Raw genomic sequence first — 49,581 nt, forward strand, 5'->3', positions numbered from 1 at the left:
TCCATCCTGGCTGCGCCTGCCGCTATCAATTCCCCCAAGATGTCTTCAGTCAGTCGGTCCAGTTCGACATCGCCGAAAAAACGCTTGCGAATCGCAGCCAGATAGGCCGTGCCTCGTAGCCAAGCCTCCCAATCCACAATGGAGATCGACTGCACTTCCAGCAGCTTGAACTTCATCAGCACCTTGATGGCATGCCTGGCGTGCTTGACCGGATCGCGCCGCAGGCTGTCCAGCCGACGCCGCGCAACAGACAGCGCCGCGTCGACGTTGTCGAACATGGCACCGTGCCCCGGAATCACCTGCCGCGGCGAAAGCTCCGCGATCAGATCCAGCGTGGCCCCTATGTCGTCGAACGATGGCTCACCTGCCAGCTCGGGGAACGCGATACCAAATCCGTTTTCCCACAGAGCGTCCGCTGAAATCAGCGTTCGCGTTCCTGGCTCGAACAGAATGACGGAGTGAGGATCGTGGCCCGGCGCGGCGTGAACCTGCCAAGGCCTGCCCCAAGCACGCACTCGGCGCCAGGCTGCAGCAGTCCGGTAAAGACGAATCGCGGGCAGGTCTGCCCTGTCGCAAGGAAACTCAGGCCTTGCTGATCCCAGCTTTCGACGAACGAAGCTTCTCCCGGCGGGATGTCCGTGCGAATCGATGGATAGTGCGCCTGCAGCGCCGCATTCCCACCGCAATGGTCGCTGTGCAGATGCGTGTTCAGAATGCGATCGAGAGGCCTGCCGCCAAGCACCGACTCGACGAGGGCGACCGTCTGCTCCGCATGCGTCGCATACCCCGTGTCGACCAGCGCCGTTTCTTCGCCGCCCAAGAACAGCACATTGTTCGACGAAAGCCAGCCTCGCTCGAAAACGACTACATCCGCCGGCAGCCCGGCGCTCGCCGACGAATGGCGCATCGCTCAGGCGCCCGCGCTGACGCGGAGTTCGCGGCGCAGGATCTTCCCGACATTGGTCTTGGGCAGCGATTCCCTGAACTCGATGTGCTTCGGCCGCTTGTAGCCGGTGAGCTGCGAGTTGCAGTACTGCAGCACCGCATCCTCGGTGAGCGTCGGATCCCTGCGGACCACGAAGACCTTGATGGCTTCACCCTGCTTCTCGTCCGGCACGCCCACCGCCGCGCATTCCACCACGCCCGGGCACAGCGAGATCACGTTCTCGAGCTCGTTGGGGAACACGTTGAAGCCGCTCACCAGGATCATGTCCTTCTTGCGATCGACGATGCGGCTGTAGCCGTCTTCCTGCATCACCGCGATGTCGCCGGTGCGCATGAAACCATCGGCGGTGAAGGCCGCCGCAGTCTCGGCCGGCTGGTTGTAGTAGCCCTTCATCACGTTCGGTCCCTTGATGCAAAGTTCTCCCGGCTGGTCGACGGGCAGTGAATTTCCTTCGTCGTCCTTGATCGCGATCTCGATGCTGGGCAGCGGCAGGCCGATCGTTCCGGTGAACTCGGTGTTCGACACCGGGTTGTTCGTGCCGATCGCGCAGGTCTCGCTCATGCCCCAGCCTTCGATCATCGGACAGCCGGTGGCCTCGAACCAATTGCGCGCCGTGCCTTCGGAAGCGGCCATGCCGCCGGCCTGCGAGACGAAAAGCGTCGAGAAATCGATCGACTTGAACTCCGGATGCATCAGCAACGCATTGAACAAGGTGTTCACCGCGGGCAGCATGTGGAAGGGCCGCTTCTTCAGCACTGCGATGAACTTGTTGAAGTCGCGCGGATTCGGAATCAGCGTCATGTGCGAGCCCTGGCGGATCACCAGCAGGCACAGCGTCAGCGCGAAGATGTGATACAGCGGCAGCGCCGCGATGCTGTTGACCTTTGCCAGATCGCCGGCGCGCGACAGCGCCGGCGTGAACCAGGCTTCGGCCTGCAGCGTGGCCGCGACGATGTTGCGATGGGTCAGCACCGCGCCCTTCGACAGGCCGGTCGTGCCGCCTGTGTACTGCAGGAAGGCAATGGAGTCGAGGGTGCTCTGGTCCGGTCCCAGCGTACGGCCGCGCCCCTCCGAAATCACCTGGTTGAACGGCGTCACGCTGCGCCCGTCGCTCAAGGGCAGCTTGTAGGCAGGCACCAGCTTGGCGAGATGCCGCACGGCCATGGTGATCCAGGCGCCGTACAAGCCGCCGAGCAGATCGCCCATCGACGTCATGACCACGTGCTTGACCGGCGTGCGCTCGATCACCTTCTCGAGTGTCGACGCGAAGTTCTCGAGGATGACGATGGCCGTCGCGCCCGAATCCTTCAGCTGGTGCTCCAGCTCCCGCGCCGTGTACAGCGGATTCACGTTGACGCAGGTGTACCCCGCGCGCAGCACGCCGCACATGGTGACCGCGAACTGCGGAATGTTCGGCAGCATGATCGCTACCCGCGCACCCGGCTCGAGCCCGCGCGACTGCAGCCAGGCGCCCAGCGCCTTCGACAGCGCGTCGAGTTCGCCGTAAGACATCCAGCGCTCCATGCAGACCGAGAACGGCCGGTCGGCATAGCGGGCGAAGGCTTCGTCGAACATCTGGGGCAGCGAGCGGTACTGCTCCGGATGAATCTCATGCGGCACGCCGGCCGGATAGTTCTGTCGCGCGGAAGATGTGGTCTGCATGCAAGCTCCTTTGGCGCGGATTGTGGAAGGCACTCTGCCTCCGCGACCAGCGGGCTTGTCCTAGGGCAAGGGCGTGCGCTGTCGCGCGCGCGATAGCTGCGCACGACAGCAGCCGCGAACAACCCTTCGGAGTTTCAGGCCTTGCCGGACTCGCCCGGCAGCAGCACTCCGGCCTCGATGTCGGTCGCGACCTTCAGCGACTCGTACAGCGGCGTGAAATCGGGCTCCGTGAGGTCGAACAGCTGCCTGAAGCTGTCGATCACGAAGTAGTTCGCCTGGTAGGTGTCGATCTTGTAGCGCGTGCGCATGGTGCGCAGCAGGTCCAGCGGCAGGCGTCGCGGCTCGTCGCTGAGCACGGCGTGCCTGAGTTCGCCCACCGAGCTGAGGATGCCCGCGCCGTATGCGCGCAGGCCGTCCGGCTGGCGGATCAGGCCGAACTCCACCGTGTACCAGTAGAGCCGCGCGAGCTTCTCGCCCGCGCCGAGCTCGTGCGCCTTGATGCCGCCCTGGCCGTAGCGCTGCACGTAGTCGGCGAAGGTCGGGTCGAACAGCATCGGCACGTGGCCGAACAGGTCGTGGAACACGTCGGGCTCGACGATGTAGTCGAACTCCTCGGGCTTGCGGATCCAGTCGGTCACCGGAAACTTGCGGTTCGCCAGCAGCGTGAAGAAGGGCAGCTCCGGAATCAGCCCCGGCACCGCGACGATCTCCCAGCCCGTGGCGCGGTGCAGGCGCTCGTTGAGCTCGTCGAAGCGCGGGATGCGGTCCTTCACGCCCAGCGAGGGCAGCGCCTTGATGAAGGCGTCGCAGGCCAGCCCCGGCAGCTGCGCCACCTGCCGCTCGTAGAGGCGGCGGTAGGTGTCGTGGTCGGCCGGCGTGTAGCTGGCCCAGTCCTGAGGGCAGGTGTAGTCGGCCAGCACCGCGCCGCCGCGCGAGTAGTCGCCGCGCGGCGGGCGGTCCGAGGCGCCATAGACGGCGGGGGTGACAACTGCGGCGGCGGGGGAGTCCATAGAAAAGCGGTCTCGGAGAAAGAAGGGTTACTTGAGCCAGCGGTCCATCGTCCGCTGGAAGTCGCCGCCGGCCTGCTGCAGATGCAGCCACTGATCGACGTACGACTTGAAAGCCACGTCGTCGCGCGGCAGCATCCAGGCCATTTCGCCGTACTGGAGCGGCTTGTCGGGGTTGACCGCGCACAGGCCCGGCTTGAGCTTCTGCTGCGTGATGGCCTCGGCCGCCTCGGTGACGAACACGTCGGCGCGGTTGGCGAGGATCTCGTCGAAGATCGTCACGTTCTCGCCATGCAGCGTGAGCTTGGCCTGCTTGAAGTTGGCGCGGGCGAAGCGCTCGTTGCTGCCGCCCGGGTTGAAGATGACGCGCACCGACGGCTTGTCGATGGCCGCCACGCTCTGGTACTTGGCCACGTCGGCGCAGCGCGCGATGGGCGTCTTGCCGTTGACCATGTAGGGCGTGCTGAAGAAGGCGGCTTCTGCCGGTCGGTGGTGACCGACACGCCGCCTACGGCGATGTCGCACTTGCCGGCGCTCAGGTCGGGCAGCAGGTTGGCCCAGGTGGTCTTGACCCACTCGGGCTTCGCGCCGAGGCTGGCGCTGAAACCCGCCATCAGGTCGACGTCGATGCCTTCGAAGGCGCCGTCGGGCTTCTGGAAGCTGAAGGGCTTGTAGTCGCCCGGCGTGCAGATGCGCAGCACCGCGGCCTTCTGCACGGAGTCGAGGTGCGAGGCGCCGGCCGCCGGCGCGGCCGCGGGCGCCATCGCGCAACCCGAAAGAAGCGCGGCAGCCGCCGCGATGAAAGTCAGACCGATCGAAGGCGTACAGCTGCGCATGCGTGCTCCAGAGGCAGGTAAATAAGGGAAGGGGCCCTTATTTTGCGGCGCTCAGCACGCCGCGGCGCATCTGGTCGAGCTCGATGCTCTCGAACAGCGCCTTGAAGTTGCCGTTGCCGAAGCCGTCGTCGCCCTTGCGCTGGATGAACTCGAAGAAGATCGGTCCGAGCTGGTTCTCGCTGAAGATCTGCAGCAGCAGGGCGTCCTTCTTGCCGTCGATCAGGATCTTTCGCTTCTGCAGCTCCGCCACGCTTTCGCCGTGGCCGGGAATGCGCTTGTCGACCAGCTCGTAGTAAGTGTCGATGGTGTCCAGCAGGGTCACGCCGTTGGCTCGCAGCGCGTCGACCGTCTTGTACAGGTCGTCCGAGCCCATGGCGATGTGCTGGATGCCTTCGCCGCGGTACATGTCCAGGTATTCCTGGATCTGGCCGGCCTGCTCCTTGCCTTCCTCGTTGATCGGGATGCGGATCTTGCCGCAGGGGCTGGTCATGGCCTTGCTCTTCACGCCCGTCACCTGGCCTTCGATGTCGAAGTACTTGATTTCGCGGAAGTTGAAGAGCTTTTCGTAGAAGCCGGCCCAGACGTTCATCCGGCCGCGGTACACGTTGTGCGTCAGATGGTCGATGTAGGTCAGGCCGTTGCCGAACGGCGAAAGCGCCTGTTCCGGCGTAACGCCCGGCAGTGCCTCGAAGTCGACGTCGTAGAAGCCGATGTTGCCGATGTCGCCGGGCTTCGCGCCGTTCTTGCCGGGCCAGCGGTCCACCAGGTAGATCAGGCTGTCGCCGATGCCCTTGATGGCGGGGATGTTCAGCTCGCCGGGGCCGGCCTTATCGGCGAAGCCCCATGCGCCGAGTGCCGTGGCGCGTTCGTAGGCTTGCTTGGCATCCTGCACGCGGAAGGCGATGGCGCACACGCTCGGACCGTGCTCGCGCGCGAACTTCTGCGCGAAGGAGTCGGGTTCGGCGTTCAGGATGAAATTGATGGTGCCCTGGCGATAAAGAAGCACATTCTTGTGGCGGTGCTTGGCCACGGCCCTGAAGCCCATGCGCTCGAACACCTTGCCCATGGCGGCCGGATCGGGTGCCGCGTACTCGATGAATTCGAAGCCGTCGGTGCCCATGGGGTTCTCCCAGGGTGTGAAGGCGGGTGCGTCGGCTTGGCTCATGTGCGGTCTCCGGTGGGTGGGAATTGAATGAATGGGCGCGAAATCGGCCGGTCATGCAATGTAGGCCGGATGTCTCTCAGGTTTTCTGCGTTTCCACGCGCATGCGGTGGCCTTGGCGCAGTAAAACTGCAAGAATGGAGAAATGGAAGCACTGGACAAGATTGATAGGCTCATTCTGCGCACGCTGCAAGCAGACGGCCGCGCCACCTACGACCAGATCGCCGAGCAGGTGAGCCTGTCGCCCAGCGCCGTGCTGCGGCGGGTCAAGCGGCTGGAAGAACACCGCGTGATCGACCGCTACGTGGCCCTGGTCCAGCCCGAAGCCGTCGGCCTGGGGCTGACCGCCTATCTCAACGTGCGGCTCGAAAAGCACACCGAGACCCACAAGCGCAACCCCATGGACCTGTTCCGCGCCAGCGTTCAGACCTGGCCCGAGGTGGTCGAATGCGCCGCCCTCACCGGCGACATGGACTACCTGCTGCGCGTGGTGGTGGCCGACATGGCCCACTACAGCCGCTTCATCATGGACACCCTGCTCAAGCACCCCAGCGTGGAAGACTGCAAGACCAGCTTCGTGCTGGACCGTGTCAAAGCCACAACAGCTGTGCCCGTTTAGCCACATCCCGGTTGCGTGAGCGCCACGCACTCTGGGACTGGGTCACGAATGTGTCTTGGGATTGACCTTGTAGACTTGTTGTTTAAGGGAAAACCCTTAAAGTTGGGCCATGCTTACCGCCAAGACCCTTCTCAAGGCGTCTCTCGGCATTGGCTCTTTCCTGAAAGCGCCGATGGTCGAGGCGCAACCACGCGCAGTCAGTGCGCCTCAACCGGTGATGGTGCCAATCCGCTCGATCGGCCCCCGCGAACGCGAGCGCATCGCGCGCCACCTGCTCGATCTCACCCCGCACGACCGCTACCTGCGCTTCGGCTACGCGGCGGCCGACGAGCAGATCCAGCGCTACGTCGACAGCCTCGACTTCGAGCGCGACGAGCTCTTCGGCATCTACAACCGCCGCCTCGACCTGATCGCGATGGCGCACCTGGCCTTCGCCCCCGGCGACCAGCACAGCGACTGCGCCGAGTTCGGCGTTTCCGTGTCCGCCCATGCCCGCGGACGCGGCTACGGCGCCCGCCTGTTCGAGCGCGCCGTGGTCGTGGCGCGCAACGAAGGCGTGGGCATGCTCTTCATCCATGCGCTGAGCGAGAACGCCGCCATGCTGAAGATCGCCCGCAACGCAGGCGCCACCGTGGTGCGCAGCGGCGCCGAAGCCGAGGCTCACCTCGAACTGCCCAGCGCCACCTTCGACAGCCGCATGAGCGAGATCGCTTTGGAGCACTACGCGGCCGTCGACTTCGCCCTCAAGAGCCGCGCCAAGCAGTTCTGGGCCTTCCTGGCCAGCCTGCAGGAAGTGCGCAGCGGCATGCGCGACGCGAGAAAGAAGTCGGCGCCCTGAGCTGTGCGGCCCCGGCGGCCGCCCGGCCCCGACCCCTCGGAAGGGCCCGGTAGAGCGTGTCACACGCAATCCGGTATCCTTGTCCCTCCTCAACTCCGCCCTCCTGCAGTGGCCGAACCTCACCCTGAACGCGCTCCCGTCGAACGGGAAGACAAGCGCAGCTTTCTCCAGAAACTCGCCGAATTCATCCACCCCGGCCCTGATTCGCGCGACGAGCTGATCGAAACCCTGGCAGACGCCGAGGACAACGAGGTGATCGGCGCGGAGTCGCGCGTGATGCTCGAAGGCGTGCTGCGCATGGCCGACATGACCGCCGGCGACGTGATGGTCGCCGCGCCGCGCATGGACCTGGTGAACATCGACGCGCCTTTCGACGCGCTGCTGCACCTGGTCATCGACACCGCGCACTCGCGCTTCCCGGTGTACGAGGGCGAGAAGGAAAACATCATCGGCATCCTGCTCGCGAAGGACCTGCTCAAGCTGCAGCGCGCGCCGGGCCTGAACATCCGCGCGCTGCTGCGCCCGGCCACCTTCGTGCCCGAGAGCAAGGGCCTGAACGACCTGCTGCGCGAGTTCCGCGGCAACCGCAACCACCTGGCGATCGTCATCGACGAGTTCGGCCGCGTGGCCGGCCTCATCACCATCGAGGACGTGCTCGAGCAGATCGTCGGCGAGATCGAGGACGAGTTCGACATCGCCGAGGACGAGGGCGACATCTTCGGCCTGGCCGACCACACCTACCGCGTCTCGGGCGACACGCCCATCGAGCGCGTCGCCGAGGCCTTCGGCATCGTGTTCGACGAAGAGCAGCTCAGCGAAGACTTCGACACCATCGGCGGCCTGATCGCGCACGAGATGGGCCACGTGCCCAAGCGCGGCGAGCACCATGCGATCGGCGGTTTCGACTTCGTGGTGCTGCACACCAAGGGCGGCGCGGTCCGCTGGTTCAAGGTGTCCCCGGCACGCGGCGGCGACGCGGCCGACTGATGGCTCGCGCGCCGGCTTCCTCCTTCGCCTCCTTCTTTCGTCCGCTCGGTTTCGTCGCCGCCGGGCTCGCGCAGGCGCTCTCGATGGCCTCGCCGGTCGACGGCAAGCCGCTTTGGTGGCTGCAGCTGCTGTCGCTGGGCGCCCTGGTGTGGCTGCTCGACGGACTCCGCGTCCAAGGTGCCGGCTGGCGCCGCGCCGGATTGCACGGCTGGCTGTTCTCCACCGCGTGGCTCACCGGCAGCTTCTGGTGGCTCTTCATCTCGATGCACACCTACGGTGGCCTGCCGGCACCGCTGGCAGCCATCGCCGTGCTCGCGCTGGCTGCCGCGCTGGGTCTCTACTACGCGGTCGCCGCTGCATGGTTCGTGGTGAAGGGGCCGCGGGGGCGGGTGGCGGGCGCGCTGGTCTTCGCGGCGCTCTGGACGCTGGCCGAGCTGGTGCGCGGCAGCTGGTTCACTGGCTTCCCGTGGGGCGCGGGCGGCTATGCGCACGTGGAAGGCCCGCTCGCCGCGCTCGCGCCGTGGGTGGGCGTGTACGGCATCGGCGCCGCGGCGGCGCTGGCCGTTGCGCTGGTCGCGCTGCATCGTCCGCTGCGCATCGCGGAGGCCGTCCCAGGCATCGTGCTGATCGCGCTCGTGTTCGCCGTGCCCAACCTCGTGCCCGCGCTTCGCGACGACGTGCGGGGCGACAAGGGCGCTGCGGGCAGCCTGAGCGTCGCGCTCCTGCAGGGCAACATCCCGCAGGACGAGAAGTTCATTCCCGGCGGCGGCATCGAGACTGCGCTGAGCTGGTACGGCGAGCAGCTGCGCGATGCGAAGGCTTCGCTCGTCGTCACGCCCGAGACCGCCTTGCCGCTGCTGCCGCAGCAGTTGCCCGTTGGCTATCTCGAAGCGATCAAGGCCCGCTACAGCCAGGGCAGCCAGGCCGCCATCGTCGGCCTGCCGCTGGGCGGGCAGGGCACCTACAGCAACGCGGTGCTGGGGTTCCGCCCCGGCGACGAGCAGCCCTACGCCTACAGCAAGCACCACCTGGTGCCCTTCGGTGAATTCATCCCGCTGGGCTTTCGCTGGTTCATCCAGATGATGAATATCCCGCTGGGCGACTTCGCGCGCGGCGGGCTCGCCCAGGCGCCCTTCGTCTGGCAGGGCCAGCGCATCGCGCCGAACATCTGCTACGAGGACTTGTTCGGCGACGAGATCGGCGCGAACTTCCGCGACGAGGCCACGGCCCCCACCATCCTGCTCAACGTGAGCAACATCGCCTGGTTCGGCGACACGGTGGCCATCGACGAGCACCTGTCGATCTCGCGCATGCGCGCGCTGGAGTTCGCGCGGCCGATGGTGCGCTCCACCAACACCGGCGCGACCGTGGTGATCGACGCCCAGGGCCGCGTGACGCACGAGCTGCCGCGCCTCACGCGCGGCGTGCTCGAAGCGAACGTGGAAGGCCGTCGCGGCCTCACGCCCTTCGCGCGCTGGGTGGCGCCCTTCGGCCTCTGGCCGCTGTGGCTGCTGGCCATGGCCATCGTGGCGGTGGCCTGGGTGCAGGGCCGCCGCCAGAACTGAAACCGGTCAGGCTGCCGAAGCCGCCTTCACCGGCCAGTCGCGCAGCTTGCCCGGGTTCAGCAGCCCCAGCGGGTCGAAGCGCTTCTTCACCTCGATGACTTCCGGCGGCAGCGGCCCGCCGGCCTTGCCGTCTTCGACGATGTTCACGTGCGGGTTGTTGATGTGCACGCCATGCTCGCGGTGGATGCGCATGATCTCCTGCAGCCGCTCCTCGGTGCTGAAGCGCACCAACTGCAGCCCGCTGCAGGTCATGAGGCCGGCCACGTTGCGCAGGAACTCGATGTGCATCATCACCTCGCCCTGCTCACCGCCCAGCAGCTTCTCCATCTCGATGACCTGCTCGACGTGCCGGCCCGGAACGAAGCCGCTCTGCAGGTAGGTGAGGTTCGGATCGATCTTCAGCGCATGCAGCGTCGTGTGGTTCCAGGTGAATTCCATCAGCGTGCGGTTGCTCTTCTGCACCTCGGCCGCCATCTTGCGGTAGCCGACGGTGCCGCCGTGGGCCTCCACCAGCTGCAGCATCGCGGGCTCGCACGACTCGGCCACCAGCGACAGCACCGTGTGGCAGCCCTTGGGCAGGTGCGCGGCGAGCTGCGCCAGATGGTCGGAGATCGGTGCTGCGAAGAAGGTGACGCCGCGCTTCACGATGCCCGGCGCGTGCGCGAGCTTGTCGGCGAAGTGCAGCGCGCTTTCGAAGTCGCCGAAGGTCACCAGCGTCTCGAGCCAGGGATGCGCGGGCGCCAGCGCGATCTCCAGCTCCAGCACGAGGCCGTTGGTGCCCCACAGGTGGTGCATGCGCATCGCGTCGGGGCCACGCAGCTCGACGACCTGCGGCTCGGCCTCGATGGTCATCGCCCGGATGCCAATCACGTTGCCCGGCGCGCCCAGCGGCCCGTAGTTGATGGAGCCCACGCCGCCGAAGCCGCCGCCGAAGAGGCCGCCCAGCGTCGCGCTGCGGTAGGTGGAGGGCACGCAGCGCAGCTCCTGCCCCGTGGGCTTGGTCTGCTTCTCGAGTTCACCGAGGCGGATGCCGGCCTGCGCGCGAGCCACGCCGGGGCGCACCCACAGGCAGCCGTTGTAGCCCGTCATGTCGAGCACCACGCCGCCGGCCAGCGGCGTGGTCTGGCCGTAGTTGCCGGTGCCGCTGCCGCGGATGGTGATGGGCACGCAGCGGCGCGCGCAGGCGCCGACCACCGCGCGGATCTCTTCCTCGGTGCGCGGCCGCACGACCACGTCGGCGCGCTTGTCCTTGAGCTGGCGTACCAGCACGGGGCTGAACCAGGAGAAGTCGGAGGACAGCCGCGTGACGCGGCTCTCGTCGGTGATCCAGTCGAGGTCGGGCAGTTCGAGCAGCAGCTGCTCGATGGCGGAAACAGGGGCGTTCATGGTCAAGGTTCAATCCTGGGAAAGTTCGCTCGCATGCCACGAGCCCAGCGCCAGCTTGGTGAGCCAGGCCATCAGCACGAAGAGCGCGACACCGGTGAGGGAAATGAGCAGCAGCGCCGCGAACATGCGCGGGATGTTCAGCTGGAAGCCCGCCTGCAGGATCTGGTAGGCCAGCCCCGCGCCCGAGCCGCCGGTGCCCGCGACGAACTCCGCCACCACCGCGCCGATCAGCGCGAGACCGCTGGAGATGCGCAGGCCGCCGAAGAAGTACGGCAGCGCGCTCGGAATGCGCAGCCGCACCAGCTGCTGCCAGCGCGTCGCGCGGTTGAGCTTGAAGTAGCTCTGCAGGTCGGGGTCGATGCTGCGCAGGCCCAGCGTGGTGTTGCTGATGATCGGGAACAGCGCCACCAGCGCGGCGCACACCGTCATCGCCGCCACCGGGTTCTTCACCCAGATGATGATGAGCGGCGCCACCGCCACGATGGGCGTCACCTGCAGCAGCACCGCGTACGGGAAGAGCGCGGTCTCGATGCGCTTGCTCTGCACGAACAGGAACGAGATCAGCACGCCCGCCACCGTGGCCAGCAGGAACGACAGCACCGTGATCTTCAGCGTGACCAGCAGCGCGTTGCCCAGCGGCGCCCAGTCGGTCACCAGCGTCTGCATCATCAGGTAGGGCGAGGGCACCAGGTAGGGCGGCAGCTCCATCGCCACCACCAGCCATTGCCACAGGGCGATCAGCACCACGCCGATCAGCACCGGGTAGAGCACGCGCTGCACGCGCGGCTGGGCCAGCAGGGGAAGGGTCTTGGCAGTCATCGCGCGGCCTCCTCGTCGGTGCTGCTGGCGCGCAGCAGGCTGTCCTGCAGCTGCTTGGCGTAGCGTGCGAATTCGGGCGTGACCATGAAGTCGGCGCTGCGCGGATAGGGCTCGTCGATGCGGAACTCCTCCACCACGCGGCCGGGCCGAGCGGCCATCATGACCACGCGGCTCGACAGGAACACCGCCTCGTGGATCGAGTGGGTCACGAAGATCACCGTGAGCTTCTTCTTGCGCCACAGCTCCAGCAGGTCGGCGTCGAGCTTGTGGCGCGTGATCTCGTCGAGCGCGCCGAAGGGCTCGTCCATCAGCAGCAGGTCGGGCTGCGTGACGAGGCCGCGCGCGATCGACACGCGCATCTGCATGCCGCCCGAAAGCGCGCGCGGCAGCGCATCGGCGAATTTCTCCAGGCCCACGAGCTCGAGCGATTCCATCACCCGCGCATCGGCCTCCTTGCGCGGCACGCCGGCCAGGTCCAGCGGCAGCCGCACGTTGGTGCGCACGCTGGCCCACGGCATCAGCGTGGGCGACTGGAACACGAACGACATCTTGTGCGAGCTCTCGTGCAGCTGCGCCACCGGCCGGCGCCACACCAGCAGGCGGCCGTCGCTGGGCTCGAGCATGCCCGCCACCATCTTCAGCAGCGTGCTCTTGCCGCAGCCCGAGGGGCCGAGCAGGGTGACGAACTCGCCTTCGGCGATGGACAGGTCCACCGGCAGCAGCGCCTGCGTGCCGTTGGGATACGTCTTCTCGGCCGAGAGCACTTCCACCGCCGGAACGGCGGGTGCGAAATCGGGCGGGGGCGCCAGCGTGTGGGGATCGATGCGATTCACGATGTGAGTTCTCCGATACGTAGCTGCGTGAAAAATGCGCAATGGCGCGTCGCGGCCTCTTCGTGAAACACCGCGGAACCGGCTTTGCCGGGCCGCAGGTGTTGCCCCCGGTAGGGGGTTGGCGAAGCGACACGAAGTGCGCGCAGCCTGGGGGCGAGCATCAAGGAATGACCTTGGCGTCCTTGACGAACTCGGTCGTGTAGGTCTTGGCCAGTTCGACCTTGGCGGGGTCGAGCAGCTTCGCGCTCACCAGGAAGTCGTAGCTCGCCTTCGCACGCGCATCCGTCATCACGCCGATGCCGAGCTTGGCCGCGTCGCCGCCGGTGACCATGCCCATCTCCTTGAGCTTGGCCACGCTGTAGGCCAGCTGGTCGTCGGTCATGTTCGGGTTGTCTTTCTTGATGAGCGCGTTGGCGGGCGCGGGATCGGCGAGGTAGCTCTTCCAGCCCTCGGCCGAGGCCTTCACGAAGGCGGCGACCTGCTTGCTGCGGTCCTTCACCGTCTTCTCCATGCACGACACGGTGGTCGCGTAGGCCGGGAAGCCGTGGTCGCTGAACATCAGCACGGTGCTCTTCACGCCGGCCTTCTGGATGGCGTAGGGCTCCGAGGTCAGGTAGCCCTGCTGCGCCGCGTTCTTGTCGGCCACGAAGGGCTGGATGTTGAAGGTGTAGGGGCGGGTCTGCTCATCGGTGAAGCCGAACTTGGCCTTCAGCCACGGCCAGTAGCCGCGCTGGGCCTGTGCGCCGATCAGCAGCGTCTTGCCCTTGAGGTCCTCGAACTTCTTCACGTCGTCATGGGCGATCAGCACCTGCGGGTCCTTCTGGAAGAAGGCCGCCACGTTGACCACCGGCACGCCGCCTTCGCGCACCTGCATCATCTGGATGTCGCTAGAACCCATGATGCAGTCGGCCTGGCCGGCGGCCATCATCTGCGTGATGTTGACCTGCGGGCCGCCCATCTTGATGGTCACGTCGAGGCCGTACTTCTTGTAGATGCCCTGTGCCACCGCCTGGTAGAAGCCGCCGTGCTCGGCCTGGGCATACCAGTTGGTCATGTAGGTGAACTTGTCCTCGGCCTGGGCGGGCGCGGTGGCGAGGAAGGCGATGGCGGCGGCGCCGGCGATGGACAGTGCGAAGGAGCGCATGGAGACCTCTCTAGGGCAGGGGAGTTGAAGAAGACGAAAGAAAAAGAAGAAGCGGCCGTTGCAAGAAGTGGGCTCAGGCCGGCTGGAAGCTCTGCTGGATGAAGCCCTGCTGGTGCCCGCGCTCCCAGGTGGCCTCTTCGCGCACCACCCAGCGCAGCGCGTGCAACTCGGTCAGCGCCTGCACCCAGCTGTCGGAGAGCGTGTCGAGAATGGCTTCGCCCTGCTCGCGCGTGGCGGTGGTCGGGTCGCCGATCACGCCGCTCGGGCCGAAGTCGCGCGAGGTCCATGCGCAGGCGGGGCGACCGTCGGCCGACAGCAGCTTGATCGGGAAGGGCGGCGGAAAGTTGGCGACCGCGTGTTCCATGTGCACCGTCTCGGGTGCGAGTGCGAGCATCAGCGCGGTCTCGGAATGGCCGGCGTGCATGGCGAGCTTCTTCTCCTGCTCGCTCACCTGCTTGCTGGCCGCGCTCGGCAGGCGCGACACGCCGTGCGGCACCACCACGAAGTCGCCGTGGCGCAGGCGGAGCTCGCGCGCCGCCATCTCCAGCACCTGCGGCTGCCCGCCGTGGCCGTTGGCGAACAGCAGCTTGCGAAAGCCCGAGCGGTAGACCGACTCGCCGATCTCGATCACGGTCGACAGCAGCGTGGTGCCGGTCAGCGTCATCGTGCCGGGAAAGTGCAGGTGCTCTTCCGACTTGCCATACGTGATGGTGGGCAGCGCGAAGGCGCGCACCTCGGCGGGCAGCTTCTCGAGCGCCTTGCCCATCACGCCGGAGCAGATCACGCTGTCGACCGAGCAGGGCAGGTGCGGTCCGTGCTGTTCGATCGCGCCGCAGGGCAGCACGATGACGGTGTTCTCGCGGTCGGGCAGCGCCGCGATCTCGGTCCAGCTCAGGTAGGGCAGGAAGCGGTGGGGCGGAATGTAGCCGTGGAGCATGGGAGGGTCTTTCTGGAGGAGTCGTTATCGGGGGAGGAACGGCGCGGGGTCGCCTTGCGTGACGCGGCCTTCACGCAGTACCACGCGGCCGGCGGTGCGCGAGGGCCAGCCGTGGCGGTCGGCCTGCGTGAACAGCACCAGGTCGGCGCCCTGGCCCACCAGCGTCGGCTGCGCGGCCGGGGCTTCGCGCCGCAGCCAGTCGCCGCGGCACAGCGCCTGCGACCAGTCGTCGAAGGGCTCGTCGAGCTGCGCCACCAGCGCGGCCGTGCCCAGCGCCTCGACCGGGTCGAAGCTGCCGACGCGGCAGAAAGGGTCTTGCACGTTGTCGCTCGCGAACAGCAGCGGAATGCCGCGCTCGCGCGCTTCCTTCACCAGCGTGATGCCGCGCAGGCGCGGCGTGCGGCCGGTGACGGCGTCCTGCAGCAGCAGGTTGGTGGCGGGCAGCGACACCACCGTGATCGGCGCGCGCGCCACCGCGTCGAGCGTGGCCAGGGCCTGCGCCTCGGGCTGGGCCGCGAGCGCGCAGATGTGGCCGCAGACCACGCGGCCCTGGTAGCCGATCTCGTTCAGGATGCGGGCCGTGGTCTGCAGGCCGACGGCCGATGCGTTGAGCTCCTCGTCGACGTGCAGGTCGATGTCGAGGTCGCAGGCCTGCGCCGACACCAGCAGGTTGCGCAGCGCGTTCTCGCTCCAGTTGGTGGAGTGCACGAAGCCGCCGAGCAGCGCATGCGGTCCGGTGGCCTTCACCTGCCTGGCGAGGCGCATGGCCTGCGCGGCGTCTTCGAAGAGCGGCAGCTTGATGAGGCTCACCTGCTCCAGCCGCACCCGGCTGGCCCACTCCTGCGCCAGCTCGGCCATCACCGGCCAGGCCATCGGCACCGATTCGGGCTCCCACCAGTCGACGTGCGTGCGCAGGTGCGAGGTGCCGCATTCCCAGGCCCACTGCAGGCCGCGCGAGGCGCGCTCGCGCACGTCGGCGGGCGTCCAGTGCACGCGGTCGGCGAGCATCGCGTCGATGGCGCCGAGCAGGCCGGGCTGCACCTGCTTCATGCGCGGCAGGGTGAAGGCCTTGTCCAGGTGCGTGTGGGCGTCGACGAAGCACGGCAGGGCGAGCGCGCCGTCGAGGTTCCAGGCCGAAGGAGGCGACTCGGCCGTGGCGGGCTGCACCGATCGCACGCGGCCGGCCTCGATCGCGATGCGCGCGAGCTCCGGCACGCCGTCGCGCTGCGGCCAGTCCGCGGGCAGCAGCCAGCGGGGCAGCCGCACGTTGTCGAGCAGGGCGGGCGCGCTCATGCGAAGCGCGCCATCGCCTGGCCCACGCGTGCCATGAAGCGCTTGAGCTGGGGCTCGGTCGCGACGTTCATGTGGTAGTGGGCGTGGTAGTCCACCTTGGCGCGCCGGCCGGTCAGCCGCAGCATGTACCGCGTGACGATCTTGCGCGGCGGGTCGCCCATGTACATGGCCATCCAGCGCGGCCGCCCGTAGGTGACGACGGCGCTGATGCGCTTGATGTGCGTGAGCATCGGCTTGACGTTGGCCGGGTCGCTGATGTCGAAGGCCACGCCCGGCATGAAGAGCCGGTCGAAGTAGCCCTTGAGCATTGCCGGCAGGCCGAAGCACCAGGTCGGAAAGCAGAACACGATGCCCTCGGCCCACTGAAGCCGCTCCACGTAGGGCTTCAGCGGCAGCTGGTTGGAAGGCACGTCGTGGTAGCCCAGGCGCTCCTCGCGCGAGAGCACGGGGTTGAAGCCTTCGGCGTAGAGGTCGCAGTCGTCCACCTCGTGCCCGGCCGCGCGCAGGTTCTTCAGAACCTCCTGGTGCAGGGCGGCGTGGAAGCTGGTTTCGACCGGATGGCAGTAGACGACGAGCACGCGCATGGTGTGTTTGACCGCTTAATCAGAGCAAGTGGTCAGGTTATGCAAGCGACGTGCCAGTGCCGCCGCACCGGGTTGGGGCGGCGTGGTAAGGGCGCTACGGAACTGTCGAGAAGGTGCTGGGAGGGTGGCCGAATTTCGTAACAAAAGTCACGCAAGGCCGGGAAACGAGCGCATGAATGGCCGAATTTCTTCGGCCACGTAACAACAATTCACTCTTTCTTCCAATTGTTAACTAAAATTCACAGTCCCAATTTGTGAACTTTGGGCCTCATTTCTCTCTTCATCAACCGTTCGATACCCGAGAGTCCGTCATCATGAAAAAAACTTCCCTCATCGTCGCAGCCGTTCTTGCAGTCACCACCAGCGCAGTCTTGGCAGCCACGAGCCCGGCCACTGCCACGTTCCAGGTTCTGATCACCGTTGCCAAGGCTTGCTCGGTGACGGCGGGCTCGGGCTCCAACATCAACTTCAACACGGTCGATTCCTCCGCCACCAACCTGAGCGCCAGCAGCAACATCAGCGTGACCTGCTCCAAGTCGACGCCCTACAACATCGGCCTGCTGCCCTCGAACAACAGCACCACCGGCGCCGGCGCTATGGGCAATACGGGCACTGACACCATCCCCTACCAGCTGCGCTCGGTGAGCGCCACCGGTGCGATCTGGGGCAGCACGGCCACGTCCACCGCGGTCGGCAACGGCGTGGCCGGAACCGGCACCGGCGCGGCCCAGTCGATCCCCGTGTGGGCCACCGTCGCGAGCGTCAACGTGACGCCTGGCTCCTACTCCGACACCGTGACCGTCCAGGTCAACTACTGATCGGTTGCTGACCGTGCACCGCCTGCTGCGCCACACCCTTGCCCTCGCGTTCGCCCTGCTGGCGCACGCGGCCGCTTCGGCCAGCGGTCTGCAGGTCTCGCCGGTCACGCTGACGTTGCAGGCCGCGCAGAACGCCGACGGCCTGTGGCTCAGCAATACCGGCGACGACGTGGTGCACGCGCAGGTTCGCGTCTATCAGTGGTCGCAGGAAGACGGCAACGAAAAGCTCACGCCCTCGCGCGAGCTCCTCGTGAGTCCGCCGATGGTGCAGCTGGCTGCTTCCTCGCGGCAGCTGATCCGCGTCATCCGCACCGGCGTTCCGCCCGGAGCGGTCGAGAATTCCTACCGGGTCATCATCGACGAGCTGCCCGTCGAGATGAAGGAGAAGAAGGGCCTGCAGCTGGTGCTGCGCTACTCGGTTCCCATCTTCATCGCGCCCGCCGGCGCACAGCCGGCCGCGCCTCAACTGAGCTGGTCGCTGCGCCGCGAGGGCAGCCAGGCGATGCTCGAAGTCGCCAACGGCGGCGGCATGCACGCGCAGCTCGCCGATCTGGATTTTGTCGATGCCACCGGCAAGCGCAGCGCGGTGCACGCCGGCCTGATGGGCTACGTGCTGCCGGGGGCGAGCATGCGCTGGCCCCTGAAGACACCCGCGGAAGCCTTTGCCTCCGGCGGCGTCCTGGAAACGAAGATCAATGGCAACGCGACGCAGGAAAAGATCCCGCCACTTCCACGCGTCCGCTGAGCGTCTGCTTCCACTGCTGCTTCTGTCGGGTCTGGCGTCATTCGGCGCTCAGGCCGAGAAGGCTGCAGCCGAACAGGGGCCCTGGCTGGTCGCATCCGCGGCCGAAGGCGACATCACCGGCCCTGGCGGCAGCGACCTCTACCTGGAACTGAGCCTCAACGGCAACCCGCAGGGGCTGGTGCATTTCGGCCTGCGCGGCCGCGAGCTCTGGGCCAGCGCCTCCACGCTGCGGCAGCTGGGCTTCATCCTGCCGCCGGGCGCGTCCGACCCGGTGCGGCTCGACGGCCTTCCCGGCGTGAAGCTCGCCTACGACGCGGTACGGCAGAGCTTGGACATCAACGCTTCCGCCGAGGCGCTGCGCCTTCCCACGACGGTGGTCGACACCTCGACCATCGCCACGCCCAAGGCCAGCGCTTCGCCCGGCCTGCTGCTGAACTACGACCTCTACGGCACGCAGGGCCGGGGCAGCAGCACCAGCCTCAACGCGCTCGCTGAAGTCCGCGCTTTCAGCGGCAGCAGCGTGTTCACCAGCACGATGATGTCGCGCGCCTACCGCTCCGACAACGAGGGCTGGACACACGACTCGGTGCGGCTGGACACCACCTGGAGCCGGTCTTTCCCCGACGACATGCTGACGCTGCGCGTGGGCGACACCACCACCGCGTCGCTGCCGTGGTCGCGCTCCACCCGCATCGGCGGCATCCAGCTGTCGCGCAACTTCTCGCTGCAGCCCTACCGCACGACGACCCCGCTGCCGGCGTTCCTGGGGGCGGCCGCCCTGCCATCGCAGGTGGAGCTCTACATCAATGGCCTGCGCCAGTACACCGGCCAGGTCCCGGCCGGGCCCTTCCAGCTCAACACGGTGCCGAGCATCAACGGCGCGGGCAACGCGCAGGTGGTGCTCACCGACGCCTTCGGCCGCGCCACCACGCTCGACTTCTCGCTGTACGACACGCAGCGCCTGCTGCAGGAGGGCCTGTCCGACTGGTCCGTTGACCTCGGCATGGTGCGCAAGAGCTACGGCCTGCGCTCGAACGACTACGGCAGCGACCCCGCCGCCACCGGCACCTGGCGCTACGGCGTGAGCAACAGCTTCACTCTGGAGGCGCACGGCGAGACCACCAAGGGACTGGTCAAGGGCGGTGTCGGGGGCGCATGGCTCTTCGGGCAGAGCGGTGTCTTCACGGGTGCCGTGGCGCACAGCAGTTATCGCGGCGAGCAGGGCTCCCTGCTCAACCTGGGCTACAGCTGGCGCGACAACCAGTTCAATTTCGCGGTCGAGGGCACGCGCACGCGCGGCGAATACCGCGACGTTGCCTCCCTGTACGGCAGCGCGCCGCCGCGCGGCTCGGGCCGGGCGTCGATCGGCTACAGCACCAAGGACTTCGGCAGCGTCGGCCTGAGCTATCTCTACCTGCGCTATCCGGCGCAGGAGGCGACGCGCCTGGCCAGCGTCTACTGGTTCCGGGCCATCGGGAAGAGCGCCTCGGTGAACGTGAGCCTCAACCAGAACCTGGTCAACCGCCGCGAGCGCAGCCTCTTCGTCGGCTTCACCTGGGCGCTGGACGGCAACATCACGGCCAGCGCCGGCGTCCAGCGCGACAACGGCAAGACCGTCTACACCGCCGACGCGCAGAGCTCGGCACCGGGCGACGGCGGCATCGGCTGGCGCGCGGGCCTGCGCCAGGGCGGCGGCCAGAACGGCGGGCAGGCCGAGATCGACTATCTCGGCCGCTACGGCCGCGCCATGGCCGGCATCAGCGTGCTCGGCGACAACCGCTTCGCCTACGCGGGCGCCACCGGCTCGATCGCGTTCATGGGCGGCCAGCCCTTCGCGTCCCGGCGCATCGACGACGCCTTCGCGGTGGTTTCCACCGACGGCATCGCGGGTGTGCCCGTGAAGCTGGAAAACCGCGATATCGGCACCACGGACGACAAGGGCATGCTGCTGGTGACGCCGCTGCGCTCCTACCAGAACAACCAGCTGTCCATCGACCCGATGCAGTTGCCGGCCGACGTGAGGATCGAGCGTGTGCGGACCTTGGCGACGCCGAGCGACCGCGCCGGCACGCTGGTGCGCTTCGGCATCACGCCGGTCAGCGCGGCCGCTTTGCTGCTGGTGGACGAGGCGGGCAAGCCGCTGCCGCTGGGCAGCCGCGTGCGGGCCAACGGACAGGGCGGCGAACCGGCCCTGGTCGGTTTCGATGGCGCGGTATATCTCGAATCGCTCCAGGCCCACAACACGCTCGACGTGCAGATGCCCGCCGGCGCCTGCCGAACCAGCTTCGACTATCGCAAGGAAGGCGCGGCAGTCCCGCAGATCGGGCCGCTGCGCTGCACCAGGGAGGCCAAGACGCCATGAGTCTTCTGATCCGCACGCTTCAGGCCATGCGCCTGCCCCTGTTCTGCACGCTGCTGTGGCTGCTGTCGGCGGGCAGCGCCCAGGCGTCAATCAATTGCACGGCATCGATGACGGCCGTGGCTTTCGGCACGGTCGACCTGGTCGCCGGCACGGCTGCGCCCGCCAACGCCACGCTGAGCTACACCTGCACCAAGAGCGGCAACACCAACACGACCGAGTACGCCAGGGTCTGCTTCAACATCGGCGACGGCAACGAGGGCCTCACGAACTTCAATCCGCGCGTCATGAAGAACACCGCGGGCGACAGCCTGAAGTTCCAGCTCTACCAGGGGGCGGGCAACACGATCTGGGGCTCGAACGGCAATGCCGCGGTGCCGAATCCATACATCATCAACATCGCCATTCCCGCCCGGTCCACCACCACCTCGGGAACCGCCACGATGCGCGGTGAGTTGCTCGCGGGCCAGAGCACGGCGCCGCCGGGCTCGTACCAGGACAACTTCGCCGGCATCCATACCTCGATCACGCTGACGTCGAGCACGAGCGCGCCCCCGACCACGTGCGGCACGACGCTGGCGGACCAGTTCGCCTTCATCGTCAGCGCCACCATCTCCAAGAGCTGCATCGTCACGGCCGATCCGCTGAACTTCGGCTCCGTCTCGGGCCTGCCGGGCGGCGGCAACGTCGACCAGGTCGGCACCATCTATGTCACCTGCACGACGCCCACCGGCTATACGGTGGCGCTCACGCCGTCCAACAACGTGTCCAACGGGGCCGGGGCGATGACGCCGACGGGGGGCGTGCCCGGCAACACCGACACCGTGCCCTACCAGCTCTACCGCAACTCCGGCCGCACTCTCGTCTGGGGCAACGTCACGGGCACCAACACCTTCGCGGGTACGGGCAGCGGCCAGGTCCAGGCGCTGCCCTTGTATGGCCGCGTCCTCGGCGCCAGCACCAATGTGCGGCCGGACAGCTACATGGACGTGGTCACGGTCGGCGTGACCTATTGAACCCGGGCCGCTCGCCGCGGCCGCAGGGAAAGGGATAAAACGGGACGCCCGCTGGCGAAATGCGGGCAATGCGTGAAGAATGGCGCCTCACGGCCTTCATTTTTCCGCGACTCTGCCGATAAGCCTGACTGGGCATCGACCCGATGCCTCCAGGTTGCGACGAGAGGAGTTCCCATGCCCGGAAACAGGCGAACTGCAAGGGCGGCTGCACTGCGGTCGCCGCGAACGGCACCACCACTGGCGACCGCGGGCGTGCTGCTGCTCCTGCTGCCCTTGCCGCTGCAGCTCAGTTCCGCGGAGCCGGTGCGCGACGCCCAGAGGGCCACGGGCCGCTTCAACATCTCCATCACCGTCCTGCCGACCTTCGAGGTGCGTGAGATCCGGCCGGTGAAAGGCGGGCACGAGTACCGTGTCTGGACCAACATGGCGTCGGTGACCATCAAGGGCCGCGAGTACCGGTTCGACAAGGTCGGTGAAGCAACCTTCGTGGTGCCCGGCACCGATGCCGACGGCCGCGAAAGCCTGGGTACCGCCTTGCACGGCGCCCTCGGTGCGGTGGCTGCGACTGCGGCCGCGAGCGGCGTTGCACCGCAGGCCACAGGCACGGCGGCCGGCGATGGCAGCAATGCCACGCGGGTGACGGTGACCTATTAATTAGTCGAGCCCACCAGCCTGTAGCCGGTTGCGCCGGCGCAGCCTGCATTTCCCTGTGTTCCTGCCGATATCCGGAGGTCGGGCGCCGATGGCGCGCCCGCGCCTCGCGTCCTCGCGACGGACAACAACGGATCGGGCTTCATGACGGGAAATCGGCTTCGACCGGCGCATGCCGCCCTGGCTGCGCTGATGGCGTTTGCGCCGCTGGCGTGCGCGGCGGAGAGCACCGTGGGCACCGGCTCCGCGACGGCACGGGTGCGCCTCGTGGTGGTGGTGCCGCCGGTGTTCCAGGTGCTAGGGGCCACGCAGACCGCCGAAGGGCGCGACTACCTGGTGTGGACCAACATGAGGTCGATCACCATCGGCGGGCGCGAGTACCGCTTCGCGCGGCCCGGCGAGAACACCGTGCACGTCCCCGCGGCGCCTGTCGGCGCCTGGGTGGTGCACGGGCTCTAGGCTTCCGCGCTGTTCGCGCTCAGTCCTGGTTGCCGATCTCGGTGTTGTCCGGCGACAGGCACAGCGCGCCGGTGCAGTTCAGCGACCGGAAAAAGATCGGCTCGTCGGGGTTGCCGAAGTAGCGCAGGCCGGCGGCGGTCTGCTCGTTCGCCTGGATGACGTTGTTCTCCTCGAGGCCGAAGATGGTGTTGTTGGCCTTCGGAAACTCGTACTCGAAGGTGCTCGCCTGCGTCAGGTCCTTCATGTAGAGGAAGAAGCTCGGGCGGTTGCCGTCGGTGTCGGTCAGAAAGCGCTCCTTCAGCAGCCGGTAGCCCAACGCGCCCTGTTCGCGGATCTGCTTCGGGACGTCGGGGAAGTCGCCGCCGACCACGCTCAGCGGGCTGATCACCGCCTTCATCTCGTAGCGAGCCGGGCTGCTCAGGTCCTTGATGAAGAAGTACGCGCTCTCGCCGTTGATCGTTCTGGGTGCGAACCACGGCCTGAAGCCGTTGGCGCCTTGCGCATTGGCGGCGTTCACCATCTCTTCCTTGGCGGTCGGGATCGGGATGGAGTTGTAGTCGTAGGTGGCCGACGAGCCCATGTCCTTGCGATAGAGCACGCCGAACACCGGATTGGTGCCGGGCGGCGGCGTGATCAGCAGCTGCGGCATCAGCTGCACGAAGACCTTGCCCTGCGCGCCCTGGTCCTTCATCTGCTGCAGCAGGCGCGGCAGCAGGTCGTGCTTGAGGATCTCGAGTTCGATCGTCTTGTACTCGTAGGTGTAGGTCGTGTCGACGTCCTTCACCACCATGAACCTGTCCTGCAGGCTCACGATGTTGCCGCCGAGCTGGCCCTCGACATAGCGGTAGCCCGCGGCGCCTTCGCGGTTCAGCAGTGCGATGTAGTCGTCGAAGCGCTTCTCGGGCGGGTCGACGTCGGGGTCGCGGTCCTGCGCGAAAGTCAACCACTTGTAGTGGGCGTTGATGGGCGTCGGATTGGTGCCCGGGCCGGGCTCTTCAGGCGGCGGCTCTTTTGGCGGCTCGTTCGGCGGTGGCTCCTTTGGCGGCGGAGGTATCTGGCTGAAGAGCCCGGGGTCGAAGCTGCTGCCGCCACCCCCGCCGCCGCCACAGGCCACCAGTGCTGCCGTCGCGAGCGCGGCAAAGAACAATCTCGCTTTCATGATCCTCTACTCCTGTTCGTTCGTTGTGATTCGCCGCCGCAAAGCAAGCAAAGAAAGGCTGGGCGGCGAAGCACGCGAAGGTAGGCGCGCGGGCGCGCCCAACACAGTGCACAAAGTCACTGCGTGGCAGGAGACCGCAGGAAAGCGGAGAGAGGATTAAGAAGAAAGGATTGGCCGCACCCGCACCGGGCGCTCAGGCCTCGATTCCGCACCCGTGCAGCACGAAGGCCACCAGCTCGCGCGCGATGGGTTCGCGGTCGAAGGGCGCGTCGGGCGGCAGGCCGAGCATCACGCGGGTCTGGATCGCGTAGTCGGCGTAGCTCTGCGTCATGGCCCAGATGTGCATCAGCAGGAAGCGAGCGTCGAGCGGACGCATCTGCCCGCGCGCGATCCAGCCGTTGATGACGTCGATCTTCTTCTGCGTCCAGGCCCTGGCGTTGGGCCAGTAGCGGTCGAGGTTGCGCCCGCCATCGAGGATCTCGCGGGTGAAGATGCGCGAGATCTCGGGGCTGTCGATGGCGTGGTCGAGCTTCTTGCGGATGTAGTCGCCCAGCACCGTGGCCGGGTCGCTCGCGTCCTCGAAGGAGAACACCACCTTCCAGGCGTGCAGCACCTGCATCAGAAGCTCTTCGTAGAGCTCTTCCTTGCCGGCGATGTAGTAGTGCAGCTGGGGCTTGGTGAGGCCGGCGCGCGCCGCGATGGCCTGGGTCGAGGTGCCCTTGAGGCCGTGCAGGCTGAACTCGGTGACGGCCGCGGTGCGGATCGCCGCCATGATGCGCTCGCGCCCGGGCCTGGCGCGCGACAGGGGCCCGTCGGGCGCGGGCATTTCCTGGGCGGTCGAGACGGGGAGGGCGGCGGGGTCGGCGTTCATGGTGGCGGGTGGGGCGCGGCGTGCTGCGTTCGTGCGCGCGGTCGATGGTAATACCACCCGTAAACACCGCGCCCCGCGCATGACCGCATGCCATGCCGGCATGATCGGGCAGGGCATGCGGGCACGGTTCCTGTATCTTCCTCGCCGCCCCAGGGTGAATCGACATTCAAACGCGGCCGCGTTGGCCCGCCTTGCACCCGGATGCGCGGAGGGCGGCGCAGGCCAGAGTCATCTCTGGTCAAGCCGACCGACAAAGCAGGCGGGTGCAAGGCGGGCCAACCCGAAGGGAAGGACGAATGCCGGGCGCATTGCGGCGTTGCGCCTCGCTTGCGTAGCCGAGCTACGCGGCGCTCGCCGCGCCTTGCACTGCACCCGGCATTCGTCCTTCGCGGCCCCGTTTGAATGTCGATTCACCCTGGAAAGATTCACCTCAACACAGGAGTTCTCCATGTACCTTTCTCCCCGTTTCCGTGCCTTCGCGGCCGGCGCCGCGCTGCTGGCTGCCAGCGCGCTCGCGCAGGCACAGCAGGCGCTGCCCAACGTGGTGATCCTCGCCACCGGCGGCACCATCGCCGGGGCCGGTGCCTCGGCCGTCAACAGCGCCACCTACGCGGCCGCCAAGGTCGGCGTCGAGAAGCTGATCGCCGGCCTGCCGGAGCTCTCCAAGGTGGCCAACGTGCGCGGCGAGCAGGTGTTCCAGGTCGCGTCGGAAAGCCTGACCAACGACAACCTGCTGACGCTGGCCAAGCGCGTGTCGGCACTGTCGAAGCAGTCGGACGTGGACGGCATCGTCATCACCCACGGCACCGACACGCTGGAAGAAACCGCCTATTTCCTCACGCTGACCGTGCACACCAGCAAGCCGATCGTGGTGGTCGGCTCGATGCGCCCGGGCACCGCGCTGTCGGCCGACGGCGCGCTCAACCTGTACAACGCCGTGAACGTGGCGGGCAGCAAGGACGCGATGGGCAAGGGCGTGCTCGTGACGATGAACGACAACATCGACACCGGCCGCGACGTGAGCAAGAACGTCAACATCAAGACCAGCGCCTTCTCCAGCCAGTGGGGCCCGCTGGGCATGATCGTCGAGGGCCGCAACTACTGGTTCCGCGCCCCGGTGAAGCGCCACACCATGAACTCGGAGTTCGACATCGACAGCATCACCGCGCTGCCGCCGGTGGAGATCGCGATGGGCTACGAGGGCGTGAGCTCGGTGGCCATCGACGCCATCGCCAAGAGCGGCGCCAAGGCGCTGATTCACGGCGGCACCGGCAACGGCTCGGTGGCCGACCGCATCGTTCCGAACCTGCAGAAGGCCCGCGCCGACGGCGTGATCGTGATCCGCAGCGCCCGCGTGCCCGACGGCTTCGTGATCCGCAATGCCGAGCAGCCCGACGACAAGTACGACTGGGTGGTGGCGCACGACCTGCGCCCGCAGAAGGCGCGCATCCTGGCGATGGTCGCCCTGACCAAGACGAACAACACCAAGGAACTGCAGCGCATCTTCTGGGAGTACTGATCTCCCTCGGCCTGCTCGCTTCGCGATGTTCAGGCCAGCGCGCGCCGCAGCCGGCGGTGGCGCGCGTACTCCAGGCCGCCAACGCACACGAGCAGCCAGGCCAGGCCGGTCAGCAGGCCGGCCACCACGTCGCTCGCGAAGTGCACCTGCAGGAAGATGCGGCTGCACGCGATGGTGACGATGGCGCCCGCGGCGGCCATCGCACCCGGCACATGCCATCGCACCGGCAGCGTGCGCAGCAGCAGATACAGCAGCATCCCGTAGCTCACGATCGCGCCCGCGCTGTGGCCGCTCGGAAAGCTGTAGCTCGTCTCCAGTGCCAGGCCGTGGTCGTGGATCGGGCGGGCCCGCGCGAAGATCTGCTTGAGCGCCGGGTTCAGCAACACGATGCCGACCAGCGCGAGCACCCAGCCCAGCGCCAGTCCGCGATGCCGGTGCCGCCACAGCACGGCGGCCACCAGCACGCACACCGGCCCGAGGAAGGCCGCGTCGCCCAGGTGCGTGACCCAGCTGAACACCACCAGCGCGGCCCGCGGCAGGTTCGCAGCGATGGCGTCGGTCAGCGCGTGGTCAGCCTGGCCGAGCGCGTGGCCGTCGGAAATGTTCGAGGCGATCCACGCGAACAGGCTCGACGCCAGCAGGATCAGCACGAAGCCCGACGCGAAGGCGAGCGCGATGCGCGGCTCGCTGGGCTCTTCGGCGTCCTGCAGCCTGAAGTGCCGCTTCTGCAGCAGGTGGCAGGCTGCGCCGGCGCCGAGCACCGAGGCCGCGAGCAGCGAGAGGAACCAGGGCAGCGCATGCGCGCCGAGATTTCCGGCGAAGACGACAAGCGGCGAAAGGGAGGGGAGGGAAGGAAGGGAGGCTTCTAGCGGCATGCGGCAGCACCCTAAGGCCGCGCTGCCTCGCTGGCAAGGGAAAGGCCGAATACTTCGGCGCAGCCGAAGGCCTTGTCCTGCGCCACGTATTCCCAGCGTTCCACCCGGCAGGCGCGGGGGCCTTCGGCGATGTCCGTGCGCACCACGTTCACCGAGTTGGGGTGCCCCGCGCGCACCCGCCGCGACACGGCCGTGCCCGCCTGCACCGCCCACGCCGTGCGCGCGCAGCCCGGGAACGCGTCGTGCAGCGGCCGCACGAAGGGCAGGTGGATGTGGCCGCCCAGGATCAGGTCGGCGCCCGCCGCGCACCAGCGCGCCACCGCGCCTTCGCGCCCGTGCAGGCGGTTGCCCAGGTCCCGCGTGCGCGTGACCATCACCGGCTGGTGCGTCACTACCACGCGCAGTTGCCCGCGCGCTGCCGCCTCGAGCCGACTTGCCACGCGCTCGACCTGCTCGGCCGAGACCGCGCCGTCTTCATGCCGGTACCAGCGCGTGGTGTTGACCGCGACCACCAGCCACCGGCCCGACTCGAACACAGGCTCGAGATCGTCGCCGAAGGCCTGGCGATAGCGCGCATACGGCGCGAACACGCGCGCCGCCAGGTGGATCAGCGGAATGTCGTGGTTGCCCGGAATGGCCAGCACCGGCGCGCCCAGCCGGTCGGCGAAGGCACGCGCCGCCGCGAACTGCGCCACGGTGGCGCGTTGCGTGATGTCGCCCGAGAGCACCACCAGCTCGGGCGCCAGCGCATGCGCCAGCCGCTCGAGCGCCTGCAGCACCTCGGGCTGCTCGGTGCCGAAGTGGGGGTCCGAGACCTGCAGCAGGCAGCTCATTCGCGCGCTGCCTCGAGTTCGGGCGCCGTCTCCTCCGGCCGCACCAGCCACAGCCGCTCGGGCGACACGCGGAACAGCAGCGGCATGTCGACCCAGCCGATCTCGCCGTCGGTCGCCACCTTCACGCGGCGCGGGCCCCGCTGCGCGAATGTCCGGCTCGCCTTGACGGTCAGCGACTCGAACGGAAAGGTCAGCACCTCGTCGGCGTCGCCCAGCCGCCCGAGCGCGCCGCGCACCAGCAGCCCCGGCATCGACAGCGGCCCCACCGGCTTGAGCACGATGGCGGCCAGCCGGCCCTGCTCGGGCGCATCGGCCTCGGGGATGCCGACCTGGTGCAGCTGCAACGGGTTGTTGCCGACGAACAGCGTCGGCGTGCGGATGTCGCGCTCCTTGCCGCGCCAGGCCATGCGCAGGTTCCAGTGCCGGTGGCCGCGCAGCACCGTCAGCAGCCCGGCGCCGAAGGCGATCCAGCGGCTGCGGCCGAAGCGCGACTTGTAGGTCTCGCGTTCCTCCAGCAAGTCGGCGTACAGGCCCATGCTGGCATTGACCAGGAACACCCGGTCGTTCACCAGCCCCACCTGCACCGGCCGCGGCCGTTCGGTCAGCAGGATGTGCAGCGCCTGCGCGGTGTCGCGCGGGATGCCGTGGGTGCGGCTGAAGTAGTTGAAGGTGCCCTGCGGCAGCACGCCGAAGGCGCAGCCGCTGCCCAGCGTGGCCTGCGCCACCGCGTTGATGGTGCCGTCGCCGCCCGCGGCCACCACCACGCCGCCGGCCGCGCGAGCCCGCTCCACCGCCTCGCGCGCCAGCGCCTGCAGCCGGCCGGGTTCGTCGACCACGAAGATGCGCAGCCGCCGGCCGGCCGCGGCGCAGCCTTCCTCGATGACCCGGCGGGCCTCGGCGGCGTCCTCGCTGCCGGAGCCGGCGTTGAGCACGACGAAAAGGGGCGCATCGGGGGCGGAGGCGGTGTTGGGCGTCTCGGGCGGCTCGGGCACGGGCATGTCCAGGGATCTTGGGAAAAGCGGGTGGAAAAAAGAAGCGGGAGGGCGCGGGCGGCGGTGCGCCGTCGCGCGCGGCGGGAGGGGTGTTGTCGCACCCGCCGCCCGGCGCCGCCAGCAGGCGACTTCCCGCGCCGCTGTGGGAGAGTTGCCCTCCGAACGTAAAATCGCCCGCTTTCGCGGCGTGTCGCCGCGCTACCGTCCAATGTCCGGCCCGTGCCGGCCAGCTTCATGTTGACCTTCCAACAGATCATTCTCAAACTGCAGTCGTACTGGGCCGACAAGGGCTGCGCGCTGCTGCAACCGTACGACATGGAAGTGGGCGCGGGCACCTCGCACACCGCCACCTTCCTGCGCGCCCTCGGCCCCGAGCCCTGGAAAGCCGCCTACGTGCAGCCCAGCCGCCGCCCCAAGGACGGCCGCTACGGCGAGAACCCCAACCGCCTGCAGCACTACTACCAGTACCAGGTGGTGCTGAAGCCGGCGCCCTCCAACATCCTCGAGCTCTACCTCGGCAGCCTCGAGGCCCTGGGCTTCGACCTGAAGAAGAACGACATCCGCTTCGTGGAAGACGACTGGGAGAACCCCACGCTCGGCGCCTGGGGCCTGGGCTGGGAGGTCTGGCTCAACGGCATGGAGGTGACGCAGTTCACCTACTTCCAGCAGGTCGGCGGCATCGACTGCAAGCCCATCACCGGCGAGATCACCTACGGCCTGGAGCGCCTGGCCATGTATCTCCAGGGCGTGGACAACGTCTACAACCTCACCTGGACCGATGGCCCCGCCGCAGGCTCCAAATTGACGTACGGCGACGTCTACAAGCAGAACGAGGTCGAGCAGTCGACCTACAACTTCGAGCACAGCGATGCCGAGTTCCTGTTCACCGCCTTCAATGCGCACGAGAAGCAGGCCAAGCACCTCATGGACGCCCAGCTCGCACTGCCCGCCTACGAGCAGGTGCTGAAGGCCGCGCACAGCTTCAACCTGCTGGACGCGCGCGGCGCGATCAGCGTGACCGAGCGCGCCGCCTACATCGGCCGCATCCGAAACCTCGCGCGCAGCGTGGCGCAGAGCTACTACGACAGCCGCGAGCGCCTGGGCTTTCCGATGGCGCCGCGCGAATGGGTCGCGCAGATGCCCCCGAAAAAGGCCGCCTGAAGCGCCTTCGCGCACATCGCTCCCATGCCCACCGTCTTCACCCACGTCGCCGTCCCGGTCTGCGCAGCCATTGCGCTGGGCACGCGGCGCGTGCCCGTGTCGGCGCTGCTGGTGGGCATGCTCGCGTCCATCGTTCCCGACTTCGACGGCCTGGCCTTCAAGCTCGGCATCGCCTACGGCGGCATGTCGGGGCACCGCGGCTTCACGCACACGCTGGTGTTCGCGCTGCTGCTGGGGCTTGCCGGCTGGTGGCTCGCGCCGCGCTGGGGCATGCGCCGGGCGGCGGGATGGGCGTGGGTCTCGCTGTGCACCATGTCGCATCCGCTGCTGGACATGCTGACCAACGGCGGCATCGGCATCGCCTTCTTCTGGCCCTTCAGCGACGTGCGCTACTTCAGCCCGTGGCGGCCCATCGAGGTGTCGCCGATCGCGCTGAAAAAGTTCTTCTCGCCGCGCGGCGCGCAGGTGCTGTTCAACGAGATGCTCACCGTGTGGGCGCCGTTGCTGGTGGTTTCGATGGCCGTGCTCCTCGCGCGCCGCAATGTGGAGCGGCGCACCGGCGCCGTCGCCGCATGAATCGAGTCGTTCTTCCTCTTTCTTTCCCTTCCACGGCGCTGCCCCGTTGCGCGCCCGTGGCCGGTGCCGCTCGCGGCCCATTTCCTCCTATTCTCTGAGCCATGTCGTCTGCCAGCCTTCTTGTCGAACTGTTTGTCGAGGAATTGCCGCCCAAGGCGCTGAAGAAGCTCGGTGACGCCTTTGCCGGCGTGCTGCGCGACCAGCTCGTGGCGCAGGGGCTCGCGCAGCCCGGTGCGGTGCTGACCCCGTACGCCTCGCCGCGCCGCCTGGCCGCGCACATCACGCACGTGGCCGAGCGCGCCGCCGACAAGGCCGTGTCGCAGAAGCTCATGCCCGTGGCCGTGGGCCTCGATGCCTCGGGTCAGCCCACGCCCGCGCTGCTCAAGCGCCTGGGCGCGCTCGGCGCCGACGCTTCCGCCGTGCCCGGCCTCAAGCGCGCCATGGACGGCAAGGCCGAAGCCCTGTTCTACGAAAGCACCGCCATGGGCGCCACGCTGGCCGAGGGCCTGCAGAAGGCGCTGGCCGAGGCGATCGCCAAGCTGCCGATTCCCAAGGTCATGAGCTACCAGCTCGAAAGCGGCTGCGAGCTGCCGGGCTGGACCAGCGTGAGCTTCGTGCGCCCCGCGCACGGCCTCGTGGCGCTGCACGGCGACGCCGTGGTGCCCGTCGAGGCGCTGGGCCTGAAGGCCGGCCGCGAAACGCACGGCCACCGCTTCGAGGCGGCGGTCGACCCGGTCGTGCTGCGCGATGCCAACAGCTACGCGCTGCAGCTGCAGGAAGAAGGCGCCGTCATCGCGAGCTTCGAGGCACGCCGCGCCGAGATCGCGCGCCAGCTCGCGGCGGCCGCGGTGACGGTCGGCGGCGGCTCGGTGCCCATCGAAGACGAAGCCCTGCTCGACGAAGTGACCGCGCTGGTCGAGCGCCCGAACGTGCTGGTCTGCAGCTTCGAGCGCGAATTCCTCGAAGTGCCGCAGGAGTGCCTCATCCTCACGATGAAGGCCAACCAGAAGTACTTCCCGCTGCTCGACGCCTCGGGCAGGCTCACCAACAGGTTCCTCGTCGTCAGCAACATCAGCCCGGAAGACGCGAGCGCTGTCATCGGCGGCAACGAGCGCGTGGTGCGCCCGCGCCTGGCCGACGCCAAGTTCTTCTTCGACCAGGACCGCAAGAAGTCGCTGGCCTCGCGCGTCGAGTCGCTGGGCAAGGTGGTCTATCACAACAAGCTGGGCACGCAGGGCGAGCGCGTGGAGCGCGTGATGCGCATCGCGCGCGGCATTGCAGAGAAGCTCGGCGACGCGACGCTCGCCGCGCACGCCACGCAGGCCGCCCAGCTCGCCAAGGCCGACCTCGTGACCGACATGGTTGGCGAATTCCCCGAACTGCAGGGCATCATGGGCCGCTACTACGCCCAGCACGACGGCCTCGACGCGTCGGTGGCCGACGCCATCGAGGACCACTACAAGCCGCGCTTCGCCGGCGACGAGCTGCCGCGCAACACCGTGGGCTTGGTAGTGGCGCTGGCCGACAAGCTGGAAACGCTGGTCGGCATGTTCGGCATCGGCAACCTGCCCACCGGCGACCGCGACCCCTTCGCGCTGCGCCGCCACGCACTGGGCGTGATCCGCATGCTGATCGAGAAAGACCTGCCGCTGGGGCTCGACGCGCTGCTGCAGGAAACCGCCGCGCAGTTCGGCGGCATCGCCGGCTTCGAGAGCAGCCGCGCCACCGGCGAGCTGCAGGATTTCATCCTCGACCGCCTCGCCGGCAGCCTGCGCGAGCAGGGCGCCAGTGCCCAGGAAGTCGAGGCCGTGCTGGCCCCGCGCCCGCAGCGCCTGGGCGAGGTGCCCAAGCTGCTGGCCGCCGTGCGCGCCTTCGCCGCCCTGCCGGCCGCAGCCGCGCTGGCCGCCGCCAACAAGCGCATCGGCAACATCCTCAAGAAGGCCCCCGAGGCCGACGCGCACGTCAGCGAACTGCTGCTGCAGGAGCCCGCCGAGAAGGCGCTGCACGCCGCCATGGCGCAGGTCGTGCCCGCCGCCAACGCGCAGTTCGAAGCCGGCGACTACACCGCCTCGCTGCAGACGCTGGCCGCGCTGCGCGAGCCGGTCGACGCCTTCTTCGACGGCGTGATGGTCAACGCCGAGCAGGCCGACCTGCGCCTGAACCGCCTGGGCCTGCTGATGTCGCTGCACGCCGCGATGAACCGCGTGGCGCAGCTCGAGCGGCTGGCCGTCTGATCCCGACCACGACGCTTCCACTTCCAGGAGCGGCACCGCCATGAAACTCGTCATCCTCGACCGCAACGGCACGATCAACGTGCATCGCGAAGACTTCGTGAAGAGCGACATCGAGTGGACGCCGCTGCCCGGTGCGCTGGAGGCGGTGGCGCGCCTCAACCATGCGGGCTGGCACGTGGTGATCGCGTCCAACCAGTCGGGCCTGGGCCGCGGCCTGTTCGACATGGCCTCGCTCAATGCGATGCACGCCAAGATGCACAAGATGCTCGCGGCCGTGGGCGGCAAGGTCGATGCGGTGTTCTACTGCCCGCACAGCCCCGACGAGGACTGCGACTGCCGCAAGCCCAAGCCGGGCCTGTTCCTGCAGATCGGCGACCGCTACGGCATCGACCTCGAGGGCGTGCCGACCTGCGGCGACAGCCTGCGCGACCTGCAGGCCGGCGCTGCCGCCGGCTGCGAGCCGCACCTGCTGCTCACGGGCATGGGCGCGGCCTGCCGCGGCGTCGATCCCCTTCCTTCCGAATACCCGGCGAACACGATGGTCCACGACGACCTCGCCGCCTTTGTCGATTTTCTGCTCGCGCGAGAAGCGCGGGATGCACTGCAGGTGGCTGTCTGATGGCGTTGTTCCGTTCCGTTCTCCACGCACTGTGGATGCTCGTCACCGTGGTGCCCTGGGGCATCATCATGTGCGTCAGCTCGCTCTGGAAGCGCGGCATTCCGCTCTACTGGATGGCCGAGCGGTGGCTCGGCTGGGCCATCGGCGGCGCGCGCGTGCTGCTGGGCATCAGGACCCGCGTGAGCGGCATGGAGAACCTGCCCACCGACAAGCTCGCCGGCGCGGTCCTGCTGGTGAAGCACCAGTCCACGCTCGAGACCTTCCTGATGCCCACGCTGATGCCGCATCCGCTGGCCTACGTGTTCAAGAAGGAACTGCTCTACATCCCCTTCTTCGGCTGGGCGATGGCGCGGCTGGACATGATCCACATCGACCGCAGCCAGCGCGCGCAGGCCTTCAACAAGGTCGTGAACCAGGGCCGCAAGCTGCTCGCGCAGGGCATCTGGATCATCATGTTCCCCGAGGGCACGCGCATTCCGCGCGGACAGAAGGGCACGTACAAGAGCGGCGGCACGCGGCTGGCCTGCGAGACCGGCGTGCCGGTGATCCCGATCGCCGTGACCTCGGCCAAGGTGTGGCCGCGCAAGGCCTTCATCAAGCGTCCGGGCGTGGTCGACGTGTCCATCGGTCCGGCCATTCCCAGCGTGGGCCGCAAGCCCGACGAGCTGATGCGCGAGGTCGAGGAATGGATCGAGGCCGAGATGCGCCGCCTCGACCCCGAGGCCTACGCCGGCAGCTCCCCGCAGCCCGCGCAGCAGGAAGCGGTGAGCTGAGGAAGAGAGAGGAAGGAGCCCGCCATGGGGGGACTGCTCCGGTTCACGATGGACCTCTTCGAGGGGCTGGGCAGCGAATTCGCGCCGCCGGCTCCCGCGCCGGCACGGCCGCGCCGGTCCAAAACGAAGCCCCAGCCGCCGGTTGCGCCGCCGGCCGTCGTGGCGCCGGCCGAGGAGCTCGTCGACCCGCATGCGCCGCCGGCGGTGCCGCTGGCCGACACGCTGACGCTCGCGAGCTTCGTGCATCCGCAGGCCACCCGCGAGGTGGTGCTCGGCTCGGCGCGCGTGGCCTATGAATTCAAGCGCGGCAAGCGCAAGACGATCGGCTTCCTGGTCGGGGCCGACGGGCTGTCGGTGCGCGCGCCGCGATGGGTGGCGCTGCGTGACGTCGATGCCGCCGTCCGCGAGAAATCAGACTGGATCCTGCGCAAGCTGACGGAGACGCGGCAGCGCCATGCACGCGTCGAAGCCACGCGCATCGAATGGAAGGACGGCGCGGGCTTTCCGTTCCTGGGCGAGCAGATCGTGCTGCGGCTCGACCCGAAGCACGGCTTTGCAAGCGTCGGCGGGACGCTCGATCCGGCCGAGGGCGACGGGCCCCGGGTCCTGAGGCTGGCCGTGTCGCAGAACGCCGAGCCTTCGCAGATCAGGGATGCCGCGCAGGCCTGGCTCATGCGGCAGGCGCGCAAGCTGTTCATCGAGCGGCTGGACCACTTCGCGCCGCTGCTCGGGGTGCGGTGGGAGAAGCTGTCGCTTTCCAATGCGGCCACGCGATGGGGGAGTGCGAGTGCGGATGGGTCGATTCGGCTCAACTGGCGGTTGATTCACTTCCGGCTGCCGGTGATCGACTATGTCGTTGCGCATGAGCTGGCGCATCTGCGGGTCATGGATCACTCGCATCGGTTCTGGGAGACCGTGGAGAGTGTCTTGCCGGACTATGGGGTGTTGAGGCAGCAGCTCAAGGATGAGGCTGTTCCTCGTTGGAATTGATTGCCTTGCTTTGGTTTTTTCCCGGGGCCGGGCCGAGACCCGGCCTCGGGAAGCAACCACTCAGCAGACATCAGCAAGCACAGCGAGCAACAGCTCAACGTGCGTGCGTAACACCCCCATCCACAACCAACGTAGACCCCATCACATAGTCCCCGGCCCTGGACGCAAGGTAGATGGCAGCCCCGGCCATGTCCTCCGGCACCCCGATCCGCCCCGCAGGAATCCGCCCCTTGATCTCATCCCCGTGATCCCGGGCAACCTTGTTCATGTCCGAAGCAAACGCCCCGGGCGCAATCGCACTCACCACGATGCGGTCCTGCGCCAGCCGCAGCGCCATGCGGCGCGTGAGCTGAATCAAGCCGGCCTTGCTGGCCGCATAGGAATACGTCTCCTGCGGATTGATCGAGATGCCGTCGATCGAGGCAATGTTGATCACCTTCGCCAGATGATCCGTCGCGGCCTTCTTCAGCATCGGCGTCAGCGCCTTCGTCAGGAAGAAGGGCGTCTTCAGGTTCAGGTCCACCACCTTGTCCCAGCCGCTTTCGGGAAACTCTTCGTAAGGCGCGCCCCAGGCCGCGCCTGCGTTGTTCACCAGGATGTCCAGCGAGCCTTCGTGCTTCGCATAGGCATCGACCAGCGCCTGCGCGCCCTCGACGGTGGACACGTCCGCCGGCAGCGACACGCAGTGCCCGAAGGCCGACAGCTCCTTCGCCGTCTCGTCGCAGGCCGCGGCCTTGCGCGCCGAGATGTACACGCGCGCGCCCTGCGCCAGGAAGCCTTCGGCGATCATGCGGCCGATGCCGCGCGAACCGCCGGTGATCAGCGCGGTGCGGCCTTTCAGCGAGAAGAGTTGGGTGGTGTCCATGGTGCGGGTGTCTCCTGAATGAGTGATCGTGATCGGATTCGGGAAACGAGCTTAGTGCGCGCCGCGCCGCGCGCGCGTCACCTCGGTGTCAGCAGCAGGCTGCGGGGGCTGGCGAAGCTGCGCGGGGCGCCGGTCAGCGGATCGGCGAAGGCGAGCGACCGGGCCAGCAGCTGCATGGGCTTGCCGAAGTCGTCGGCGCCCTCGGGCAGCAGCACGGGGTAGATCGGGTCGTTCACGATCGGCATGCCCAGCGCCATGCAGTGCACGCGAAGCTGGTGCTTGCGGCCCGTGATCGGCGACAGCCGCAGCAGCGCATGGCCCTCGTGCACGCGCAGCACCTCGATGCGGGTCTCGGAGTTGGGCTCGCCGGGCTCCTCGCGCACGCGCATGAAGTGGTCGTCGTCGACCAGCCGGCTGCGATAGACCTCGGGCACCGACGACACGCCCTCGCGCCACGGCACCACGGCCTCGTAGTGCTTGGTGATGCGCCGCTCGGGAAACAGCGACTGGTAGGCGCCGCGCGTCGCGGGCCGCACGGAGAACAGCACCAGCCCCGAGGTGCTGCGGTCGATGCGGTGCAGCGGCACGAGGTCGTCGAGCTTCAGCTTGCGCTTCAGGCGCACCAGCAGGCTTTCTTTCAGGTACTTGCCCTTGGGCGTGACCGGCACGAAGGGGGGCTTGTCGACCACCAGCAGCTCGTCGTCCTGGAACACGACCTGTTCCTCGAAGGGGATCGCCGTCTCGCCGTCGAGCGTGCGGTAGTAGTACACGCGCAGCGGCGACTGGTAACGGCGCGTGGCGGTCACGGGCACGCCGTGCTCATCGACGACGTCTCCCGCCTCCATACGCTCGAGCCAGGCTTCGCGCGTGATGATGGGAAAGCGCTCGATCAGGAACTCGGCGATCGTCGGCCAGGCGCCGTACGGCAAGCCGGTGCAGCTCGGTCCGACGCCGTCGCGCGTGGGCAGCGGCAGCTGGGGTGGCCGGCGCCGGGTCATGGCGCGGAAGGCGCCTGCTGCTGCAGCAGCGACAGGGCTTCGGCGAATGTCGGGCGCGCGGCGGGCTCGGGGTGCAGGCAGCGGTCTTTCAGCATGGCCACCGATGCAGGTGCCGCGTCGGTGCAGCGCTCGAGCAATTCCTCGAGCAGGCAGCCGAAGGCGCGCACTTCCAGCGCCTGGAAGGCTCGCGCCTGTGCCGCGTCGAGCGAACCCGTGAGCCAGGCGGCGCCGAAGTCGCCGAGCCGTCCGCCGCCCTGGGCGTGCCAGAGGATGTTGTGCGCGTAGAGGTCGCCGTGAAGGATTCCCCGCGCGTGCAGGCGCCGCATGGCCGATGCGATGTCGCAGGCGATGCGCAGTGCCGTGCCGGATGTCCAATGCGCCTCCGCGGCATAGACGTCGCGCGTGCACGAGGCGAGGCTGGGCGGCCCTGCGAGCGTGGCGAACGCCGGATCGACCAGCGCCATCACCAGGCCCTCCGTGCCTTCGGGATGGCCGTCGATGCGGCTGCGCGCGGCGATCAGCGTGGGGTGCTCGCCGGCCGCGATGCTGGCGGCCATTTCGCTGTGCTGCCAGCCGTCGCTGGTGACCGCGCCCTTGAAGAGCTTGACCGCCACCGGCTGCGCGGCGGCGCCGAGCGTGGCCCTGTGGATCACGCCCGATGCGCCTTCGCCGAGCTTTTCGCCCAGCGCCAGTTCGCTCCAGTCGACATGCGGTACCGACCGGGCGACGATGGCTGCGTCCTCGGCCTGCGTGTCGAAGGGATTGCCCGCGCAGGCCAGCCACGACAGGCGCGGCAGCGAAGGCAGCCATTCGGGCAGGGCCTCGAAGCGGTTGGCGGAGATGCGCAGCAGCTCGAGCTGCTTGAGCGCCGCCATCGACGCGGGCAGCGCGCGCAGGCGGTTGCCTGCCAGCATCAGCTTCTGCATGCGCGTGCATGCGCCCAACGAGTCGGGCAGCTCTTCGATTTCGTTGTCGGTGAGGATCAGCCAGCGCAGCGAGGGCGGCAGTGCCGCGGCAGGCACGCTGCGGATGCGGTTGGCCTTGAAGCCGACGATGTCCAGGCCGTGGCAGCGTCCGATGGACTCCGGCAGTGTACTGAAGCGGTTGTCCGAACAGAAGAGCACGCGCAGCCGGTGCAGGCGATGCAGGTCGTCGGGAAGGGTGTCGAGCGCATTGCCCGACAGGTTCAGCACCTCGAGCGAATCGGCAAGATCGAAGACCTCGCGCGGGAACTCGGTGAGCCCGCAAGAGAGATCGATGCGTGTTGCGCCTGCCAGCCGGCCCGCGCGCAGCTGAGCCAGCGTGTCGTTCATGCGGCGAGTCTAAGCCGTCGCGGCTGCGGTGGCCTTGGGGCCGAAGCGGTAGATGCCGTCCTTGCCCAGCTCGCGCCGCACCTGGCCCGCGAACCAGAGCAGGTGCAGGTGCGCCACGGTCTCGCCCATTGCGAAGGTCATCTGGTGCAGGTCGAGTTCGCGCTTGAACAGGATCGGCAGGCCCTCGGCAGCCGTCAGCGCGCGTGCCGTGCAGGCTTCGAGCAGCTCCGCGAGGCGGTCGCGATGGTGCTCCTGCAACTGCTTGACGCGGCGATGGATGCCCCGGAACGGCTTGCCGTGAGAGGGCAGGCCCAGCGTGTCGGCCGGCAGCGACTTGAACCTCTCGATGCTGTCGAGAAAGAGGCGCAGCGAGTTCGCCTCGGGCTCGCCCGCATGCACGCTCACGTTGGTCGAGATGCGCGGCAGCATCATGTCGCCGCCCAGCAGCAGCTTGAGCTCGTCGCAGTACAGCGAGATGTGCTCCGGCGCGTGGCCGTAGCCGCTGATGCAGCGCCAGTCGTGGCCGCCGATGCTCACGACGTCGCCGTCGAGCATGCGCACGAAGCTGTCGGGCACCGAGGGCACCATGTTCGCGTAGTAGTTGGTGCGCGCGCGGATCTTGGCGACCGCCTCGGGGTCGGTCAGGCCGTGCGAGGCGAAGAAGCGAGCCGCCTGCTCGCCGCCGGCGAGGGTGTCGCCGGCGGTGCTGAGCACGCGGGCCACGTGGTAGTCGGTGGAGCTGATCCACAGCGGAGCGTTCCAGCGCTTGCACAGCCAGTCGGCCAGGCCGATGTGGTCGGGGTGCATGTGCGTGACGATGACGCGCAGGATCGGCATGCCCTGCAGCTGCGTCTCGAACACCTGCTCCCACTGGGCGCGTGCCTCGTCGCGGGCGATGCAGCAGTCGACCACCGTCCAGCCTTCGACGCCGTCGATGCTGTCGCGCAGCAGCCAGAGGTTGATGTGGTCGAGCGCAAAGGGCAGCCGCATGCGGATCCAGCGCACGCCGGGCGCCACTTCCAGGGTCTGGCCGGGCTCGGGCAGCGTGTCGCCGAGCGGGTAGTGGAGTTCGCGTTCGAGGAGGTTCATGTAAGATTGACGTTTACGTAAACGTCATGAGTCAAGGGCTCCATTGTAGGGATCGCGGAACAAACCTGCTGTCGCGCCCGTAACGCCCCCGAATGGAGCCTTTTCCCGCCACCGTCGTCATGCCCGCGCAGACCTTCACCATCAGCCAGCTCGCGAAGGAGTTCGATCTCACGACGCGGGCGATCCGCTTCTACGAGGACATGGGCCTGCTCTCGCCCGAGCGCGCCGGCCTGCAGCGCATCTACAGCACGCGCGACCGTGCCCGGCTCACGCTCACGCTGCGCGCCAAGCGCCTCGGCCTGAGCCTGACGGAGGCCAAAGATATCCTCGACATGTACGACAGCCCGCGCGACACCGTCGCGCAGCTGGAAAAATTTCTCGGCGTGCTGGGCGCCCACAGGGCCCAGCTGGAGGCGCAGCTGGCCGAATTGCAGGCCAACCTCGCGGAAGTGAAGGAGCACGAGAAGAAGGGGCGGGCGACGCTCGCCAAGGCACAGAAGGCCGGCAAGGCCTCCAGACCGGCCGAAGCCAAGGCCTGATACACGACTCATCGACAATAGCCGACTATGTCCGACAAATCCGATACCCTCGACGACCTCTTCGCTCACAACCGCGCCTGGTCCGCCCAGATGGAGCGCGACCGGCCCGGCTTCTTCACCAGCCTGGTGAAGCAGCAGACGCCGCGCTACATGTGGATCGGCTGTTCCGACAGCCGCGTGCCCGCGAACCAGATCACCGGCCTGGAGCCGGGCGAAGTGTTCGTGCACCGCAACGTCGCCAACATCGTGGTGCACTCCGATCTCAATGCGCTCTCTGCGATCCAGTTCGCGGTGGAGCACCTGAAGGTCGAGCACATCATGGTGGTGGGCCACTACGGCTGCGCGGGCGTGAAGGCCGCGTTGAGCGGCAAGCGCATCGGCCTGGCCGACAACTGGATCCGCCACATCCAGGACGTGCGCGACCGCCACCACGTGATGCTCGAGAGCCTGCCCGACGAGGATGCACGCGTCGACGCGCTGTGCGAGCTCAACGTGGCCGAGCAAGTGGTCAACGTGGCGGTCAGCACCGTCATGGTCGATGCGTGGGCGCGCGGCCAGAAGGTGAAGATCCACGGCTGGACCTTCGGCGTGCACGACGGCCTGCTGCAGGACCTGGGCCTGAGCGTGGACGGCACCCAGCCGCTGGACGCCGCCTACAAGGCCACGGTGCAGCGCATCCGCCACAAGTGGAGCAAGCCCGGCGAAGTGGTCCGGTCGATCGGCGCGCAACCCAAGGCCGAAGGCTCCAGCCAGGCCTGACGCCGAGCGGCCCGCCGCCTTCCCGCCGCACCTTCGCCCGTCATGTTCCCGCAGCGCCTCGACTCGCCGCTGGCCTACGACATCGCGAAGGCGATGATGGACGGCTTCAACCGGCACTACCGGTTGTTCAGGGCCGAGTCGGCGCGTGCCAAGCACCGCTTCGAAACCGCCGACTGGCACGGCCAGCAGCGCGCGCAGCGCGAGCGCATCGAGTTCTACGACCTGCGCGTGAGCGAGGCCGTGGCCCGGCTCGAGAAGGAGTTCAAGGCCGGCGACCAGCCCATGGACGTGTGGCACCAGGTCAAGCTGCACTACATCGGCCTGCTGGTGGACCACCACCAGCCCGAGCTGGCGGAGAGCTTCTTCAACTCGGTCACCACGAAGATCCTGCACCGCGCGTACTTCCAGAACGACTTCATCTTCGTGCGCCCGGCCATCAGCACCGAGTACATCGAGCCGCGCGGCGCACCCACCTATCGCCCCTACTACCCCAAGCCCGAGACGCTGGCCGACACCATCGAGCAGATGCTCGACGACTTCGCGCTGCTCGGAAACTTCGCCGACAAGCGGCGCGACGCGCGGCGCGTGGCGCACGTCATCCTGAACCGCTTCCACCAGGTCAAGCTGCGCGCCAACTTCCAGCTGCAGGTGCTGTCGGGCCTGTTCTTCCGCAACAAGGGCGCCTACGTGGTCGGCAAGATCATGAACGGCTTCACCGAGCTGCCGTTCTCGCTGCCCATACTGCACGACAGCCACGGGCGCTTCTACATCGACGCGGCGCTCTTCGGCGAAGACGACCTGCAGATGCTCTTCAGCTTCGCGCGCGCCTACTTCATGGTCGACATGGAAGTGCCCTCGGCCTGGGTGCAGTTCCTGCGCTCGCTCATGCCGCGCAAGCCGCGCGCCGAGATCTACAACGCGCTGGGCCTGGCCAAGCAGGGCAAGACGCTCTTCTACCGCGACTTCCTCTCGCACCTGAACTACTCGAGCGACCGCTTCCGCATCGCGCCCGGCATCAAGGGCATGGTCATGCTGGTGTTCGACCTGCCGTCGTTCCCGTTCGTGTTCAAGGTCATCAAGGACTTCTATCCGCCGCAGAAGGACACCACGCGCGAGCAGATCAAGGGCAAGTACATGCTCGTGAAGCACCACGACCGCGTGGGCCGCATGGCCGACACGCTGGAGTACAGCGACGTGGGCTTCCCGCTCGACCGCTTCGAGCCCGAGCTGATCGAGGAGATCCGCAAGTTCGCGCCCAGCCAGCTCGAGATCGGCGACCGCGACGGCAACGGGGAAATGGAAGTCGTGGTCAAGCACGTCTACATCGAGCGGCGCATGATCCCGCTCAACATCTACCTGCAGGAAGCCTTCGACACGCTGGCCAATCCGGAAAGCCCGGCGCATGCGAAGCGCGCGAAGGACCAGCTCGAGCACGCGGTCGTCGAATACGGCAACGCCATCAAGGACATGGTGGCCGCCAACATCTTCCCCGGCGACATGCTCTGGAAGAACTTCGGCGTCACGCGCGGCGGCAAGGTCGTGTTCTACGACTACGACGAGATCGAATACGTCACCGACTGCCAGTTCCGCAAGGTGCCCGCGCCGCGCAACGAGGAAGACGAGATGAGCGGCGAGATCTGGTACTCGGTAGGCCCGAAGGACGTGTTCCCCGAGACCTTCGAACCCTTCCTGCTCGGCAACAAGGACGTGCGCGCGGCCTTCATGGCGCACCACGCCGACCTGCTCGACGCCGCCTTCTGGCAGCACCACAAGGAACGCATCCAGGCCGGGCAGATGCTCGACGTGTTCCCGTACGAAGAGTCGCAGCGCTTCCAGCACGAAGGGCACGCGACGCATTTCTGACCGATCGTTCCCCTTTCTTTCCGATTCCGCTTCCACATCACTGAATTACCGAAGGAGACCACCATGTCCGAATCCATCGTCATCGTCGGCGCCGCCCGCACCCCCATGGGCGGCTTCCAGGGCGACTTCACCTCCCTCTCCGCGCACGACCTGGGCGGCGCGGCCATCAAGGCCGCCGTCGAGCGCGCCGGCATCGCGCCCGACAGCGTGGGCGAGGTGCTCTTCGGCAACTGCCTGATGGCCGGCCAGGGCCAGGCGCCGGCGCGCCAGGCGGCCTACAAGGGCGGCCTGCCCGACAGCGCGGGCGCGGTCACGCTCAGCAAGATGTGCGGCTCGGCCATGAAGGCCGCGATGCTCGCGCACGACCTGCTGCTGGTCGGCACGCACGAAGTGATGGTGGCCGGCGGCATGGAAAGCATGACCAACGCGCCGTACCTCATGCTCAAGGGCCGCGGCGGCTACCGCATGGGCCACGACCGCATCTTCGACCACATGATGCTCGACGGCCTGGAAGACGCCTACCAGCCCGGCCGCAGCATGGGCACCTTCGGCGAGGACTGCGCCGCCAAGTACAAGTTCACGCGCGAGCAGCAGGACGCCTTCGCCATCGCCAGCGTCGAGCGCGCCAAGAAGGCCACCGACACCGGCCTCTTCAAGGACGAGATCGTGCCCGTCACCGTCAAGGGCCGCGGCGGCGAAACCGTGATCTCGGTCGACGAGGGCCCGGGCAAGGTCAAGCTCGACAAGATCCCCACGCTCAAGCCCGCGTTCAAGAAAGAGGGCGGCACCATCACCGCCGCGTCGAGTTCGTCGATCAACGACGGCGCTGCCGCGCTCGTGATGATGACCGAGTCGCACGCCAGGAAGATCGGCGCCAAGCCCATCGCCCGCATCGTCGGCCATGCCACGCACGCGCAGCAGCCCGAGTGGTTCTCCACCGCGCCCGTCGGCGCCGTGCAGAAGCTCTTCGCCAAGACGGGCTGGAAGGCGCGCGACGTCGACCTCTGGGAAGTGAACGAAGCCTTCGCCGTGGTGCCGATGGCGCTGATGCACGAGCTCGACGTGTCGCACGACATCGTCAACGTGCACGGCGGCGCCTGCGCGCTGGGCCACCCGATCGGCGCCAGCGGCGCGCGCATCATGGTCACGCTGATCCACGCGCTGAAGGCACGCGGCAAGACGCGCGGCGTGGCCACGCTGTGCATCGGCGGCGGCGAAGGCACCGCGGTGGCACTCGAATTGCTATAAGAACAATGGCTGGGAACGCCTAAGGAGAGGCGTTCACCAGCCTTTTTCATTCAGACAACCCGAACGAACAATGCGTAGAGCAGGAGTTTTCATGCGCCCATCCATCCACCGCACCGCCATCGCCGCTGTGCTGGCCACCGCCTTCGTGGCGGGCACCGCCCTGGCCCAGAAGCGCGACAACGTGCTGTTCCAGGCCGCCACCGACGAGCAGCCCGCGGTGATCAAGACGCTGGAGAAGCTGGTCAACATCGAGACCGGCACCGGTGACGCCGAAGGCATCGCCGCTGCCGGCAACTATCTCGAGGGCGAACTCAAGAACCTCGGCTTCACCGTCACGCGCAGCAAGTCGGCCGGCCTCGTGGTGGGCGACAACATCGTGGGCAAGATCAAGGGCCGCGGCGGCAAGAACCTGCTGCTGATGTCGCACATGGACACCGTCTACCTGAAGGGCACTCTCGCCAAGGCGCCGTTCAAGATCGAAGGCGACAAGGCCTACGGCCCCGGCATCGCCGACGACAAGGGCGGCAACGCGGTCATCCTGCACACGCTCAAGCTGCTGAAGGACTACGGCGTGCGCGACTACGGCACCATCACCGTGCTGTTCAACACCGACGAGGAAAAGGGCTCCTTCGGCTCGCGCGACCTGATCCAGGAAGAAGCCAAGCTGGCCGACTACGTGCTCTCCTTCGAGCCCACCAGCGCCGGCGACGAGAAGCTCTCGCTGGGCACCTCGGGCATCGCCTACGTGCAGGTCAACATCACCGGCAAGGCCTCGCACGCCGGCGCCGCGCCCGAGCTCGGCGTGAACGCGCTGGTCGAGGCCTCCGACCTCGTGCTGCGCACGATGAACATCGACGACAAGTCGAAGAACCTGCGCTTCAACTGGACCATCGCCAAGGCCGGCAACGTCTCGAACATCATCCCCGCCAGCGCCACGCTGAACGCCGACGTGCGCTATGCACGCAACGAGGACTTCGACGCCGCCATGAAGACGCTGGAAGAGCGCGCGCAGCAGAAGAAGCTGCCCGAGGCCGACGTGAAGGTGATCGTCACGCGCGGCCGCCCGGCCTTCAATGCCGGCGAAGGCGGCAAGAAGCTGGTCGACAAGGCAGTGGTCTACTACAAGGAAGCCGGCGGCACCCTGGGCGTGGAAGAGCGCACCGGCGGCGGCACCGACGCGGCCTACGCCGCGCTCTCGGGCAAGCCCGTGATCGAAAGCCTGGGCCTGCCGGGCTTCGGCTACCACAGCGACAAGGCCGAGTACGTGGACATCAGCACCATTCCGCGCCGCCTGTACATGGCCGCCCGCCTGATCATGGACCTGGGCGCCGGCAAGTAGGAAGAAGCACTAAGCAAGACGAGCAAGAAAGACAGGAGACAACGCCATGCTGCTCAGCGCAGACCAGGAAGCCATCCGCGACGCGGTGCGCGACTTCTCGCAAGCCGAACTCTGGCCCAACGCCGCGAAGTGGGACCGTGAGCACAGCTTTCCCAAGGAAGCTCACCAGGGCCTCGCGGCGCTGGGCGCCTACGGCATCTGCGTGCCCGAGGAGCATGGCGGCGCCGGCCTCGACTACCTCACGCTCGCGCTGGTGCTGGAGGAAATCGCGGCCGGCGACGGCGGCACCAGCACCGCCATCAGCGTGACCAACTGCCCCGTCAACGCCATCCTCATGCGCTACGGCAACGCGCAGCAGAAGAAGCAGTGGCTCGAACCGCTGGCGCAGGGCCGGATGCTCGGCGCCTTCTGCCTGACCGAGCCGCAAGCCGGCAGCGATGCATCGAGCCTGCGCACCACGGCGCGCAAGGACGGCGACGCCTACGTGATCGACGGCGTGAAGCAGTTCATCACCAGCGGCAAGAACGGCCAGGTGGCCATCGTCATCGCGGTGACCGACAAGGGCGCGGGCAAGCGCGGCATTAGCGCGTTCATCGTGCCCACCGACACGCCCGGCTACAACGTCGCGCGGCTGGAGGACAAGCTCGGCCAGCACAGCAGCGACACCGCGCAGATCAACTTCGACGGCTGCCGCATTCCGCGCGAGAACCTGATCGGCGCGGAGGGCGAGGGCTACAAGATTGCGCTCGGCGCGCTGGAAGGCGGGCGCATCGGCATCGCCGCGCAGAGCGTGGGCATGGCGCGCAGCGCCTTCGACGTGGCGCTGGCCTACGCCAAGGAGCGACAGGCCTTCGGCGGCTCCATCTTCGACCAGCAGGCCGTGGGCTTTCGTCTCGCCGAATGCGCGACGCAGATCGAGGCCGCGCGCCAGCTGATCTGGCACGCAGCGAGCCTGCGCGACGCCGGCCTGCCCTGCCTGAAGGAAGCCGCCATGGCCAAGCTGTTCGCCAGCGAGATGGCCGAGCGCGTGTGCAGCGCGGCCATCCAGACGCTGGGCGGCTACGGCTACGTGAACGACTTTCCGCTGGAACGCATCTACCGCGACGTGCGCGTGTGCCAGATCTACGAAGGCACGTCGGACATCCAGAAGCTGCTGATCCAACGCGCGCTGGCGTGATGTGAAAGAGTGCCGCGGGCTTGCCCTCTCGGCACAAGGGCCGCGAGGTGTTCCAATGCAGGTCTTCATGAGTGCACCCGATCCCCAATCCAGGCCCTGCCCCTGCGGCCGAACCGACCGCCGCGACAAGCCCGTCGCCTATGCCTTGTGCTGCGGCCGCTATCTGGACGATTTCCCGAACACGCCCGCGCCCGACGCCGAATCGTTGATGCGCTCGCGCTATTCGGCCTTCGTGCTGGAGCGCGGCGAATATCTTCTGGCCACCTGGCACGCGTCCAAACGCCCGGCCTCCATCGAGTTCGAACCGGGCGTCAAGTGGCTGGGGCTCGACATCCGCTCGCGCTCCGTGCTCGACGCGGACCATGCCGAAGTCGAGTTCGTCGCGCGCCAGCGCGGCCCTTCCGGCGCTGCCACGCGCCTGCACGAGCGCAGCCGCTTCGTGCGTGAGGACGGGCGCTGGTACTACGTCGACGGCGACCTGCAGTAACAACCCCGGGTTGACGCGCCGGGCCGGGGCTCGCACAATCGGCCCCGCTCCGGGGTGCACGCAAGTGGCGTGCTGAGATGGCAAAGCTGCCGACCCGCGAACTTGATCCGGGTCATACCGGCGTAAGAAGAGCTGCACTCCCTGACTCCGGTCCGTCACTCCCCCTTCCGTGACGGGCTCCCCGAAGTCCACCGAGCGATTGCGGAGCACCCTTTCCCTCAACAAGGAGTGCCTCCGATGAATGCCCCCGACAAGTTCACTTCGCTGCTTTCGCTGACGCGCGAGCCTTTTCCCGCGTCGCACAAGTGCGTGATTCCGGGCAGCCGGCCCGACCTGTTCGTGCCCGTGCGCGACGTGCAGCTGACCAACGGCGAGACCGTGTCGCTCTACGACACCTCCGGCCCGTACACCGACCCGAAGGTCGAGATCGACGTGCGCCGCGGCCTGCCCGACGTGCGCGGCGCGTGGATCGCGGAGCGCAACGACACCGAAAGCTACGAAGGCCGCACGCACCACGCGCTGGACGACGGCGCCAAGAACGAAGACCGCGACGCACAGCGCCTGGCCGAGCTGCGCGCCGGCGCTTCCGCGCTGCAGCGCACGCCGCGCCGCGCGAAGTCGGGCGCCAACGTCACGCAGATGCACTACGCGCGCCGCGGCATCGTCACGCCAGAGATGGAATACGTGGCCCTGCGCGAGAACGGCAAGCGCGAGTGGATGGCCGAGTACCTCGCCAACGAGGAGCGCGCGAAGCGCGTGGCGGGCAACCCGATGGGCGCGAGCATTCCGCGCATCATCACGCCAGAGTTCGTGCGCGACGAGGTGGCGCGCGGCCGCGCGATCATTCCCGCAAACATCAACCACCCCGAAGTGGAGCCGATGGCCATCGGCCGCAACTTCAAGGTGAAGATCAACGCCAACATCGGCAACTCGGCCGTCACCTCGAGCATCGAGGAAGAAGTCGAGAAGCTGGTGTGGGCCATCCGCTGGGGCGCGGACAACGTGATGGACCTTTCCACCGGCAAGAACATCCACACCACGCGCGACTGGATCGTGCGCAACAGCCCCGTGCCGATCGGCACCGTGCCCATCTACCAGGCGCTCGAAAAAGTGGGCGGCGTGGCCGAGGACCTCACCTGGGAGATCTACCGCGACACGCTCATCGAGCAGGCGGAACAGGGCGTCGACTACTTCACCATCCACGCCGGCCTGCGCCTGCCCTTCATCCACCTGACGGCCAACCGCATGACGGGCATCGTGTCGCGCGGCGGCTCGATCATGGCCAAGTGGTGCATCGCGCACCACAAGGAGAGCTTCCTCTACACGCACTTCGAGGACATCTGCGACATCATGAAGGCCTACGACGTGAGCTTCTCGCTCGGCGACGGCCTGCGCCCCGGCTCGGGCGCCGATGCCAACGACGAGGCCCAGTTCGCCGAGCTGCGCACGCTGGGCGAGCTCACGGAGATCGCGTGGAAGCACGACGTGCAGACCATGATCGAAGGCCCGGGCCACGTGCCGATGCACATGATCCAGTCGAACATGGACGAACAGCTCAAGCACTGCCACGAGGCGCCGTTCTACACGCTGGGCCCGCTGACCATCGACATCGCGCCGGGCTACGACCACATCGCCAGCGCGATCGGCGCGGCCATGATCGGCTGGGCCGGCACCGCGATGCTCTGCTACGTGACGCCGAAGGAGCATCTGGGCCTGCCCGACCGCGATGACGTGAAGCAGGGGATCATTGCCTACAAGATCGCCGCGCATGCTGCCGATGTGGCGAAGGGGCATCCGGGGGCTCGGTCGCGGGACGATGCGCTGAGCAAGGCGCGCTTCGAGTTTCGGTGGCAGGACCAGTTCAACCTGGGGCTCGATCCCGATACTGCGCGGGAATTCCACGATGAGACGCTGCCCAAGGATTCGAGCAAGGTGGCGCACTTCTGCTCGATGTGCGGGCCCAAGTTCTGCTCGATGAAGATCACTCAGGAGGTGCGGGAGTACGCTGCTCAGAAGGGGGTTGCCGAGGCTGCGGTTCTGGCTGAAGGGATGGAGGAGAAGTCGAAAGAGTTCATGGCTGGAGGGGGGGAGATGTACATACCTATTCGGTCCGTCTCTTGAGTTGTTTTCCGGGGCCGGGACTCGCCCCGGCGGGCGACCTACTTTTCTTTGCTTCGCCAAAGAAACGTAGGCAAAAGAAAGGCGACCCCACTGTCTGCGACCCCTGCGCTTCGCTCCGGGGCAACCTGCGGTGCTCGCGTTTCGCGGGGTCTCGCAGAACTCGCTTCGCTCAAACAGCTGCGAGCCCTTGTCCGCGAAACGCTGCGCTCCTCGGCGCAGCCAGAGGGGAGGGGGACAGCCGGGCCATCGCGTTGCTCGGCCACCAGGACACAGCAAGCGCTTCGCGCCTACCGTGCTTGGAATGAGGCGCTGGGTTGATTGAAGCTGTCGCGATTGGATTGAGATTTCGGGCCGAGCGAAGCGAAGGCCAGTCCAAGCTGTTCGGCGGCCGAGCGCAGCGATGGCCTGCTCGGTCTCCAACTCCCTTCTGGCTGCGCCGAGGAGCGCAGACGTAGGAGGGATAAGGGCCGCAGCTGTTTGAGCGAAGCGAGTTCTGCGGACCCCCTCCTACGTCG

General features: G+C 67.7%; 44 protein-coding genes, 2 pseudogenes and 1 riboswitch. Of the genes and pseudogenes, 25 read left to right on the top strand and 21 right to left on the bottom strand.

Annotation, left to right across the window (positions count from 1 at the left end):
- The 5 genes and pseudogenes from FHT32_RS34095 to hppD form a co-directional block, all read right to left on the bottom strand.
- Positions 1-907 (bottom strand): annotated as a pseudogene (locus FHT32_RS34095) (MBL fold metallo-hydrolase); the annotation flags it as partial.
- 3 nt (positions 908-910) lie between these two features.
- A complete protein-coding gene (locus tag FHT32_RS34100; RefSeq protein ID WP_176668962.1) occupies positions 911-2,608 on the bottom strand; it encodes an AMP-binding protein in 1,698 nt (565 codons plus the stop codon).
- A 134-nt stretch (positions 2,609-2,742) separates the two neighbouring features.
- Positions 2,743-3,618 carry a phenylalanine 4-monooxygenase gene (phhA, locus tag FHT32_RS34105; protein ID WP_176668963.1) on the bottom strand — a complete coding sequence of 292 codons (876 nt, stop codon included), beginning with the start codon at positions 3,616-3,618 and terminating at the stop codon, positions 2,743-2,745.
- 27 nt (positions 3,619-3,645) lie between these two features.
- Positions 3,646-4,451 (bottom strand): annotated as a pseudogene (locus FHT32_RS34110) (transporter substrate-binding domain-containing protein).
- Positions 4,452-4,488: 37 nt separating this feature from the next.
- Entirely contained in the window at positions 4,489-5,616 is a 1,128-nt protein-coding gene (gene hppD / locus FHT32_RS34115; protein WP_176668964.1) for a 4-hydroxyphenylpyruvate dioxygenase, read from the bottom strand.
- A 142-nt stretch (positions 5,617-5,758) separates the two neighbouring features.
- Here hppD and FHT32_RS34120 point away from each other — a divergent pair, with 142 nt between their 5' ends.
- The 4 genes from FHT32_RS34120 to lnt all read left to right on the top strand — a co-directional run bounded on the left by FHT32_RS34120 (position 5,759) and on the right by lnt (position 9,622).
- On the top strand, positions 5,759-6,232 hold the full coding sequence (locus FHT32_RS34120) for an Lrp/AsnC family transcriptional regulator (RefSeq protein WP_019658474.1): 474 nt from the start codon (positions 5,759-5,761) through the stop codon (positions 6,230-6,232).
- 109 nt (positions 6,233-6,341) lie between these two features.
- Complete coding sequence (locus FHT32_RS34125) at positions 6,342-7,070, top strand: GNAT family N-acetyltransferase (protein ID WP_176668965.1); 729 nt, start codon at positions 6,342-6,344, stop codon at positions 7,068-7,070.
- 108 nt (positions 7,071-7,178) lie between these two features.
- Positions 7,179-8,057, top strand: a complete 879-nt coding sequence (locus FHT32_RS34130) for an HlyC/CorC family transporter (RefSeq protein ID WP_126023798.1) — start codon at positions 7,179-7,181, stop codon at positions 8,055-8,057.
- Positions 8,057-9,622, top strand: a complete 1,566-nt coding sequence (lnt, locus tag FHT32_RS34135; RefSeq protein ID WP_176668966.1) for an apolipoprotein N-acyltransferase — start codon at positions 8,057-8,059, stop codon at positions 9,620-9,622. Before FHT32_RS34130 ends, lnt begins: the two co-directional genes overlap by 1 nt.
- A gap of 6 nt (positions 9,623-9,628) precedes the next feature.
- Here lnt and FHT32_RS34140 read toward each other — a convergent pair whose 3' ends face one another.
- The 7 genes from FHT32_RS34140 to FHT32_RS34170 all read right to left on the bottom strand — a co-directional run bounded on the left by FHT32_RS34140 (position 9,629) and on the right by FHT32_RS34170 (position 16,618).
- Positions 9,629-11,008 (bottom strand): FAD-binding oxidoreductase, encoded by a 1,380-nt coding sequence (locus FHT32_RS34140; RefSeq protein ID WP_176668967.1) that lies wholly within the window; start codon positions 11,006-11,008, stop codon positions 9,629-9,631.
- Positions 11,009-11,017: 9 nt separating this feature from the next.
- Positions 11,018-11,827, bottom strand: a complete 810-nt coding sequence (locus FHT32_RS34145) for an ABC transporter permease (RefSeq protein ID WP_176668968.1) — start codon at positions 11,825-11,827, stop codon at positions 11,018-11,020.
- A complete protein-coding gene (locus FHT32_RS34150; RefSeq protein ID WP_176668969.1) occupies positions 11,824-12,660 on the bottom strand; it encodes an ABC transporter ATP-binding protein in 837 nt (278 codons plus the stop codon). The genes FHT32_RS34145 and FHT32_RS34150 overlap by 4 nt, the downstream gene beginning before the upstream one ends.
- Positions 12,661-12,820: 160 nt before the next feature.
- Positions 12,821-13,804 carry an ABC transporter substrate-binding protein gene (locus FHT32_RS34155; RefSeq protein WP_176668970.1) on the bottom strand — a complete coding sequence of 328 codons (984 nt, stop codon included), beginning with the start codon at positions 13,802-13,804 and terminating at the stop codon, positions 12,821-12,823.
- Between the two features lie 73 nt (positions 13,805-13,877).
- The gene (locus FHT32_RS34160) at positions 13,878-14,741 is read right to left on the bottom strand and encodes a creatininase family protein (protein WP_019658482.1); all 864 of its coding nucleotides are present in this window, start codon (positions 14,739-14,741) and stop codon (positions 13,878-13,880) included.
- Between the two features lie 24 nt (positions 14,742-14,765).
- Positions 14,766-16,034 (bottom strand): amidohydrolase family protein, encoded by a 1,269-nt coding sequence (locus tag FHT32_RS34165; RefSeq protein ID WP_176668971.1) that lies wholly within the window; start codon positions 16,032-16,034, stop codon positions 14,766-14,768.
- Complete coding sequence (locus FHT32_RS34170; protein WP_176668972.1) at positions 16,031-16,618, bottom strand: NAD(P)H-dependent oxidoreductase; 588 nt, start codon at positions 16,616-16,618, stop codon at positions 16,031-16,033. The genes FHT32_RS34165 and FHT32_RS34170 overlap by 4 nt, the downstream gene beginning before the upstream one ends.
- Before the next feature lie 314 nt (positions 16,619-16,932).
- Between FHT32_RS34170 and FHT32_RS34175 the strand changes: the two genes are divergently transcribed.
- The 6 genes from FHT32_RS34175 to FHT32_RS34200 all read left to right on the top strand — a co-directional run bounded on the left by FHT32_RS34175 (position 16,933) and on the right by FHT32_RS34200 (position 22,666).
- Positions 16,933-17,436, top strand: coding sequence for a spore coat protein U domain-containing protein (locus FHT32_RS34175; RefSeq protein ID WP_176668973.1), 504 nt, complete (start codon positions 16,933-16,935; stop codon positions 17,434-17,436).
- Positions 17,437-17,449: 13 nt separating this feature from the next.
- Positions 17,450-18,181, top strand: coding sequence for a molecular chaperone (locus FHT32_RS34180; protein ID WP_176668999.1), 732 nt, complete (start codon positions 17,450-17,452; stop codon positions 18,179-18,181).
- Complete coding sequence (locus FHT32_RS34185; RefSeq protein WP_176668974.1) at positions 18,132-20,543, top strand: fimbria/pilus outer membrane usher protein; 2,412 nt, start codon at positions 18,132-18,134, stop codon at positions 20,541-20,543. Before FHT32_RS34180 ends, FHT32_RS34185 begins: the two co-directional genes overlap by 50 nt.
- Positions 20,540-21,556 (top strand): spore coat U domain-containing protein, encoded by a 1,017-nt coding sequence (locus tag FHT32_RS34190; protein ID WP_176668975.1) that lies wholly within the window; start codon positions 20,540-20,542, stop codon positions 21,554-21,556. Before FHT32_RS34185 ends, FHT32_RS34190 begins: the two co-directional genes overlap by 4 nt.
- Positions 21,557-21,730: 174 nt before the next feature.
- On the top strand, positions 21,731-22,210 hold the full coding sequence (locus tag FHT32_RS34195) for a hypothetical protein (protein WP_176668976.1): 480 nt from the start codon (positions 21,731-21,733) through the stop codon (positions 22,208-22,210).
- A gap of 141 nt (positions 22,211-22,351) precedes the next feature.
- Positions 22,352-22,666 carry a hypothetical protein gene (locus tag FHT32_RS34200; RefSeq protein ID WP_176668977.1) on the top strand — a complete coding sequence of 105 codons (315 nt, stop codon included), beginning with the start codon at positions 22,352-22,354 and terminating at the stop codon, positions 22,664-22,666.
- 19 nt (positions 22,667-22,685) lie between these two features.
- On the opposite strand, the gene FHT32_RS34205 is transcribed toward FHT32_RS34200, so the two are convergent.
- Both FHT32_RS34205 and FHT32_RS34210 read right to left on the bottom strand, forming a co-directional pair.
- Entirely contained in the window at positions 22,686-23,825 is a 1,140-nt protein-coding gene (locus tag FHT32_RS34205; RefSeq protein ID WP_176668978.1) for a hypothetical protein, read from the bottom strand.
- 193 nt (positions 23,826-24,018) lie between these two features.
- The gene (locus FHT32_RS34210; RefSeq protein ID WP_176668979.1) at positions 24,019-24,696 is read right to left on the bottom strand and encodes a TetR/AcrR family transcriptional regulator; all 678 of its coding nucleotides are present in this window, start codon (positions 24,694-24,696) and stop codon (positions 24,019-24,021) included.
- A gap of 448 nt (positions 24,697-25,144) precedes the next feature.
- Here FHT32_RS34210 and FHT32_RS34215 point away from each other — a divergent pair, with 448 nt between their 5' ends.
- On the top strand, positions 25,145-26,215 hold the full coding sequence (locus tag FHT32_RS34215) for an asparaginase (RefSeq protein ID WP_176668980.1): 1,071 nt from the start codon (positions 25,145-25,147) through the stop codon (positions 26,213-26,215).
- A gap of 29 nt (positions 26,216-26,244) precedes the next feature.
- Here FHT32_RS34215 and FHT32_RS34220 read toward each other — a convergent pair whose 3' ends face one another.
- The 3 genes from FHT32_RS34220 to FHT32_RS34230 are packed head-to-tail and all read right to left on the bottom strand — an operon-like array spanning position 26,245 to position 28,921.
- The gene (locus FHT32_RS34220) at positions 26,245-27,090 is read right to left on the bottom strand and encodes a phosphatase PAP2 family protein (RefSeq protein WP_176668981.1); all 846 of its coding nucleotides are present in this window, start codon (positions 27,088-27,090) and stop codon (positions 26,245-26,247) included.
- Between the two features lie 11 nt (positions 27,091-27,101).
- On the bottom strand, positions 27,102-27,923 hold the full coding sequence (locus tag FHT32_RS34225) for a metallophosphoesterase (RefSeq protein WP_176668982.1): 822 nt from the start codon (positions 27,921-27,923) through the stop codon (positions 27,102-27,104).
- The gene (locus FHT32_RS34230; RefSeq protein WP_176668983.1) at positions 27,920-28,921 is read right to left on the bottom strand and encodes a diacylglycerol kinase family protein; all 1,002 of its coding nucleotides are present in this window, start codon (positions 28,919-28,921) and stop codon (positions 27,920-27,922) included. Before FHT32_RS34230 ends, FHT32_RS34225 begins: the two co-directional genes overlap by 4 nt.
- 228 nt (positions 28,922-29,149) lie before the next feature.
- Here FHT32_RS34230 and glyQ point away from each other — a divergent pair, with 228 nt between their 5' ends.
- The 6 genes from glyQ to FHT32_RS34260 all read left to right on the top strand — a co-directional run bounded on the left by glyQ (position 29,150) and on the right by FHT32_RS34260 (position 35,268).
- Entirely contained in the window at positions 29,150-30,076 is a 927-nt protein-coding gene (gene glyQ, locus FHT32_RS34235; RefSeq protein ID WP_176668984.1) for a glycine--tRNA ligase subunit alpha, read from the top strand.
- A gap of 24 nt (positions 30,077-30,100) precedes the next feature.
- On the top strand, positions 30,101-30,652 hold the full coding sequence (locus FHT32_RS34240) for a metal-dependent hydrolase (RefSeq protein WP_176668985.1): 552 nt from the start codon (positions 30,101-30,103) through the stop codon (positions 30,650-30,652).
- Between the two features lie 101 nt (positions 30,653-30,753).
- Entirely contained in the window at positions 30,754-32,886 is a 2,133-nt protein-coding gene (gene glyS / locus FHT32_RS34245; protein ID WP_176668986.1) for a glycine--tRNA ligase subunit beta, read from the top strand.
- A gap of 40 nt (positions 32,887-32,926) precedes the next feature.
- Complete coding sequence (gmhB, locus tag FHT32_RS34250) at positions 32,927-33,505, top strand: D-glycero-beta-D-manno-heptose 1,7-bisphosphate 7-phosphatase (protein ID WP_176668987.1); 579 nt, start codon at positions 32,927-32,929, stop codon at positions 33,503-33,505.
- Positions 33,505-34,278 carry a 1-acyl-sn-glycerol-3-phosphate acyltransferase gene (locus tag FHT32_RS34255; RefSeq protein ID WP_176668988.1) on the top strand — a complete coding sequence of 258 codons (774 nt, stop codon included), beginning with the start codon at positions 33,505-33,507 and terminating at the stop codon, positions 34,276-34,278. The genes gmhB and FHT32_RS34255 overlap by 1 nt, the downstream gene beginning before the upstream one ends.
- A gap of 24 nt (positions 34,279-34,302) precedes the next feature.
- Positions 34,303-35,268 carry a M48 family metallopeptidase gene (locus FHT32_RS34260; RefSeq protein WP_256099279.1) on the top strand — a complete coding sequence of 322 codons (966 nt, stop codon included), beginning with the start codon at positions 34,303-34,305 and terminating at the stop codon, positions 35,266-35,268.
- A 94-nt stretch (positions 35,269-35,362) separates the two neighbouring features.
- Here the strand turns inward: FHT32_RS34260 and FHT32_RS34265 are convergent, their stop codons facing one another.
- From FHT32_RS34265 to FHT32_RS34280, 4 genes are all read right to left on the bottom strand, one after another.
- A complete protein-coding gene (locus tag FHT32_RS34265; RefSeq protein ID WP_093205966.1) occupies positions 35,363-36,133 on the bottom strand; it encodes an SDR family oxidoreductase in 771 nt (256 codons plus the stop codon).
- 77 nt (positions 36,134-36,210) lie between these two features.
- Positions 36,211-37,131 (bottom strand): pseudouridine synthase, encoded by a 921-nt coding sequence (locus FHT32_RS34270; RefSeq protein ID WP_176668989.1) that lies wholly within the window; start codon positions 37,129-37,131, stop codon positions 36,211-36,213.
- Positions 37,128-38,444 (bottom strand): leucine-rich repeat-containing protein kinase family protein, encoded by a 1,317-nt coding sequence (locus FHT32_RS34275; protein ID WP_176668990.1) that lies wholly within the window; start codon positions 38,442-38,444, stop codon positions 37,128-37,130. The genes FHT32_RS34270 and FHT32_RS34275 overlap by 4 nt, the downstream gene beginning before the upstream one ends.
- A gap of 9 nt (positions 38,445-38,453) precedes the next feature.
- The gene (locus FHT32_RS34280; protein WP_176668991.1) at positions 38,454-39,533 is read right to left on the bottom strand and encodes an MBL fold metallo-hydrolase; all 1,080 of its coding nucleotides are present in this window, start codon (positions 39,531-39,533) and stop codon (positions 38,454-38,456) included.
- A gap of 119 nt (positions 39,534-39,652) precedes the next feature.
- On the opposite strand from FHT32_RS34280, the gene FHT32_RS34285 reads away from it, so the two are divergent.
- The 8 genes from FHT32_RS34285 (at position 39,653) to thiC (ending at position 49,066) form a co-directional block, all read left to right on the top strand.
- Positions 39,653-40,072, top strand: a complete 420-nt coding sequence (locus FHT32_RS34285) for a MerR family DNA-binding transcriptional regulator (protein WP_176669001.1) — start codon at positions 39,653-39,655, stop codon at positions 40,070-40,072.
- 27 nt (positions 40,073-40,099) lie between these two features.
- A complete protein-coding gene (gene can, locus FHT32_RS34290; protein ID WP_176668992.1) occupies positions 40,100-40,831 on the top strand; it encodes a carbonate dehydratase in 732 nt (243 codons plus the stop codon).
- A gap of 42 nt (positions 40,832-40,873) precedes the next feature.
- Positions 40,874-42,694, top strand: a complete 1,821-nt coding sequence (aceK, locus tag FHT32_RS34295; protein ID WP_176668993.1) for a bifunctional isocitrate dehydrogenase kinase/phosphatase — start codon at positions 40,874-40,876, stop codon at positions 42,692-42,694.
- Between the two features lie 63 nt (positions 42,695-42,757).
- Positions 42,758-43,942 (top strand): acetyl-CoA C-acyltransferase, encoded by a 1,185-nt coding sequence (locus FHT32_RS34300; RefSeq protein ID WP_176668994.1) that lies wholly within the window; start codon positions 42,758-42,760, stop codon positions 43,940-43,942.
- 91 nt (positions 43,943-44,033) lie between these two features.
- Entirely contained in the window at positions 44,034-45,281 is a 1,248-nt protein-coding gene (locus FHT32_RS34305; protein ID WP_176668995.1) for a glutamate carboxypeptidase, read from the top strand.
- Positions 45,282-45,327: 46 nt separating this feature from the next.
- Positions 45,328-46,458 carry an acyl-CoA dehydrogenase family protein gene (locus FHT32_RS34310; RefSeq protein WP_176668996.1) on the top strand — a complete coding sequence of 377 codons (1,131 nt, stop codon included), beginning with the start codon at positions 45,328-45,330 and terminating at the stop codon, positions 46,456-46,458.
- A 67-nt stretch (positions 46,459-46,525) separates the two neighbouring features.
- Positions 46,526-46,945, top strand: a complete 420-nt coding sequence (locus FHT32_RS34315; protein ID WP_176668997.1) for a YchJ family protein — start codon at positions 46,526-46,528, stop codon at positions 46,943-46,945.
- A gap of 40 nt (positions 46,946-46,985) precedes the next feature.
- A riboswitch (TPP riboswitch) is annotated at positions 46,986-47,091 on the top strand.
- A gap of 91 nt (positions 47,092-47,182) precedes the next feature.
- Positions 47,183-49,066, top strand: coding sequence for a phosphomethylpyrimidine synthase ThiC (gene thiC / locus FHT32_RS34320; RefSeq protein ID WP_176668998.1), 1,884 nt, complete (start codon positions 47,183-47,185; stop codon positions 49,064-49,066).
- Positions 49,067-49,581 lie beyond the last annotated feature (515 nt).

The organism is Variovorax sp. SG517 (assembly GCF_013376045.1).
Taxonomy (GTDB): domain Bacteria; phylum Pseudomonadota; class Gammaproteobacteria; order Burkholderiales; family Burkholderiaceae_C; genus Variovorax.

Excerpts from the sequence above, each read along its gene's own strand:
- FHT32_RS34315 (WP_176668997.1), top strand. The coding sequence starts at position 46,526 with ATGAGTGCACCCGATCCCCAATCCAGGCCCTGCCCCTGCGGCCGAACC.
- FHT32_RS34175 (WP_176668973.1), top strand. The coding sequence starts at position 16,933 with ATGAAAAAAACTTCCCTCATCGTCGCAGCCGTTCTTGCAGTCACCACC.
- FHT32_RS34165 (WP_176668971.1), bottom strand. The coding sequence starts at position 16,034 with ATGAGCGCGCCCGCCCTGCTCGACAACGTGCGGCTGCCCCGCTGGCTG.
- FHT32_RS34210 (WP_176668979.1), bottom strand. The coding sequence starts at position 24,696 with ATGAACGCCGACCCCGCCGCCCTCCCCGTCTCGACCGCCCAGGAAATG.
- can (WP_176668992.1), top strand. The coding sequence starts at position 40,100 with ATGTCCGACAAATCCGATACCCTCGACGACCTCTTCGCTCACAACCGC.
- FHT32_RS34310 (WP_176668996.1), top strand. The coding sequence starts at position 45,328 with ATGCTGCTCAGCGCAGACCAGGAAGCCATCCGCGACGCGGTGCGCGAC.
- FHT32_RS34160 (WP_019658482.1), bottom strand. The coding sequence starts at position 14,741 with ATGCTCCACGGCTACATTCCGCCCCACCGCTTCCTGCCCTACCTGAGC.
- hppD (WP_176668964.1), bottom strand. The coding sequence starts at position 5,616 with ATGAGCCAAGCCGACGCACCCGCCTTCACACCCTGGGAGAACCCCATG.
- FHT32_RS34305 (WP_176668995.1), top strand. The coding sequence starts at position 44,034 with ATGCGCCCATCCATCCACCGCACCGCCATCGCCGCTGTGCTGGCCACC.
- FHT32_RS34155 (WP_176668970.1), bottom strand. The coding sequence starts at position 13,804 with ATGCGCTCCTTCGCACTGTCCATCGCCGGCGCCGCCGCCATCGCCTTC.
- FHT32_RS34225 (WP_176668982.1), bottom strand. The coding sequence starts at position 27,923 with ATGAGCTGCCTGCTGCAGGTCTCGGACCCCCACTTCGGCACCGAGCAG.
- FHT32_RS34170 (WP_176668972.1), bottom strand. The coding sequence starts at position 16,618 with ATGCGCGTGCTCGTCGTCTACTGCCATCCGGTCGAAACCAGCTTCCAC.
- thiC (WP_176668998.1), top strand. The coding sequence starts at position 47,183 with ATGAATGCCCCCGACAAGTTCACTTCGCTGCTTTCGCTGACGCGCGAG.
- FHT32_RS34220 (WP_176668981.1), bottom strand. The coding sequence starts at position 27,090 with ATGCCGCTAGAAGCCTCCCTTCCTTCCCTCCCCTCCCTTTCGCCGCTT.
- FHT32_RS34125 (WP_176668965.1), top strand. The coding sequence starts at position 6,342 with ATGCTTACCGCCAAGACCCTTCTCAAGGCGTCTCTCGGCATTGGCTCT.
- FHT32_RS34275 (WP_176668990.1), bottom strand. The coding sequence starts at position 38,444 with ATGAACGACACGCTGGCTCAGCTGCGCGCGGGCCGGCTGGCAGGCGCA.
- gmhB (WP_176668987.1), top strand. The coding sequence starts at position 32,927 with ATGAAACTCGTCATCCTCGACCGCAACGGCACGATCAACGTGCATCGC.
- FHT32_RS34195 (WP_176668976.1), top strand. The coding sequence starts at position 21,731 with ATGCCCGGAAACAGGCGAACTGCAAGGGCGGCTGCACTGCGGTCGCCG.
- FHT32_RS34145 (WP_176668968.1), bottom strand. The coding sequence starts at position 11,827 with ATGACTGCCAAGACCCTTCCCCTGCTGGCCCAGCCGCGCGTGCAGCGC.
- FHT32_RS34240 (WP_176668985.1), top strand. The coding sequence starts at position 30,101 with ATGCCCACCGTCTTCACCCACGTCGCCGTCCCGGTCTGCGCAGCCATT.
- FHT32_RS34200 (WP_176668977.1), top strand. The coding sequence starts at position 22,352 with ATGACGGGAAATCGGCTTCGACCGGCGCATGCCGCCCTGGCTGCGCTG.
- FHT32_RS34265 (WP_093205966.1), bottom strand. The coding sequence starts at position 36,133 with ATGGACACCACCCAACTCTTCTCGCTGAAAGGCCGCACCGCGCTGATC.
- aceK (WP_176668993.1), top strand. The coding sequence starts at position 40,874 with ATGTTCCCGCAGCGCCTCGACTCGCCGCTGGCCTACGACATCGCGAAG.
- FHT32_RS34280 (WP_176668991.1), bottom strand. The coding sequence starts at position 39,533 with ATGAACCTCCTCGAACGCGAACTCCACTACCCGCTCGGCGACACGCTG.
- lnt (WP_176668966.1), top strand. The coding sequence starts at position 8,057 with ATGGCTCGCGCGCCGGCTTCCTCCTTCGCCTCCTTCTTTCGTCCGCTC.
- FHT32_RS34285 (WP_176669001.1), top strand. The coding sequence starts at position 39,653 with ATGCCCGCGCAGACCTTCACCATCAGCCAGCTCGCGAAGGAGTTCGAT.
- glyS (WP_176668986.1), top strand. The coding sequence starts at position 30,754 with ATGTCGTCTGCCAGCCTTCTTGTCGAACTGTTTGTCGAGGAATTGCCG.
- FHT32_RS34260 (WP_256099279.1), top strand. The coding sequence starts at position 34,303 with ATGGGGGGACTGCTCCGGTTCACGATGGACCTCTTCGAGGGGCTGGGC.
- phhA (WP_176668963.1), bottom strand. The coding sequence starts at position 3,618 with ATGGACTCCCCCGCCGCCGCAGTTGTCACCCCCGCCGTCTATGGCGCC.
- FHT32_RS34190 (WP_176668975.1), top strand. The coding sequence starts at position 20,540 with ATGAGTCTTCTGATCCGCACGCTTCAGGCCATGCGCCTGCCCCTGTTC.
- glyQ (WP_176668984.1), top strand. The coding sequence starts at position 29,150 with ATGTTGACCTTCCAACAGATCATTCTCAAACTGCAGTCGTACTGGGCC.
- FHT32_RS34300 (WP_176668994.1), top strand. The coding sequence starts at position 42,758 with ATGTCCGAATCCATCGTCATCGTCGGCGCCGCCCGCACCCCCATGGGC.
- FHT32_RS34100 (WP_176668962.1), bottom strand. The coding sequence starts at position 2,608 with ATGCAGACCACATCTTCCGCGCGACAGAACTATCCGGCCGGCGTGCCG.
- FHT32_RS34205 (WP_176668978.1), bottom strand. The coding sequence starts at position 23,825 with ATGAAAGCGAGATTGTTCTTTGCCGCGCTCGCGACGGCAGCACTGGTG.
- FHT32_RS34230 (WP_176668983.1), bottom strand. The coding sequence starts at position 28,921 with ATGCCCGTGCCCGAGCCGCCCGAGACGCCCAACACCGCCTCCGCCCCC.
- FHT32_RS34255 (WP_176668988.1), top strand. The coding sequence starts at position 33,505 with ATGGCGTTGTTCCGTTCCGTTCTCCACGCACTGTGGATGCTCGTCACC.
- FHT32_RS34140 (WP_176668967.1), bottom strand. The coding sequence starts at position 11,008 with ATGAACGCCCCTGTTTCCGCCATCGAGCAGCTGCTGCTCGAACTGCCC.
- FHT32_RS34185 (WP_176668974.1), top strand. The coding sequence starts at position 18,132 with ATGGCAACGCGACGCAGGAAAAGATCCCGCCACTTCCACGCGTCCGCT.
- FHT32_RS34270 (WP_176668989.1), bottom strand. The coding sequence starts at position 37,131 with ATGACCCGGCGCCGGCCACCCCAGCTGCCGCTGCCCACGCGCGACGGC.
- FHT32_RS34215 (WP_176668980.1), top strand. The coding sequence starts at position 25,145 with ATGTACCTTTCTCCCCGTTTCCGTGCCTTCGCGGCCGGCGCCGCGCTG.
- FHT32_RS34120 (WP_019658474.1), top strand. The coding sequence starts at position 5,759 with ATGGAAGCACTGGACAAGATTGATAGGCTCATTCTGCGCACGCTGCAA.